Origin of the sequence: Streptomyces chryseus (genome assembly GCF_014650755.1) — a bacterium.
GTDB classification, from domain to species: Bacteria; Actinomycetota; Actinomycetes; order Streptomycetales; family Streptomycetaceae; genus Streptomyces; species Streptomyces chryseus.
Genome location: NZ_BMVO01000013.1, coordinates 55,256 through 110,248, shown reverse-complemented (window position 1 = coordinate 110,248; position 54,993 = coordinate 55,256). Strand labels below are relative to the sequence as shown.

General features: G+C 72.1%; 58 protein-coding genes and 1 pseudogene (2 of these 59 only partly in view). 37 read left to right on the top strand and 22 right to left on the bottom strand.

Annotation, left to right across the window (positions count from 1 at the left end):
* Positions 1-228: the 5' portion of an SSI family serine proteinase inhibitor gene (locus IE185_RS20385; protein ID WP_138906665.1), read on the bottom strand. 174 nt of this gene lie to the left of the window's left edge; the window shows 228 of its 402 coding nt (coding positions 1-228); its start codon is at positions 226-228; the stop codon falls past the left edge of the window.
* 1,069 nt (positions 229-1,297) lie between these two features.
* Between IE185_RS20385 and IE185_RS20375 the strand changes: the two genes are divergently transcribed.
* The gene (locus IE185_RS20375) at positions 1,298-1,591 is read left to right on the top strand and encodes a hypothetical protein (RefSeq protein WP_138894332.1); all 294 of its coding nucleotides are present in this window, start codon (positions 1,298-1,300) and stop codon (positions 1,589-1,591) included.
* A gap of 103 nt (positions 1,592-1,694) precedes the next feature.
* Here the strand turns inward: IE185_RS20375 and IE185_RS20370 are convergent, their stop codons facing one another.
* Positions 1,695-2,189 carry a DUF305 domain-containing protein gene (locus tag IE185_RS20370; RefSeq protein WP_138894333.1) on the bottom strand — a complete coding sequence of 165 codons (495 nt, stop codon included), beginning with the start codon at positions 2,187-2,189 and terminating at the stop codon, positions 1,695-1,697.
* A 33-nt stretch (positions 2,190-2,222) separates the two neighbouring features.
* A complete protein-coding gene (locus IE185_RS20365; protein WP_189715683.1) occupies positions 2,223-2,696 on the bottom strand; it encodes a DUF6153 family protein in 474 nt (157 codons plus the stop codon).
* Between the two features lie 128 nt (positions 2,697-2,824).
* Here IE185_RS20365 and IE185_RS20360 point away from each other — a divergent pair, with 128 nt between their 5' ends.
* Positions 2,825-3,526, top strand: a complete 702-nt coding sequence (locus IE185_RS20360) for a lysophospholipid acyltransferase family protein (RefSeq protein ID WP_138894334.1) — start codon at positions 2,825-2,827, stop codon at positions 3,524-3,526.
* A gap of 64 nt (positions 3,527-3,590) precedes the next feature.
* The gene (locus tag IE185_RS20355) at positions 3,591-4,640 is read left to right on the top strand and encodes an NAD-dependent epimerase/dehydratase family protein (RefSeq protein WP_138894335.1); all 1,050 of its coding nucleotides are present in this window, start codon (positions 3,591-3,593) and stop codon (positions 4,638-4,640) included.
* Positions 4,641-4,694: 54 nt separating this feature from the next.
* Here the strand turns inward: IE185_RS20355 and IE185_RS20350 are convergent, their stop codons facing one another.
* From IE185_RS20350 to IE185_RS20315, 8 genes are all read right to left on the bottom strand, one after another.
* On the bottom strand, positions 4,695-6,281 hold the full coding sequence (locus IE185_RS20350) for an alpha/beta hydrolase (protein WP_138894336.1): 1,587 nt from the start codon (positions 6,279-6,281) through the stop codon (positions 4,695-4,697).
* 173 nt (positions 6,282-6,454) lie between these two features.
* The gene (locus tag IE185_RS20345) at positions 6,455-7,222 is read right to left on the bottom strand and encodes an urease accessory protein UreD (protein WP_138894337.1); all 768 of its coding nucleotides are present in this window, start codon (positions 7,220-7,222) and stop codon (positions 6,455-6,457) included.
* Positions 7,219-7,896, bottom strand: a complete 678-nt coding sequence (gene ureG / locus IE185_RS20340; RefSeq protein WP_138894338.1) for an urease accessory protein UreG — start codon at positions 7,894-7,896, stop codon at positions 7,219-7,221. Before ureG ends, IE185_RS20345 begins: the two co-directional genes overlap by 4 nt.
* A gap of 22 nt (positions 7,897-7,918) precedes the next feature.
* Complete coding sequence (locus IE185_RS20335) at positions 7,919-8,629, bottom strand: urease accessory protein UreF (protein WP_138894339.1); 711 nt, start codon at positions 8,627-8,629, stop codon at positions 7,919-7,921.
* 2 nt (positions 8,630-8,631) lie between these two features.
* Positions 8,632-10,353: an urease subunit alpha gene (locus IE185_RS20330; RefSeq protein ID WP_138894340.1), complete on the bottom strand. Its 1,722-nt coding sequence runs from the start codon at positions 10,351-10,353 to the stop codon at positions 8,632-8,634.
* Positions 10,346-10,657, bottom strand: a complete 312-nt coding sequence (locus tag IE185_RS20325; RefSeq protein WP_138894341.1) for an urease subunit beta — start codon at positions 10,655-10,657, stop codon at positions 10,346-10,348. The genes IE185_RS20330 and IE185_RS20325 overlap by 8 nt, the downstream gene beginning before the upstream one ends.
* A 15-nt stretch (positions 10,658-10,672) precedes the next feature.
* Complete coding sequence (locus tag IE185_RS20320) at positions 10,673-10,975, bottom strand: urease subunit gamma (RefSeq protein ID WP_138894342.1); 303 nt, start codon at positions 10,973-10,975, stop codon at positions 10,673-10,675.
* 310 nt (positions 10,976-11,285) lie between these two features.
* A complete protein-coding gene (locus IE185_RS20315) occupies positions 11,286-11,567 on the bottom strand; it encodes a type II toxin-antitoxin system Phd/YefM family antitoxin (RefSeq protein WP_138894343.1) in 282 nt (93 codons plus the stop codon).
* A gap of 62 nt (positions 11,568-11,629) precedes the next feature.
* Between IE185_RS20315 and IE185_RS20310 the strand changes: the two genes are divergently transcribed.
* The 3 genes from IE185_RS20310 (at position 11,630) to IE185_RS20300 (ending at position 13,576) form a co-directional block, all read left to right on the top strand.
* On the top strand, positions 11,630-12,286 hold the full coding sequence (locus tag IE185_RS20310; RefSeq protein WP_138894344.1) for an ATP-dependent Clp protease proteolytic subunit: 657 nt from the start codon (positions 11,630-11,632) through the stop codon (positions 12,284-12,286).
* A gap of 8 nt (positions 12,287-12,294) precedes the next feature.
* Positions 12,295-12,603 (top strand): hypothetical protein, encoded by a 309-nt coding sequence (locus IE185_RS20305; RefSeq protein ID WP_138894345.1) that lies wholly within the window; start codon positions 12,295-12,297, stop codon positions 12,601-12,603.
* Positions 12,604-13,102: 499 nt separating this feature from the next.
* Entirely contained in the window at positions 13,103-13,576 is a 474-nt protein-coding gene (locus tag IE185_RS20300; RefSeq protein WP_138894346.1) for a C40 family peptidase, read from the top strand.
* Between the two features lie 219 nt (positions 13,577-13,795).
* Here the strand turns inward: IE185_RS20300 and IE185_RS20295 are convergent, their stop codons facing one another.
* A complete protein-coding gene (locus IE185_RS20295; protein WP_138894347.1) occupies positions 13,796-14,239 on the bottom strand; it encodes an ATP-binding protein in 444 nt (147 codons plus the stop codon).
* A gap of 237 nt (positions 14,240-14,476) precedes the next feature.
* On the opposite strand from IE185_RS20295, the gene IE185_RS20290 reads away from it, so the two are divergent.
* The gene (locus IE185_RS20290; RefSeq protein ID WP_138894348.1) at positions 14,477-15,337 is read left to right on the top strand and encodes a helix-turn-helix domain-containing protein; all 861 of its coding nucleotides are present in this window, start codon (positions 14,477-14,479) and stop codon (positions 15,335-15,337) included.
* 9 nt (positions 15,338-15,346) lie between these two features.
* On the top strand, positions 15,347-15,592 hold the full coding sequence (locus IE185_RS20285; protein ID WP_138894349.1) for a DUF397 domain-containing protein: 246 nt from the start codon (positions 15,347-15,349) through the stop codon (positions 15,590-15,592).
* 12 nt (positions 15,593-15,604) lie between these two features.
* On the opposite strand, the gene IE185_RS20280 is transcribed toward IE185_RS20285, so the two are convergent.
* Positions 15,605-16,762 carry an 8-amino-7-oxononanoate synthase gene (locus IE185_RS20280; RefSeq protein ID WP_138894350.1) on the bottom strand — a complete coding sequence of 386 codons (1,158 nt, stop codon included), beginning with the start codon at positions 16,760-16,762 and terminating at the stop codon, positions 15,605-15,607.
* A 143-nt stretch (positions 16,763-16,905) separates the two neighbouring features.
* Here IE185_RS20280 and bioB point away from each other — a divergent pair, with 143 nt between their 5' ends.
* The 5 genes from bioB (at position 16,906) to IE185_RS20255 (ending at position 21,348) form a co-directional block, all read left to right on the top strand.
* Positions 16,906-18,051: a biotin synthase BioB gene (gene bioB / locus IE185_RS20275; RefSeq protein ID WP_138894351.1), complete on the top strand. Its 1,146-nt coding sequence runs from the start codon at positions 16,906-16,908 to the stop codon at positions 18,049-18,051.
* Complete coding sequence (locus IE185_RS20270) at positions 18,044-19,348, top strand: adenosylmethionine--8-amino-7-oxononanoate transaminase (RefSeq protein WP_138894352.1); 1,305 nt, start codon at positions 18,044-18,046, stop codon at positions 19,346-19,348. The genes bioB and IE185_RS20270 overlap by 8 nt, the downstream gene beginning before the upstream one ends.
* Positions 19,349-19,514: 166 nt before the next feature.
* Entirely contained in the window at positions 19,515-20,210 is a 696-nt protein-coding gene (bioD, locus tag IE185_RS20265; RefSeq protein ID WP_138894353.1) for a dethiobiotin synthase, read from the top strand.
* Positions 20,211-20,247: 37 nt separating this feature from the next.
* Positions 20,248-20,610: a VOC family protein gene (locus IE185_RS20260; protein ID WP_138894354.1), complete on the top strand. Its 363-nt coding sequence runs from the start codon at positions 20,248-20,250 to the stop codon at positions 20,608-20,610.
* Positions 20,611-20,649: 39 nt separating this feature from the next.
* A complete protein-coding gene (locus IE185_RS20255) occupies positions 20,650-21,348 on the top strand; it encodes a class I SAM-dependent methyltransferase (protein WP_138894355.1) in 699 nt (232 codons plus the stop codon).
* A gap of 71 nt (positions 21,349-21,419) precedes the next feature.
* Here the strand turns inward: IE185_RS20255 and IE185_RS20250 are convergent, their stop codons facing one another.
* Complete coding sequence (locus IE185_RS20250) at positions 21,420-21,797, bottom strand: fic family toxin-antitoxin system, toxin component (protein ID WP_138894356.1); 378 nt, start codon at positions 21,795-21,797, stop codon at positions 21,420-21,422.
* Positions 21,794-22,021, bottom strand: coding sequence for an antitoxin (locus IE185_RS20245; protein ID WP_138894357.1), 228 nt, complete (start codon positions 22,019-22,021; stop codon positions 21,794-21,796). Before IE185_RS20245 ends, IE185_RS20250 begins: the two co-directional genes overlap by 4 nt.
* Here IE185_RS20245 and IE185_RS20240 point away from each other — a divergent pair.
* The 15 genes from IE185_RS20240 to mug all read left to right on the top strand — a co-directional run bounded on the left by IE185_RS20240 (position 22,015) and on the right by mug (position 36,634).
* Positions 22,015-22,581, top strand: coding sequence for a GNAT family N-acetyltransferase (locus tag IE185_RS20240; protein WP_138894358.1), 567 nt, complete (start codon positions 22,015-22,017; stop codon positions 22,579-22,581). The genes IE185_RS20245 and IE185_RS20240 overlap by 7 nt on opposite strands.
* Before the next feature lie 159 nt (positions 22,582-22,740).
* Positions 22,741-24,135 (top strand): hemolysin family protein, encoded by a 1,395-nt coding sequence (locus IE185_RS20235; protein WP_138894359.1) that lies wholly within the window; start codon positions 22,741-22,743, stop codon positions 24,133-24,135.
* Positions 24,132-25,154, top strand: a complete 1,023-nt coding sequence (locus tag IE185_RS20230) for a hemolysin family protein (protein WP_138894360.1) — start codon at positions 24,132-24,134, stop codon at positions 25,152-25,154. Before IE185_RS20235 ends, IE185_RS20230 begins: the two co-directional genes overlap by 4 nt.
* A gap of 40 nt (positions 25,155-25,194) precedes the next feature.
* Positions 25,195-25,974 carry an SGNH/GDSL hydrolase family protein gene (locus IE185_RS20225; RefSeq protein WP_138894361.1) on the top strand — a complete coding sequence of 260 codons (780 nt, stop codon included), beginning with the start codon at positions 25,195-25,197 and terminating at the stop codon, positions 25,972-25,974.
* Between the two features lie 447 nt (positions 25,975-26,421).
* Positions 26,422-26,595, top strand: a complete 174-nt coding sequence (locus IE185_RS20220) for a hypothetical protein (RefSeq protein ID WP_170198261.1) — start codon at positions 26,422-26,424, stop codon at positions 26,593-26,595.
* A 199-nt stretch (positions 26,596-26,794) separates the two neighbouring features.
* Positions 26,795-27,778, top strand: coding sequence for a methyltransferase (locus IE185_RS20215; protein ID WP_138894362.1), 984 nt, complete (start codon positions 26,795-26,797; stop codon positions 27,776-27,778).
* Positions 27,775-28,734 (top strand): phosphotransferase family protein, encoded by a 960-nt coding sequence (locus IE185_RS20210; RefSeq protein WP_189715681.1) that lies wholly within the window; start codon positions 27,775-27,777, stop codon positions 28,732-28,734. Before IE185_RS20215 ends, IE185_RS20210 begins: the two co-directional genes overlap by 4 nt.
* Positions 28,731-29,588: a T3SS effector HopA1 family protein gene (locus IE185_RS20205; protein ID WP_138897977.1), complete on the top strand. Its 858-nt coding sequence runs from the start codon at positions 28,731-28,733 to the stop codon at positions 29,586-29,588. The genes IE185_RS20210 and IE185_RS20205 overlap by 4 nt, the downstream gene beginning before the upstream one ends.
* Complete coding sequence (locus IE185_RS20200; RefSeq protein WP_138897978.1) at positions 29,585-30,193, top strand: flavoprotein; 609 nt, start codon at positions 29,585-29,587, stop codon at positions 30,191-30,193. Before IE185_RS20205 ends, IE185_RS20200 begins: the two co-directional genes overlap by 4 nt.
* Positions 30,190-30,660 (top strand): ester cyclase, encoded by a 471-nt coding sequence (locus tag IE185_RS20195; protein WP_138897979.1) that lies wholly within the window; start codon positions 30,190-30,192, stop codon positions 30,658-30,660. Before IE185_RS20200 ends, IE185_RS20195 begins: the two co-directional genes overlap by 4 nt.
* Complete coding sequence (locus IE185_RS20190; RefSeq protein ID WP_138897980.1) at positions 30,657-31,088, top strand: ester cyclase; 432 nt, start codon at positions 30,657-30,659, stop codon at positions 31,086-31,088. Before IE185_RS20195 ends, IE185_RS20190 begins: the two co-directional genes overlap by 4 nt.
* A gap of 26 nt (positions 31,089-31,114) precedes the next feature.
* Complete coding sequence (locus tag IE185_RS20185) at positions 31,115-32,926, top strand: ABC transporter ATP-binding protein (RefSeq protein ID WP_211362596.1); 1,812 nt, start codon at positions 31,115-31,117, stop codon at positions 32,924-32,926.
* Positions 32,927-33,026: 100 nt separating this feature from the next.
* Positions 33,027-33,740, top strand: coding sequence for an AfsR/SARP family transcriptional regulator (locus IE185_RS20180; protein ID WP_138897982.1), 714 nt, complete (start codon positions 33,027-33,029; stop codon positions 33,738-33,740).
* Between the two features lie 877 nt (positions 33,741-34,617).
* Positions 34,618-36,060, top strand: coding sequence for an adenylosuccinate lyase (purB, locus tag IE185_RS20175; protein WP_138897437.1), 1,443 nt, complete (start codon positions 34,618-34,620; stop codon positions 36,058-36,060).
* Positions 36,061-36,070: 10 nt separating this feature from the next.
* Positions 36,071-36,634, top strand: a complete 564-nt coding sequence (mug, locus tag IE185_RS20170; protein WP_138897436.1) for a G/U mismatch-specific DNA glycosylase — start codon at positions 36,071-36,073, stop codon at positions 36,632-36,634.
* 41 nt (positions 36,635-36,675) lie between these two features.
* Here mug and IE185_RS20165 read toward each other — a convergent pair whose 3' ends face one another.
* On the bottom strand, positions 36,676-37,116 hold the full coding sequence (locus IE185_RS20165) for a hypothetical protein (protein WP_138897435.1): 441 nt from the start codon (positions 37,114-37,116) through the stop codon (positions 36,676-36,678).
* 67 nt (positions 37,117-37,183) lie between these two features.
* Between IE185_RS20165 and IE185_RS20160 the strand changes: the two are divergent.
* Together IE185_RS20160 and IE185_RS20155 are read left to right on the top strand one after the other, a co-directional pair.
* Positions 37,184-37,264 (top strand): annotated as a pseudogene (locus tag IE185_RS20160) (DNA-binding response regulator); the annotation flags it as partial.
* Positions 37,265-37,384: 120 nt separating this feature from the next.
* A complete protein-coding gene (locus IE185_RS20155; protein ID WP_138897434.1) occupies positions 37,385-38,542 on the top strand; it encodes an ROK family transcriptional regulator in 1,158 nt (385 codons plus the stop codon).
* Positions 38,543-38,627: 85 nt separating this feature from the next.
* Here the strand turns inward: IE185_RS20155 and IE185_RS20150 are convergent, their stop codons facing one another.
* Entirely contained in the window at positions 38,628-39,392 is a 765-nt protein-coding gene (locus IE185_RS20150) for a GntR family transcriptional regulator (protein WP_138897433.1), read from the bottom strand.
* Between the two features lie 138 nt (positions 39,393-39,530).
* Entirely contained in the window at positions 39,531-40,412 is an 882-nt protein-coding gene (locus IE185_RS20145; RefSeq protein WP_138897432.1) for an RNA polymerase sigma-70 factor, read from the bottom strand.
* A 131-nt stretch (positions 40,413-40,543) separates the two neighbouring features.
* Between IE185_RS20145 and IE185_RS20140 the strand changes: the two genes are divergently transcribed.
* The 3 genes from IE185_RS20140 (at position 40,544) to IE185_RS20130 (ending at position 44,816) form a co-directional block, all read left to right on the top strand.
* Positions 40,544-41,374 carry an alpha/beta fold hydrolase gene (locus tag IE185_RS20140; RefSeq protein ID WP_138897431.1) on the top strand — a complete coding sequence of 277 codons (831 nt, stop codon included), beginning with the start codon at positions 40,544-40,546 and terminating at the stop codon, positions 41,372-41,374.
* Between the two features lie 204 nt (positions 41,375-41,578).
* Positions 41,579-43,207, top strand: a complete 1,629-nt coding sequence (locus IE185_RS20135) for an alkaline phosphatase D family protein (RefSeq protein WP_138899262.1) — start codon at positions 41,579-41,581, stop codon at positions 43,205-43,207.
* Between the two features lie 169 nt (positions 43,208-43,376).
* Positions 43,377-44,816 (top strand): GNAT family N-acetyltransferase, encoded by a 1,440-nt coding sequence (locus IE185_RS20130; protein WP_189715701.1) that lies wholly within the window; start codon positions 43,377-43,379, stop codon positions 44,814-44,816.
* Here the strand turns inward: IE185_RS20130 and IE185_RS20125 are convergent.
* Complete coding sequence (locus tag IE185_RS20125; protein ID WP_138894469.1) at positions 44,710-45,945, bottom strand: trans-sulfuration enzyme family protein; 1,236 nt, start codon at positions 45,943-45,945, stop codon at positions 44,710-44,712. The two genes, IE185_RS20130 and IE185_RS20125, sit on opposite strands and share 107 nt — an antisense overlap.
* Before the next feature lie 59 nt (positions 45,946-46,004).
* Between IE185_RS20125 and IE185_RS20120 the strand changes: the two genes are divergently transcribed.
* The 3 genes from IE185_RS20120 (at position 46,005) to IE185_RS20110 (ending at position 49,271) form a co-directional block, all read left to right on the top strand.
* On the top strand, positions 46,005-46,487 hold the full coding sequence (locus IE185_RS20120) for an Lrp/AsnC family transcriptional regulator (RefSeq protein ID WP_138894470.1): 483 nt from the start codon (positions 46,005-46,007) through the stop codon (positions 46,485-46,487).
* A gap of 75 nt (positions 46,488-46,562) precedes the next feature.
* Entirely contained in the window at positions 46,563-48,254 is a 1,692-nt protein-coding gene (locus IE185_RS20115) for a DUF885 domain-containing protein (RefSeq protein ID WP_138894471.1), read from the top strand.
* A 96-nt stretch (positions 48,255-48,350) separates the two neighbouring features.
* Complete coding sequence (locus tag IE185_RS20110) at positions 48,351-49,271, top strand: ATP-grasp domain-containing protein (RefSeq protein WP_138894472.1); 921 nt, start codon at positions 48,351-48,353, stop codon at positions 49,269-49,271.
* Between the two features lie 161 nt (positions 49,272-49,432).
* On the opposite strand, the gene IE185_RS20105 is transcribed toward IE185_RS20110, so the two are convergent.
* Positions 49,433-49,939 carry a rhodanese-like domain-containing protein gene (locus IE185_RS20105; RefSeq protein WP_170198268.1) on the bottom strand — a complete coding sequence of 169 codons (507 nt, stop codon included), beginning with the start codon at positions 49,937-49,939 and terminating at the stop codon, positions 49,433-49,435.
* A 93-nt stretch (positions 49,940-50,032) separates the two neighbouring features.
* Between IE185_RS20105 and IE185_RS20100 the strand changes: the two genes are divergently transcribed.
* Positions 50,033-50,479 carry an Lrp/AsnC family transcriptional regulator gene (locus IE185_RS20100; protein WP_138894474.1) on the top strand — a complete coding sequence of 149 codons (447 nt, stop codon included), beginning with the start codon at positions 50,033-50,035 and terminating at the stop codon, positions 50,477-50,479.
* On the opposite strand, the gene IE185_RS20095 is transcribed toward IE185_RS20100, so the two are convergent.
* Positions 50,469-53,870 carry an AAA family ATPase gene (locus IE185_RS20095; RefSeq protein WP_138894475.1) on the bottom strand — a complete coding sequence of 1,134 codons (3,402 nt, stop codon included), beginning with the start codon at positions 53,868-53,870 and terminating at the stop codon, positions 50,469-50,471. The two genes, IE185_RS20100 and IE185_RS20095, sit on opposite strands and share 11 nt — an antisense overlap.
* A protein-coding gene (locus tag IE185_RS20090) for an exonuclease SbcCD subunit D (RefSeq protein WP_138894476.1) crosses the window boundary here: on the bottom strand, positions 53,867-54,993 show its 3' portion. 40 nt of this gene lie beyond the right edge of the window; the window shows 1,127 of its 1,167 coding nt (coding positions 41-1,167); its start codon lies off the right edge, out of view; its stop codon occupies positions 53,867-53,869. Before IE185_RS20090 ends, IE185_RS20095 begins: the two co-directional genes overlap by 4 nt.

The window sequence follows — 54,993 nt, the reverse complement described above, 5'->3', positions numbered from 1 at the left end:
CACGCCGAGCGCGGCGCACGCGCCGGCGGCGTCCGGGTGGGGCCCCGAGGGGCCCGGAGCGCAGCTCAGGAGCACGCCCCTCATCCAGGTGCTCGACGAGCCCGAAACCGTCAGGAAGAGCCCCTTGGACGGCTTCGGCTCCCCGGGCGCGCCCGCCGCCCGGGCGGGCAGGGCCGCACCCGCGAGGGCGAGCAGGACGACTGCGGTGACGGTGGCTGGGGAGCGCATCCGGGGCCTCCTGGGCTGGCTGGGGTGCCTGGCGACGGGGTGTCGGCGAGAGCCAGGCCACCGCCTGCCCGGGCCCGTCGGCAAGCGGCCGCGCCGCCGTGTCCCGCGCACGGGCGCGCCCGCTGCTCCGTACGGCGGACACGCGGGGGCACCGGGGATCTCGCCCCAGCAGCGGTTCAGTCGCGCCCCAGCAGGGCGTCCAGGCCCGCCACCAGCCCCTCGGGGCCGCCACGGCCCGGCCATGGCCACGGCGGTGGCGCGCAGGCGCGGCAGTTCCGCGGCCGGCACGCGGTGCAGGCCGAGGCGGAACGCCGGGTCGGGTTCGTCCGGGTCGTCGTCCATGGCCCGCAGTTCGACCAGGAGGTAGTCGAGCAGCCACGCGGTGAAGCACCGGTGGGCCTCCACCACCTCGCGCGCTCGTCCCGTCCCGCCCCGCCCCGTGCAGCAGCGCCAGGACGCGCTCGTCGACGCGCAGGACGGGAAGGGGCCGGCGGGCCATCGGCGTGGACAGCAGGCGGGTGGCGAGCAGCGGGACGACGTGCGGGTGGCGCAGGGCGACCCGGTAGGTCGCGAGGGCGACGCTGCGCAGTTCGCCGCGCCAGTCGGCCGGGCCCGACTCGGGCGCGGGGTCGCGCTCCAGGTCCTGGTGGAGTTCCTGGCAGAACGCCTCGACCAGCCCGTCCAGCAACGCGTCCTTGCTCGGGACGTACCGGTACAGGGCCATCGCCTCGACGCCCAGTTCGGCGCCCAGCTTGCGCATGCTGAGGCCGGACAGGCCGTGGCGGTCGACCACTTCAAGGGCCGTCGCCAGCACGCGTTCCCTGCTCAGCCGTCCGTCGCGCCCCCGGTCGCCGGCGCGTCTGCCGCGGCCGTCGCCCGACTCTTTCGGCATGTCCGCCTCCGGGGCTCGTCGCTCGCTGCACCGGTCCGGCGGGCCCTTGACTCCGCAGGACAACCGTAGCAAGTCGACATATACGCCGTAAATGAACACCAGCAGCGTACAGCGCAGATCCCTCAGGAGCGTCGACCATGACGCACAGCGAGCCCCGAACCGGCCGCCCAGATGGTCATGTCGGCGAACGTCGGCGTGGCTCTCATGCTCGTCTCGCGCCCGTCGACCTTCACGGACAGCGGCACCTCGGCCCGTGTGCGCGACGCCGTGCACGCGGCCGTCCTCGTGCCCGGCGCGACCGCCGTGCCGGCTCCCTCCCACGACACCGGTGAGGCCGGTGAGGCGCGGGTGCCGGCGGCGGCCCGGCTGAACGCCCTGCTGCGCCGCTCACCCCGGTCGCCGCTGAGCCGCGCCGAGACCGGCCTGCTGTCGGAGTGGCTCGACCGGCTGTCCACGACGCGCACCGGCTGACCCACCCCGCGCCGGATCATGGCCTCGTTCCGGCCCGCGCCTGACGACGACGCGGGGCAGCGGGGGCGGCCGGGCGGCCGCCCCCGCTTCGCGGCTCGTACGGTCAGTTCGCGCCGAGGAGTGCGTTCATGCGCCTGATCTCGGCGCTCTGTGAGGTCACGATGTCACCGGCCATGTCCTTCGCCGGCCGGTGGGCCCCGTCGGACCGCTCGGTCCCGGCCATCGCGACCGCCCCCTCGTGGTGCTCGACCATCATGGTCAGGAACGCGGTGTCGAACGCCTCGCCGGACGACTTCTCCAGCTCGTCCATCTCCTCGGACGCCATCATCCCGGCCGCCGAGTGCCCGGCGTGCTCGCCGGTGGCGCCCTCCTCGGGAACGTCCTCGCCCCAGGCCGTGGCCATGGCCTGCCGGTGGTGCGGGGTCATCCCCTTCGCGAAGGAGACGTCGGCGGCGTTCCACGCGCGCCCGGACGGGGACGCGGAGGGCGAGGCGGCTGCGGTGTGACCGGTGTGGGCGGCCGGGCTGTCTTCTCCCCCGCCGCAGGCCGCCAGTACGACGGCGGCGGCGCGGCGGACAGGGAAACGGTAGGTGGTCATGGTGGTGCGACTCCTGTGTTCGCGCACGCAATTTCAGGCGTGACTGTCGAAGGCGTGACAGCCGGCCGCAGCGGCCGGGCACGCCGGAGCCGCCTCTTTGCGCAGGAGTTGCAGTTCGCTCAGTGAGGGCGGGGCCCGCCCGCCGGGCGCCGCCGCGACGAGGAACCCCGTACCGTCCGCCAGCTCGGAGGCGGCGGCCCCGGCCGGAGCCGGCGCGGGCAGTGCGGGCGCTCCGCTCGTACCGCCGGCGGCGCAGGTGGAGTCGGCGTGCTCGACATGGCCGCCGGCGCCGCCCTCGTCGTGCTCCGCGTGGGCGCGGACCTCGCCGGCGGGCGGGCGCGGGTGCGCGGGGGCCGCGTGGCGGACGTCCGGCACGGCGTGGGCCGGCCGCGGCGGGGCGGCGGGCCCCAGCCCGTGCATGGCCAGGAGGCCCCCGAGTACGACCGGCAGGAGCAGGACGTACAGCCGTGCCCCGAGGGGCCGTGCCGGGCGCGCCTGCTGACTCATGCCCGCATCCTGGTCGGCGTCCGGGAACCGACGCCCAGTGCCGTGCCTGATGCCAAGTCAGTAAAGTCGGAACGGGCCGGCACCGGCCCGAGTCCTGGAGCCGATCCGGCAGAACTAGGAGCCGCCCCGTGTTCTATTACGTGCTCAAGTACGTCCTTCTCGGGCCACTGCTGAGACTGCTCTTCCGGCCCAGGATCGAGGGGCTCGAGCACATCCCCGACGACGGCGCCGCGATCGTCGCGGGCAACCACCTGTCGTTCTCCGACCACTTCCTGATGCCCGCGATCATCAAGCGGCGCATCACCTTCCTCGCCAAGGCCGAGTACTTCACGGGTCCGGGCCTCAAGGGCCGGCTGACCGCCGCGTTCTTCCGCAGCGCCGGTCAGATCCCGGTCGACCGGTCCGGCAAGGAGGCCGGGAAGGCCGCGATCCGTGAGGGCCTCGGCGTCCTGGGCAAGGGCGAGCTGCTGGGCATCTACCCCGAGGGCACCCGCTCGCACGACGGCCGGCTCTACAAGGGCAAGGTCGGGGTCGCCGCGATGGCGCTCCAGGCGCGCGTGCCCGTCGTGCCGTGCGCGATGGTCGGTACGTTCGAGATCCAGCCGCCGGGCCAGGTCGTACCGCGCATCAAGCGGGTGACCATCCGGTTCGGCGAGCCGCTGGACTTCTCGCGGTACGAGGGGATGGAGAACGAGAAGGCGGCGCTGCGCGCGGTCACCGACGAGATCATGTACGCGATCCTCGAACTCTCCGGGCAGGAGTACGTCGACCGGTACGCCGCCGAGGTCAAGGCGGAGCAGGCGAAGAAGTTCCCCCGGCTCCTGCGCTGACGGCGAATCAGCGGACGGCGAACGGCGCTCCGCGAGTGCTCCCCGGGCGCATAGCGTCCACGGCATGACCAAGGGAAACGCGTTCGTCATCGGAGCTACGGGACAGATCGGGCGGGCGGCCGTACGGGCGCTCGCCGAGGACGGCTGGGACGTGACGGCGGCGTCGCGCGGCGGTGGCCGCGACGGGACGTGGCCGCGGGACGTGCGGTCCGTGGCGCTCGACCGGGACGACGACGCGGCGCTCGCCGCCGCGCTCGGCGCGGGCTGTGACGTCGTGGTGGACATGGTCGCGATGGAGGAGCGGCACGCGGCGCAGCTGACCGGGGTCGCGGACCGGATCGGCTCCGCCGTCGTCATCTCCAGTGGCGCCGTGTACGAGGACGACAAGGGGCGGGGGTTCGACACCCAGGCCGAGCCCGACGGGTTTCCGCGGTACCCGGTGCCGATCCATGAGACGCAGCCGGTCGTCGCGCCGGGTGACGCGACGTACGGGACCAGGAAGGTCGCGATCGAACAGCGTCTCCTGGCGGCCGCCGACCGGCTGCCGACGACCGTCCTGCGGGCGGGCGCGGTCCACGGGCCGTACTGCCGGACTCCGCGCGAGATCCACTTCGTCAAGCGGGTGCTGGACGGCCGGCCGGTGCGGGTCCTGGCGCACGGCGGGCGCAGCCAGTTCCACCCGGTGCACGTCTCGAACGTCGGGGAGCTGATCCGGCTGGCGGCGGCGCGGCCCGGTGCGCGGGTGCTGAACGCGGGCGATCCCGACGTTCCGACGGTCGCGGAGATCAGTACGGCGATCGACGCCGTCATGGGCGTACGGAGCGAGCTGGTGCTGGTGGACGGGCCCCCTCCGGTGGGCACGGTCGGGGAGACTCCCTGGACCGGCAACGGCCACCCCGTCGTCTACGACATGTCCGCCGCCGAGCGGGAGCTGGGCTACCGGGCTGTCACCGGGTACGCCGAGTCCCTGCCCGCCACCGTGGAATGGCTGGCGGAGGTGCTCCGCCGCCAGGACTGGCGGGAGGCGTTCCCCAAGCTGTCGCAGCGGTACGCCCCCGACGGCGACGGGCCGTTCGACTACGCCCAGGAGGATGCCTGGCTCGCCGGACGGTAGACGCGAGGAGGGGGCGGCCGGAACCCCGGCCGCCCCCTCCCGCGTTTCAGGCCGCTACGGCTTCGGCGTGGCGTGCGGGGCGCACGTCACGTCGCGGCTGTCCGTCTTCCCGGTCAGCAGGTAGGTGTCGACCCGGTCGTTCACGCAGGGGTTCGCGATCCCGGTGACGCCGTGCGAGCCGGCGTCCTTCTCGGTGATCAGGCGCGAGCCCTTGAACCGCTTGTGCAGCTCGACTGCGCCCTCGTACGGAGTGGCGGCGTCACGCTCGGCCTGCACGATCAGGACCGGCGGCAGTCCCTTGCCGGACTTGACGTTCAGCGGGGTCTGCTGCTTCGACGACCAGGTGGCGCAGGGCAGGTTCATCCAGGCGTTGGCCCACGTCATGAACGGGTGGTCCTTGTGCAGCCTGGTGTTGTCCCGGTCCCACGTCTTCCAGCTGGTGGGCCACTTGGCGTCGGCGCACTCGACGGCCGTGTAGACGGCGTTGCCGTTCTCCGAGGACGCGTTGCCGGCCGTGTCCGTCAGGTCGGGCGCGATCTCGTCGACGAGCGCCTGCGTGTCGCCCGCGACGTACTTGCTCCAGATCTCGGCGGTGTGCGCCCAGGCGGAGTCGTAGTACGGCGCGCTCTGGAAGAAGCCGACGAGTTCGGCGGGGCCGACGACGCCGCCGAGGGGGCTCTTCTTGGCGGTGGCGCGCAGCTTCACCCACTGCTGCTCGATCTTCTCGGGGGTGTCCCCGAGGTGGTAGGTGGCGTCGTTCTTGGCCACCCACTGCTTCCAGTCGTCCCAGCGCGTCTGGAAGGCGACGTCCTGGTCCAGGTTGGCCTGGTACCAGATCTTCTCCTTCGACGGGTTGACCACACTGTCGACGACCATGCGGCGGACGTGGCCCGGGAACAGCGTTCCGTAGACCGCGCCGAGGTAGGTGCCGTAGGAGACGCCGAGGAAGTTCAGCTTCCGCTCACCGAGCGCGGCGCGGACGACGTCCAGGTCGCGAGCGGTGTTCGGGGTGGTCATGTGCGGCAGCAGCCAGCCGCTGCGCTCCTGGCAGCCGTCCGCGTACTCGGCGGCGAGCTTGCGCTGGGCGCGCTTGTCGGCCTCGCTGTCGGGCACCGGGTCGAGCTTCGGCGCCTTGACGAACTCCTGCGGGTCGACGCACGAGATGGGCGAGGAGTGGCCGACACCGCGGGGGTCGAAGCCCACGAAGTCGTACGCCTTGGCCAGCTTCGTGTAGATCGGGTTCTTCTTGGTGACGCGGGTGGGGAAGCGCATGCCCGAGCCGCCGGGGCCGCCGGGGTTGTAGAGGAGCGCGCCCTGGCGGTCCGCCTCGGAGCCGGTGTTGCCGACGCGGTCGACGGCGATCTCGATCTTCCGGCCGTTGGGCTTGGCGTAGTCGACCGGGACGGTGACCCAGCCGCACTGGATGGGCTTGTCGAGGCCCCAGTCGGCCGGGCAGTCGCGCCAGCCGATGCCCGCCTTCGCGGCCCGCTGGGCGGCGATCTGGACGCCGCGCGCCTCGGACGTGCTGGTGACGCTGGTGCTGCGGCCCTCGGCGCCGGCGGCCGGCGCGGATATCGCGCCGGCCATCAAGGTGCCCGCTATGAGAGTGCCGGCGGAGCCGAGCGCTGCTGAACGTCGCAAGTGGTGCCTCCCCCTGTGAGTGTTGTGGCGTACGTGACGAAAGTGGTCATGAGTCCGTACGGGTACGGGCGCATCCTGTCGTCTGAACGGGCCCGGGCAACAGGCTGTACTGGCGTTTCTTTACCAATCCCATAACCGGAGACCCGTGTCCCGCTGAGCGGTGCACTTGGCGGTCACCCAAATGTCCGAAGTGCCCGGTCCAGTACGCGGCGCAGCCCCAGCGCGTCGGCCGCCACCGCCGTGACCAGCACGGCGGGCCCGGCGAGCGGGGTGAGCACCCCGTTGTCACCCAGAAGGGCCGTTTCGGGCGGACTGTGCTCGAACTCCGGACGCACGACCAGGAGTTGCCCGGCCGCCCTGTTCCCGCCCAGCACCGCCGCCCCGTCCCAGCCGCCGGGCGCCCCCGGACCGTACGCCAGCTCCTGGTCGAGCAGCGGGCGGCCGGCCCGGTGGACGGTGAGGCGGGTGGTCAGCGTGCCGGTCTCCTCGCCGTACCGGCCGAGGACCTGCTCCTCGCGCAGGACCAGACGGGCGCAGGCGGCGAGCTCCACGCGGGTGGTCATGCGCAGGTCGCTGCCGCGCGCCGAGATGAGCGGCTCGGGCAACCAGCGCAGGCACGCGCCGGCTCCGGCCGTCAGCCGTACGTCGTAGCGGGCCGGCCGGCCGCCCCGGCCGGGCAGGGCGACCGTGGCCGCCGCCGAGTCCACGGTGAGCGCCGCACCGTCCCGCACACCGGCCTCGATGGCCAGCCGGTCCCCGCCCAGCGGCGCGCTCATCGCCCCGACGACGGTGACACGGGCGTACGCGCCCGCGCCGCGTGTACGGCGCAGAGCGAGCGGGCCGTCGCTCTCCAGCACGGGCAGCCGGGTGCCGCCGAGGCCGTCGGGCACGGCGGTGATCCTGGCCGTCGCCTCGACGCCCGCCGGCGCGAGGGCGGTCACGCGGACCAGGCGGCGAGTCGGGCGCGGACCCAGTCGGCCACCGGCTTCACGCCCTCGCCCGAGGTCAGCGACGTGAAGGCGACCGGCAGTTCACCACGCTGGTCCTGGGCGTCGCGCGCCATGCGGCCGAGGTCGGAGCCGACGTACGGCGCGAGGTCGGTCTTGTTCACGACCAGCAGGTCGGCCGTCGTGACGCCCGGGCCGCCCTTGCGCGGGATGTCGTCGCCGCCGGCCACGTCGATGACGAAGACCTGCGCGTCGACGAGGCCTTTGGAGAAGGTGGCGGTCAGGTTGTCGCCGCCCGACTCAACGAGGATCAGGTCGAGCGGTCCCACCGCGTCCTCCAGGTCCTCGACCGCTTCGAGGTTGGCGGAGATGTCGTCCCGGATGGCGGTGTGCGGACAGGCGCCCGTCTCGACGGCCTGGATGCGCTCGGGCGGCAGAACGGCGTTGCGCAGGAGGAACTCCGCGTCCTCGCGCGTGTAGATGTCGTTGGTGACGACGGCGATGGAGAACGTGTCGCGCAGCGCGCGGCACAGAGCCGCGACGGTCGCGGTCTTGCCCGAGCCGACCGGTCCGCCGAGCCCGATGCGCAGGGCGCGCCTGGTGCCGTCGGGGCGGGCGGCGTCGGCGCTGACCGCCGTGGTGGTGTCGTGGCTGTGGTCGAGGTGCATGGTGTGCGGCTCCTATGCGGTGTTACGAGGCGAAGAGGCGTACGGGCCATGCCGCGTGCGCCTGCGCCGTGATGTCGAGCAGCGGCGCGGAGGCCGCCGGCAGCGTGCCGGGGCCTTCGGTCAGGGCCCGGCGGCCGGCCTCGGCCGCGCGCCGCGCGACCTGGTCGAGTTCGGGGGCGAGGCGGGCGAGGACGGCGGTGGCCTCGAAGGGGTCGAGTCCCAGGAGGCGCACGACGGCGGTGGCGGGACCGCCGACGCTCTCGTACGCGACGCAGTGTGCGGCGTCCTCGGGCCCGAGGCCCGCGGCGCGGGCGGTGACGCCGAGCACGACGGGCTGGTGCGCGCCGCGCGGACGCGCGGCGGCGAGCGCGTCGAGCGCGTCGCACGGCCAGGCGGCGCGGGCGGCGCGCATCAGCTGGCGGCCGAGCTTGCGCGCCGTCGCCCGCAGAGCGGGTGACGGTGTGCGGGCGTCGGCGGCCTCGTCGAGGGCGAGCGGGTCCGCGCCGGCGGCCGCGGCGGCTGCCAGCGCCGCCGAGGTGAGCCCGCTCGTGTGCAGACGGCCCCGGCAGAAGGCCGCCAGGTCGGTGGCCTCACGGATGCGTCCCGCCTTGACGGCGGCCTCGGCGCCGCCGGAGTGGGCGTGACCCCCGGCCGGGAACCGGCCGTCGGCGAGGACGAGGAGGGCGGCCCGCGCCGCTCCCGGGGACGCGCCGTGCGTGGAGGTGGTGTCCATGGTCAGAAGAGGAAGTACCGCTGGGCCATGGGCAGTTCCGGGGCGGGCGCGGGCTCGACCGGGTCACCGTCGATCGTCACCGTGAAGGTGTCCGGGTCGACCTCGACGCGCGGCAGGGCGTCGTTCTCGCGCATGTCGGCCTTGGTGACCCGCCGCGTGTTCGTGATGGGGACGAACCGTTTGCCGAGGCCGAGGCGTTCGGGCAGTCCGTCCTCGACCGCCGCCGGGGCGACGAAGTTGAACGAGTTGGCGGCGGGAGCCCTGCCGAGCGCGCCGAACATCGGGCGGGGCAGCACCGGCTGCGGGGTGGGGATGGAGGCGTTGGCGTCGCCCATCTGCGCGTACGCGATCTGCCCGCCCTTGATGACGAGCTGTGGTTTGACCCCGAAGAAGGCCGGGTCCCACAGCACGAGGTCGGCGAGTTTCCCGCTCTCGACCGAACCGATCTCGTGGTCGAGGCCCTGCGCGACGGCCGGGTTGATCGTGTACTTGGCGACATAGCGACGGGCGCGGTGGTTGTCGGCGCGTCCGTCGCCCGGCAGGGCGCCCCGGCGCTTCTTCATGACGTGTGCGGTCTGCCAGGTGCGCAGCGCGACCTCGCCGACGCGGCCCATCGCCTGCGAGTCGGAGGAGATGATCGAGATGGCGCCGAGGTCGTGCAGGATGTCCTCGGCCGCGATGGTGGAGGGCCGGATCCGGGACTCGGCGAAGGCGAGGTCCTCCGGTACGGCCGGGTTGAGGTGATGGCAGACCATCAGCATGTCGAGGTGTTCCTCGATGGTGTTGACGGTGTGCGGCCGGGTCGGGTTGGTGGAGCTGGGCAGGACGTACGGCTCGGAGACGACCGTGATGATGTCCGGCGCGTGCCCGCCGCCCGCCCCCTCGGTGTGGTACGCGTGGATGGTGCGCCCGGCGATCGCGGCGAGGGTGTCGCCGACGAACCCGGCCTCGTTGAGTGTGTCGGTGTGGATGGCGAGCTGCGCGCCGGTCTCCTCGCACACGCCGAGACAGGCGTCGATGACGGCGGGGGTCGCCCCCCAGTCCTCGTGGATCTTGAATCCCAGTGCGCCGCCGCGCAGTTGGGCGTGCAGCGCGTCGCGGGACATGGTGTTGCCCTTGCCCAGCAGACCGATGTTGACCGGGTAGTGCTCCAGCGCCTCGAACATCCGGGCGAGGTGCCATCCGCCGGGCGTGACGGTGGTCGCCTTGGTGCCCTCGGCGGGACCGGTGCCACCGCCGACGAGCGTGGTGATCCCGGAGGAGAGCGCCTGCTCGACGACGGTCGGCGAGATGAAGTGGACGTGCGCGTCGATGGTTCCGGCGGTGAGGATCTTCCCGTTGCCGGCGATGATCTCGGTCTCGGGGCCGATGACCAGGTCGGGGTGTACGCCGTCCATGGTGTCGGGGTTGCCGGCCTTGCCGATGCCGGTGACGCGCCCGTCCCGCAGTCCGACGTCGGCCTTGACGATGCCCCAGTGGTCGAGGATCACAGCGCCGGTGATGACGGTGTCGGGTGCCCCCTCGGCCCGGGTGGTGCGGGCCTGGCCCATGGACTCGCGGATGACCTTCCCACCGCCGAACACCGCCTCGTCACCGGCGCGTCCGGGTCCGCCGCAACGGTCCTCCTCGATCTCGATGAGCAGGTCGGTGTCGGCGAGGCGGATGCGGTCGCCGGTGGTGGGGCCGAACAGGTCGGCGTACACAGGGCGCGAGAGCTCAGGCATCGAGGGCACCTCCGGTCTCCCCGCGCAGACCGGCGACGACACGCCGGCCGGCGACGGGGACGAGTTCGACGTCGACGGGAATGCCGGGCTCGAAGCGCACGGCGGTGCCCGCGGCGATGTTCAGCCGCAGGCCGCGGGCGGCGGCACGGTCGAAGTCGAGGCCCGGGTTGGCCTCGGCGAAGTGGTAGTGGGAGCCGACCTGGACGGGCCGGTCGGCCGCGTTCAGGACGGTGAGGCGGGTGACGGGCAGGCCGTCGTTGAGCGCGACGGGGGCGTCGCCGTACAGGATTTCACCCGGGATCATCGGCCGTGTCTCCCGTCAGGCGATCGGTTCGTGGACGGTGACGAGCTTGGTGCCGTCCGGGAAGGTCGCCTCGACCTGCACGTCGTGGATCATCTCGGGGATGCCCTCCATGACCTCGTCACGGGTGAGCACCTTGCGGCCGGAGGACATGAGTTCGGCGACGCTCCGCCCGTCGCGGGCGCCTTCGAGGATGTGCGAGGTGATGAGGGCGATCGACTCGGGGTGATTGAGCCTCACGCCGCGCGCGCGGCGCTTCTCCGCCACGTCCGCCGCCACATGGATGAGCAGTCGTTCCTGCTCGTGCGGGGTCAGTTGCACGCGTGCTACCTCCAGTCCAGCCGCCAGGCCGCCCGGACGGGGGCAGGCGGATCCAACGCGTCCCTGAGGGCGAGGACGGTAACGGAACCGCAGCATCCGCCTTGGGCGCAGCGGGACCATATCCGACTTCAACACTCTGTTGACCTGCGTTTTCTGACCGTGCGGCCAGGCATTGCACGTTAGAGCGGAAGTTTTTCCAACGCGTTAACTGGGCCTTTGCGCGTCCATGGTCATCAACGCGCGCGGCCCGCCCCCAGAACGGGAGACGGGCGATTTGGTATACGGCGCGCCGGGCGTCCTCGCGTGGGCGTCAGCTCTCGGGCGCCTCGCCCCGGTGCTCGGCGGCGATGCCGAAGCGGCGCCGTTCGCCGGGAGCGGACGCGGCCGAGCCGATCCTGGAGACCGAACTGATCACCTGCTCCTCGACGGCTTCCTGCTCACCCTCGAGTCGTTGCAGGTCAGCCGCGGAAACCAGCGCCACCAACGGCTTCCCGTGCCGGGTCACGACCACGCGTTCGCCGCCGTAGACGACGCGGTTGATCAGCTCCGCCAGTTCTGCCCGGGCTTGCGTCACCGGAATCTCGTAGGCCATGCTCCCCATAGTACGAGCTGTACGTCCTGTACATTTTTTACAGAGACTCCGGAGGCACGGCCATGAACTGGCACCCGAACCGCCCCAGCAGCCCCACCGGCCGCTACGTCCTGCCCGAGTTCACCGAGCGGACCAGCACGGGGAGCCGCACGGTCGACCCGTACTCGAAGCTGCTCGACGAGCGGATCGTCTTCCTGGGGACGGTCGTGGACGACACCGCCGCGAACGACGTGATGGCCCAGTTCATGCATCTCGAACACGCCGCCCCCGACCGGGACATCTCGCTCTACATCAACTCCCCCGGCGGCTCGCACACCGCCATGTCCGCGATCTACGACACGATCCAGTTCGTCACCTGCGACGTCGAGACGATCTGCCTGGGCCAGGCCGCGTCCTCCGCGGCCCTGCTGCTCGCGGCCGGCACCCCCGGCAAGCGCCTGGCGCTGCCGGGCGCCCGGGTGCTGCTCAGTCAGCCCTCCATCGAGGAGCCGGTGCACGGCCAGCCCTCGGACCTGGAGATCGAGGCGCGGGAGATGGCCCGCATGCGGGAGCTGCTCAGCCAACTCCTGGCCCGGCACACCGGTCAGAGCGTCGAGCGCGTCGACGACGACATCGAGCGGGACAAGGTGTTCACCGCCGAAGCGGCGGCGGCGTACGGCCTGGTGGACCACGTCGTGCCGAGCCGCAAGGCCTCACTCGCCTCCTCCGCCCCGAGGTGAGTCGTCGCATGCTGCCGCCCGAACTGCCGCCGCTGCCCGCGCTGACGCGCGCCGAGTGCGAGTTCGTCGACCGCTACCTGGAGATCGTCGATCTGATGGGCCGTATCAATCCGGCGCACGGCGCGGACACCTACGGCGCCCTGCGGGCCGCCCAGGCACTCGCCGGGAAGGCCGCCGGGCTGCGGGACGCCCTCGCCCTGATGCACGAGCGCGGCGAGAGCCGGGTGCACGCCGCCACGCTCACGCGGGCCCTGCGCGTGCTCGACGGAGAGCGGCGGGCGGGCCGTGTCACCCTCCCGCCGGTGTCCGCGAGTTGAGGCACGCCCGAGCTCCTACCCCATTGGCGTACGAGAAAGGCTCAGCCAAACGGGGCAGGAAATACCTGATCAGCGGTACGACCCAACTTGCGCAACCCGCCTGCCCCTCGGGCGGAATGAGGCGTTCCGCCGCTGGTACGAGGGTCGTCGGGCACCCGTGCCGCGCGCCGCGAAGACACCTGTCCACCCGAACGGGTCATCGGTGAGGAGCCTCACAAAACGTCGTTTCGGCTCGGAAATTCGGCGGTTCATGAGTCAAGATCCCTGGGACGACAAGCCCCCGCCACCGCGGCGGGGCGGTCCGGGCGGACGCCGAGTCCTGCCGCTGTCCCGGATGACTGGTCGACAGGAGTGCATCGGCAGGAGTGGAGGACCCAAGCAGTACGGGGTGGCCGGAGACGGTCGTCCCTCGGGGTGAAGCCGCATCACGTGGCCGGGCATCTTCGCCTGTCCGAACCCGACAGGTCATCCTTCACAGGCGGCTGACGAAGGGTTGCGCATGACCGCGTACAAGAATGTTCCGTCCGTGCTGTCCCGGGCCGGAGCCGCTTCGGCTCTCACCCTCGCCGCCATCGGCGGCACGATGCTGGCGCCGGGGGCCGTCCCCGAGGCACACGCCGCGTCGCACCTGACGAAGGCGCTCGATGTCGCCGCGTCGAAGAAGGGCGCCCCGTACAAGTACGGGTCGGCGGGTCCGAGCCGGTTCGACTGCTCGGGGCTGACGCTCTATTCGTACAAGAAGGCCGGCAAGAGCCTGCCGCGCACCGCCCAGTCCCAGTACAACAAGACCCGCCACATCTCCGCCTCCAGCCGCAAGCGCGGGGACCTGGTCTTCTTCCACTCCGGGCGGAGCGTCTACCACGTGGGCATCTACGCGGGCAAGGGCAAGATCTGGCACTCCCCCAAGTCCGGCTCGGTGGTCAAGCTGGAGAAGATCTGGTCCAAGAGCGTCTGGTACGGCCGGGTGCGCTGACCGATTCCTGGCGGAGGCCGGACGCAGGAAGGACCGCCCGGGGCAACCGGGCCTGCCGGGCCTCCTGTTCGGCGCGGTGCCTGACTGCTGGACCTCAAGACCCGCGTCCGCCTCGACATCCGCCGCACGGCATGCGGGATGCCGAGGTGGCGCGGCTCGCCGCACCGGATGCTGGAGCGCCGGCCGGTCCCGCGGCCGGCGCCTCCGGCCCGGCCGGCGCTACGGGCCGACGGGCTGCTGCACGGGAACGGTCCACGGCAGCTCGATCCACACGGTCTTGCCGCCCTCCCGGGTGGGCTGGACCGAGACCTTGCCCCCGCATTCGGCGGTGAGACATCGGATGATCACTATGCCGCGTCCGTTGTCCTGCTGGACGGCCGCGGGAAGCCGCCTGGGCCAGCGGGGGTGACTGTCGGTGACGCCGATGCGCAGGTGCTCGTACCGGTCGAGCCGTACGTCGACGGTGAAGGTCGGCGACTGGCCGAAGGTGTGCTGCACGGCGTTGGTGGCCAGCTCCGAAACGATCAACCGTACGGTTTCGGCGGTGTCGGATCCCGGGGTCATGCCCCACTCGCCGAGAATCTCCGCGACGTATCTCCTCGCGGCGGAGACCGAGGCTGGCTCGCTCGGCAGAGTGACGGAGGCTTCCTGGTGGTCTGCCATGGCGACGCTGTCCCTTTCCCACCGGGGCCGGACTCCGACTCGTAGCGGATGAACTTCGAGGACGGCCTCGGACTGTGCTCCGCGCCAGAGTGCCACTCATGGTGCCGCGCCCGGGCGTGATCCCCCGAGATGTGCATATATCTGTAGCTCGAAGCGGTGAACTCTGCCGCGCGAGGCCCTGTCCGGGCTCCGAACGGCGCATCCTGGCCCGTTGGAACGAACGGGAAGGAGACGGACATGCGGCACAGTCCCGCGGTGCGTCGGCGCAAGCTCGGCGACGAGCTGCGGAGACTGCGCGACAGGGCGGGGCTCACCAGCCCCCAGGCGGCCCGCCTGGTCGGGTGGCACCAGTCGAAGGTGAGCAGGATCGAGACGGGGCGCAGCACGGTGAAGCCGTCCGACGTGACCCGGCTGCTGGACGTGTACGGAGTGACGGACCCGAGGCTGCGGGAACTGGTCGACGCGCTGACCGGCCCGGCGGCCGGCGAGGGCGGCAAGCACTGGTGGCACGCGTACCGGGGGCTGCTGCCGCCCCAGTACCGCGACCTGATCAGTCTGGAGTCGCAGGCGAGTGCGGCCCGCACGCTGGAGACCACGGTGGTGCCGGGGCTGCTGCAGACCGCGGACTACGCGCGGGCGGTGACGCGCGCGGCGCTGGCGGGGCTGCCGGCGGCGAAGGTGGACGCGCTGGTCGAGGTGCGGATCGCCCGCCAGGAGGTGCTGGGGGCCGCGAGACCGCTGGAGCTGAGCGCGGTGCTGGACGAGGCGGTGCTGCGCCGGCCGGTGGGCGGCCAGGGAGTCATGAAACAGCAGTTGCAGCAGTTACTGGAGGTGGGAGAACTGCCTCATGTCCGTCTCCAGGTCCTGCCGTTCGCGTCCGGAGCCCACATCGGGCTCACGGGATCTTTCATTATCTTCTCCTTTCCGAACATGGCTGATCTGAATGTGGTCGTTATCGACCACTTGACGAGTAGCCTCTACCTCGAACGGAAAGAAGACCTCACGGCGTACGACACCGCGTTCAACGCACTGCAGGCACAGGCCCTTTCACCCGAGGAATCATCCGCTCTCATCGCCCGTATCGGTGATGCCCGGTAGGGAGGCACCATGTCCGGACCCCTCGCGCCCGTCCCGTCCAGCACCCTCCTGCGCGGCGCCCGGTGGCGGCGCAGCAGTCGCAGCACCGGTATGAACAACTGCGTGGAGGCGGCCCGTCTCGACGACGGCCTGCTGGCCGTGCGCGACTCCAAGCACGTCGCGCGGCCAGCCCTGCTCTTCGCGGCGGACACGTGGACGTCCTTCCTGTCCGCCGTACGCGACGAGGCGCTCGGCGGGGGACAGCGCCTGCCGTGACCCGGCGGGCCGTCAGAAGGCGGCGGTGGGAGCGGTGCGTACGATCGTGGCCACCGCTTCCCCGACCTGCGCGTCCGTCAGGTCCGCGCGGGCGGTGAGCCGGAGCCGCGAGACGCCGTCCGGCACCGAGGGCGGGCGGAAGCAGCCCACGACGAGGCCGGCCTCCCGGCAGTCGGCGGCCCAGCGCACCGCCTCCCCCGGCGAGGGCGAAAGGACCGACACCACGGCGGCGTCCGGGCGTACGGCCGTCAGCCCCGCGTCCGTCAGCCCCCGGTGCAGCGAGGCGGCGACCGTACGGGCCCGCGCCGCCAGTTCCGGCTCGCGGCGCAGCAGCCGGGCGCTCGCCAGCGCGGCGCCCGCGGCGGCCGGCGCCAGACCGGTGTCGAAGATGAACGTACGGGCCGTGTTGACCAGGTGGTCGATGACCCGGGCGGGGCCGAGCACCGCTCCGCCCTGACTGCCCAGCGACTTCGACAGGGTGAGCGTGGCGACGACGCCGTCCGCTCCCGCGAGGCCCGCCGCGTTCAGCGCCCCTCTGCCTCCCTCGCCGAGAACGCCGAGGCCGTGGGCGTCGTCGACCAGGAGCGCCGCCCCGTAGGCACGGCAGGCGGCGGCGAGTTCGGGCAGGGGCGCCGCGTCGCCGTCCACCGAGAACACCGAGTCGGTGACCGCGAGGGCGCGCCCGTCGTGCGCGTCGAGGGCCTTGCGCACGGCGTCGGGGTCCGCGTGCGGGACCACGGCGGTGGTGGCGCGCGAGAGCCGGCAGCCGTCGACGATCGAGGCGTGGTTGAGGGCGTCGGAGACGATCACCGAGCCGTGGCCGCTGAGGGCGGTGAGCGCGGCGAGGTTGGCGGCGTAACCGGAGGAGAGGACCAGCGCCGCCTCGAAACCGCAGAAATCGGCCAATTCCCGCTCAAGGTCGGCGTGCAGGCGAGTGCTGCCCGTGACGAGTCGCGACCCGGTCGCACCGGCGCCCCAGCGGCGGGCGGCCTCCGCGGCTGCGGCGGTGACCTCCGGGCGGTGCGTGAGGCCGAGGTAGTCGTTGCTCGCGAGGTCGAGCCGGGCGGACTCGGCGGGGCGCGGGCGCAGGGTCCTGACGAGCCCGGCCTTCGCGCGCACCGCCGCCTGCTCGTCGATCCAGTCGAACGGGTCGAACGATCCCTGGGGCATGGCAGAGTCCCTTTTGTAGGCAGCCCACAGACACTAGCCGGGCACGGGCGAGGTCAGGGTGTGGCAATACCCACACCTCGTGAGGCCGCTCTTGTGCGGTTCCTCCTTGGCCGCAGGCGGTGCCGTAGGCCAGGATCGGCATCATGGACCTGCTGAACACGCTGGTGGAGAAGGGGCTGCGGCGCGAGCTGCCGACCCGCGAAGAAGCGCTCGCCGTGCTGGCGACCTCCGACGACGAGCTGCTCGATGTGGTGGCCGCGGCCGGAAAGGTCCGCCGCCAGTGGTTCGGGCGGCGGGTGAAACTCAACTATCTGGTCAACCTCAAGTCGGGGCTGTGCCCCGAGGACTGTTCGTACTGCTCGCAGCGGCTCGGCTCGAAGGCCGAGATCCTGAAGTACACCTGGCTGAAGCCCGACGAGGCGTCCAAGGCGGCGGCCGCCGGGGTCGCGGGCGGGGCGAAGCGGGTGTGCCTGGTCGCGAGCGGGCGCGGGCCGACGGACAAGGACGTCGACCGCGTCTCGAAGACGATCGAGGCGATCAAGGACCAGAACGAAGACGTCGAGGTCTGTGCCTGCCTCGGGCTGCTCTCGGACGGACAGGCCGAGCGGCTGCGGGCGGCGGGCGCCGACGCGTACAACCACAACCTGAACACCTCCGAGGCGACGTACGGCGGCATCACCACGACGCACACCTACGCCGACCGTGTGGAGACGGTCCAGCAGGCGCAGGCGGCGGGCATGTCGGCGTGCTCGGGTCTCATCGCGGGCATGGGCGAGACGGACGCCGACCTCGTGGACGTGGTCTTCTCGCTGCGCGAACTCGATCCCGACTCGGTGCCCGTGAACTTCCTGATCCCGTTCGAGGGCACGCCGCTCGCCAAGGAGTGGAACCTGACGCCGCAGCGGGCGCTGCGGATCCTCGCGATGGTGCGGTTCGTCTGCCCGGACGTGGAGGTACGGCTCGCGGGCGGGCGCGAGGTGCACCTGCGGACCATGCAGCCGCTGGCTCTGCACCTGGTCAACTCGATCTTCCTCGGCGACTACCTGACCAGTGAGGGCCAGGCCGGCCAGGCGGATCTGGAGATGATCGCGGACGCCGGTTTCGAGGTGGAGGGGGCGGAGACGACGACGCTTCCGGAGCACCGCGCCGGTGGCGGCTGCGCGTCGGCGTGCGGTGAGCCGGCCGCCCCGGAGCCGGAGGGAGAGACCCCGGAGATTCCGGCCGCCCGTACGGACCTCGTGTCGGTACGGCGGCGAGGCGCGGGAACGGACCTCGCCCCCAATGCCTGAGCCGTTGGCCCCCGGGGATTTGCTGCGGCTCGACCGGGAGCACGTGTGGCATCCGTACGGTCCGATGCCGGGCCGTGCGAAGCCACTGCTGGTGGAGTCCGCGTCCGGTGTTCGGCTGCGGCTGGCTCGGCCGGCCCACGGCCAGGACGAGTTGATCGACGGCATGTCGTCCTGGTGGTCGGCGGTGCACGGCTACAACCACCCGGTCCTGAACGAGGCGGCACGCGGCCAGCTCGACAGGATGAGCCATGTGATGTTCGGCGGGCTCACCCACGAGCCCGCCGTGCGGCTGGCCGCGAAGCTGGTGGAGATCACCCCCGAGCCGCTGCGGCACGTGTTCCTGTCCGACTCCGGTTCGGTGTCGGTCGAGGTCGCGGTGAAGATGTGCCTCCAGTACTGGCGCTCGGTGGGCCGTCCGGGCAAGCAGCGGCTGCTGACCTGGCGCGGCGGCTACCACGGCGACACGTGGCAGCCGATGGCGGTGTGCGACCCGCAGGGCGGGATGCACGAGCTGTGGCAGGGCGCGCTGCCGCGCCAGGTCTTCGCGGACGCGCCGCCGGCGGAGTACGACGCGGCGTACGCCGATCACCTGCGCGCGATGATCGCCCGCCACGCGCACGAAGTGGCCGCCGTGATCGTGGAGCCGGTGGTGCAGGGCGCCGGCGGGATGCGCTTCCACTCGCCCGCGTATCTGCGGGTGCTGCGGGAGGCGTGCGACGAGAACGGCGTGCTGCTGATCTTCGACGAGATCGCGACGGGATTCGGCCGTACGGGGACGCTCTTCGCCTCGGAGCAGGCGTCGGTCTCACCGGACGTCCTGTGCCTGGGCAAGGCGATGACCGGCGGTTACCTGTCGATGGCGGCGACCCTGTGCACGGCGGAGGTGGCCGACGGCATCTCGCGCGGCGAGCTGCCGGTCCTGGCCCACGGCCCGACCTTCATGGGCAATCCGCTGGCTTCGGCCGTGGCCTGTGCCTCGATCGAGCTGCTGCTCGGCCAGGACTGGCAGGGCGAGGTCAAGCGCATCGAAGCGGGGCTGAGCGACGGTCTTGCGGAGGTGGCCCGGCTTCCGGGGGTCCGGGACGTCCGGGTGCTGGGGGCGATCGGCGTCGTACAGCTGGACCGTCCCCTCGACGAGGCCGCCATGGCGGCGGCGACGGCGGCGACGGTCCGGGAGGGCGTGTGGCTGCGGCCGTTCCGCGACCTGATCTACACGATGCCGCCGTACGTCACGAACGACGCGGACCTGGCCCGGATCTGCCGGGCGGTAGCGGCGGCCGCGTCGGCCGGTGCGTGAGGGGGCGTTCCCTCGCGGCCCTCGCGGGCATGCCCCGGAACACCGGTGGGGCCGGGTGCCGCCCCCGGGCGGTCCCGGCCCCACCGGTGTCCGAGGGGCGCCGGCCGGTCCGGGCCCGGGAAGGCCCCGGACCGGACATGAACCACTACCAGGAGGACAGCAGCGCATGGCCGTCATCGTCGTCAGCGGCACCGGTACCGAGATCGGCAAGACCGTCGTCACGGCGGCGCTCGCCGCCGTCGCCCGGGCCCGGGGCCGTACCGTCGCCGTGCTCAAGCCCGCCCAGACCGGGCTCGCCCAGGGAGAGCCGGGTGACGCGCACGAGGTCGTGCGGCTGGCGGGCGACGAGGTCGCCGGGCTCGAACTCGCCCGGTTCCCCGAGCCCCTGGCGCCCGCCACCGCCGCCCGGCGCGCCGGCCTGGCCCCCGTACGGCCGCAGGACGTGGCCACGGCGGCGGCGAAGCTGGCCGCGACGTACGACCTCGTACTCGTCGAAGGCGCCGGCGGCCTGCTCGTCCGCTTCGACGACGAGGGCGGGACCCTCGCCGACGCCGCCCGTCTGCTCGGCGCACCGGTCCTGGTCGTCACCCCCGCCGGCCTCGGCACGCTCAACTCGACGACGCTGACCGCCGAGGCCCTGCGCGCCCGCGGGATCGACATGCTCGGTGTCGTCATCGGCAGCTGGCCCGACGCCCCCGGTCTCGCCGAGCGCTGCAACCTCACCGACCTGCCCGACGCGGCCGAAGGAGCTCCGTTGCTCGGAGCCGTCCCGCAGGGCGCGGGAGCCCTGGCGCCCGCCGACTTCCGGGAGCGCGCCGGGAGTTGGCTCGCGCCCGCGCTCGGCGGCACCTGGCAGCCGTAACACCGGCATCGCCGGCGGCACCCGTATCGTCGTCGTCATGCGAGTACGTATCGACGAAGTCGTCTTCGACTGCGCGGAGCCTGCCGTACTGGTCCGCTTCTGGGCCGCCCTGCTGGGCGGCGACCCGGTCGACCGGAGCCCGGACTGGTCGTACGTGGACCCGCCGGACTGGACCCGGGTCGCCTTCCAGCGCGTACCGGAGGGGAAGAGTGTCAAGAACCGGCTGCATCTGGACCTGCACGCGGACGACATCGGCGCGGCGACCGTGTGGGCGGAGGGCCTCGGCGCGACCAGGACCGGCGGGATCGTCGTCGACACGCAGGGGTCGTTCCAGGTGCTGCTGGACCCGGAAGGCAACGAGTTCTGCTTCGTGAGCGGCGTGAGCCGCCCGACGGGGTAAGTATCGCGGTGTCCGTACGCCACCGGAGGAGGGTCCGCGATGCCCAAGCGCCGCAGCAAGGTTCCCCGGGACGCCGTGCACCACCCGCTCTTCGCACGCTTCTACGCCCGCTGCAGCGTGGCGGCCGACCTGAGGGGCGGGGTGGCCGCGCACCGCGACGAGCTGCTGTCCGGGCTGTCGGGCCGGGTCATCGAGATCGGCGCGGGCAACGGGCTGAACTTCGCGCACTACCCGCCCGCCGTCTCGGAGGTCGTGGCGATCGAACCGGAACGCAGCCTTCGCCGGCTGGCGGTGAAAGCGGCGCTGGACGCCGGTGTCCCGGTGGACGTGGTGCCGGGGGCCGCGGAGGCGCTGCCGGTGAAGAGCGAGGCGTTCGACGCGGCGGTGGTGTCGCTGGTGCTGTGCAGCGTACGGGACGTGCCGCGCGCGCTCTCGGAGATCAGGCGTGTCCTGCGACCCGGGGGCGAGCTGCGCTTCTTCGAGCACGGCCGGGGCGGGGGCCGGGCCATGGTGACGGCTCAGCGGGTGCTGGACCGGACCGTCTGGCCGGTGCTCTTCGGCGGGTGCCACACCGCGCGCGACCCGCTCGCGGGCATCACGGCGGCGGGGTTCGACCTCGGCGCGTACCGGCGGCTGTCCGTACCGGAGAACGGTCCGAGGCTGCCGTCGTCGCCGTGTGTGCTGGGCGTGGCGCGCCGGCCGGGGGAGGCGCCGGAAGGGCCGGCGGCCGACGCGTAGCAGGCGGAGGCGCGCGCCCGGGCTCGGGCCGGGCGGCGGGTCACCTGGTCCCCGGTCAGCTGCTCAGCTGCTCAGCTGCTCAGGCTCCACTGGCGCAGCTCCTCCGCGATCGCGTGGACGTCCGCCTTGCCCTCCTTGACGAGCCTCGCCAGGTCCCGCACCTGCTCGGGCGAGGTCACGACCTTGAGCCCGCAGGCAACGAGATAGCCGTAGGCCACGGCCGAGGCGAACATCGCGTTCGAGCGCTCCAGCGCCGGCACGTGCAGCAGCAGCTGGAGCAGGGCGGCCGCGCGGGCGGCCGGATCGCTGTAGACGGGGATGGCGAATATCTCGGCCTCGTGCCGGGCGACGGCGGCCACGAGCGCGCCCCAGTCGACGACCTGGGGGTCGCCCGGGGTCTTGTGCTCGGCGATCATGAGGAGCCAGGCGAGGTCGATCCGGAGACTCAACGCTTGCCTTCGCGCTCCGCGCCGAACTCCTCCACGAACACCGATTCGTACTGCTTCATGAAGTCGGACGCGGCCTCGACGAAGGTGCGTCCCACCTCCCCGGCGTCCTGGAGGACCAGCTCCTCGATGTAGCGGTTCACACTCATGCCCCGCTGGAGGGCGCGCTGCCGCGCGGCCTCGGCGGTGGCCTCGTCCACGCGTACGTTCAGCTGAGTCTTTGCCACACCACCAAGCTAGCGCGACGGCGCTAGCACCGGCAAGGGGAGAGCGGGAGGAGACCAGGAGGAGGCACCGGAAACGCGGTCGACACGCCGGCGCGGACGGTGGTGGGATGCCGGACATGAATGATCTTCGGATACGGGCCGCGACGCCCGACGACCTCGACACGGTCCTGGCCTTCTGGAAGGTCGCCGCCGAGGGCACGAGCATCAGCGACGACCGCGCGGGCGTGGAGCGGCTCGTCGCCCGCGACCCCGGCGCGCTGCTCCTGGCCGGGCTCTCCGCCGCCGGCGGTGAGCGCCCCGGGCTCGTCGGCACGGTCGTCGCGGGCTTCGACGGCTGGCGCTGTCATCTGTACCGCCTGGCCGTGCACCCGAAGCGGCGGCGGCGCGGCATCGGCTCCGCGCTGCTCGCCGCGGCGGAGGAGCGGTTCGTCGCCCTGGGCGGGCGGCGCGGCGACGCGATGGTCCTGCAGGAGAACGAGCGGGCGCACCACGCCTGGCGCGCGGCCGGGTACGCCCCCGAGCCGCAGTGGCGGCGATGGGTCAAGCCGCTCGTGGAGTGACGGTGGACGGACCTCGGCCGCGGGGCGCCCGCCCCTTACCATGGGCGGATCATTCACCTCCTCTGAAAGGTGTGAGCGTCCGCCCATGGGCGAGCCTCCCCGTAGCCGACATCGCGCGCCCCACTTCGCCCTGCCCGATCATGGGACGGTGGTGAACCGATGACCGAAGTGCTTCTGCTCGCCGTGGCGGTCCTGCTCTCGCTCGCCTGCGGAGCCTTTGTCGCGGCGGAGTTCTCGCTGACCACGGTCGAGCGCGGAGACCTCGAACGCGCCGTGGAGCGCGGCGAGCGGGGGGCGGCGAGCGCCCTCAAGGCCGTACGCAGCCTCACGTTCCAGCTCTCCGGAGCCCAGCTCGGCATCACCGTGACCAACCTCCTGGTCGGCATGCTCGCCGAGCCGTCGATCGGCAAACTGATCCGCGGCCCGCTCCAGGACCTCGGCCTGTCCCCCGCGACCTCGTCGTCGGTGGCGCTGGTCATCGGCACGGCGCTGTCGACCGTCGTGCTGATGGTCGTGGGCGAGCTGGTGCCCAAGAACTGGGCCATCTCCTCGCCGCTGGGCGTGGCGAAGGTCGTCGCCGCCCCGCAGCGGATCTTCAGTCTCGCCTTCCGCCCGCTGATCAGCCACCTCAACGGCTCGGCGAACCGGATCGTACGGCGCTTCGGCATGGAGCCGGCGGAGGAACTCGCGTCGGCCCGCAGCCCGCAGGAGCTGGTCGCCCTGGCGCGCCACTCCGCGCGGGAGGGCGCGCTGGAGGCCGACACGGCCGAGCTGTTCGTACGGACACTCAACCTGGCGGAGCTGAGCGCGCAGAACGTGATGACTCCGCGCGTGCAGGTCACCGCCGTCGACGTCCAGGCCACCGCGGAGGACGTCGCGAACGCGACGCGCGCCACCGGCCTGTCCCGCTTCCCCGTCTACCGGGGCAGCCTCGACTCGGTCGTCGGCATCGCCCACATCAAGGACGTACTGACCGTGCCCGCGGAGCGCCGACCGTCGTATCCCGTCTCGTCCCTGCTGCGCGAGCCCCTGCTCGTGCCGGAGTCGCTGACGGTGGACCGGCTCCTCGACCGGCTGTCGGGCAAGCAGACGATGGCCGTCGTCATCGACGAGTACGGCGGCACGGCGGGCGTCGTGACGCTGGAGGACATCGTCGAGGAGGTCGTGGGCGAGGTGCGCGACGAGCACGATCCGCACGAGACGCCGGACCTCGCCCCCGCGGGTGAGGACGCCGACGGCCGGGCGCTGTGGTCGGCGGACGGCGCTGCCCGGACGGACCAGCTGGAGCGGTTGGGGCTGCGGGTGCACGAGGGCCCGTACGAGACGCTCGCCGGACTGGTCGCGCACGAGCTGGGCCGGATTCCGGCCGTCGGGGACCGCATCGAACTGGCCGGGTGGCAGCTGGACGTCGTGGACGCGGCGGGGAGGCGCGCGGCACGCGTGCTGCTGCACGCGCCGCCGCCTGACGCGTCCGGTGGCTCGGACGGGTCCGACGCTTCTAACGCCTCCGGCGGCTCGGGCCACGCTTCCAGGCAAGGGGAGGGCGGGCGATGACCGCGATCCAGCTGCTCGTCGGCCTGCTCACGCTGGTCGTCAACGCCTTCTTCGTCGGCGCGGAGTTCGCACTGATCTCCGTACGCCGCAGCCAGATCGAACCGGAGGCGGACGAGGGGAACCGGCGGGCGCGCAGTGTCCTGTGGGGACTCGAACACGTCGCGGCGCTGCTCGCGGCGGCCCAGTTGGGCATCACGCTGTGCACCCTGGTGCTCGGCGTGGTCGCCGAGCCGGCCATCGCGCACCTGCTGGAGCCGCTGTTCCACGCGGTCGGGGTGCCGGACGGGCTGACGCACCCGATCTCGTTCGTCATCGCGCTCGCCGCGGCCACGTATCTGCACATGCTGTTCGGCGAGATGGTGCCGAAGAACTTCGCGCTGGCCGAGCCGGTCAGGACCGCGCTACTGCTCGGACCGCCGCTGGTGACGCTGGCCCGGGCGCTGCGACCGGTGATCTTCGCGATCAACGCGTTCGCCAACGGCCTGCTCAAGCTGCTGCGGGTGGAGGCCAAGAGCGAGGTGTCCGCGACCTTCACGGACGACGAACTGGCGCGGCTCGTCACCGACGCGGGTCACGCCGGTCTGCTCGACGACCGGGCGGCCGAGCGGCTGCACGACGCCCTGGAGCTGGGCCGACGCCCGGTCCAGGACGTGGTCATGCCGGTGGAGCGCGTCGTGTTCGCGCAGATGGGTACGACGCCGGAGGACCTGGAACGGCTGTCGGCCGAATCGGGGTTCTCCCGCTTCCCGGTGCTGGAGGGTCTGCGGATCCTGGGCTACCTGCACGTCAAGGACGCCCTGGACGCCGCGCCGCGCACCGTGGCGTTCCCGGTCTCCGCGCTCCGGCCGATCGCCCGGGTGCGGGCGGCCACGCCGCTCGACGACGTACTGACGGCGATGCGGCGCAGCCGCACGCACCTCGCGGCGGTGCTGGGCGACGACGGCAGTCCGGCCGGGCTCGTCACCATGGAGGACGTGCTGCGCGAGCTGGTGGGGCGGCCGGACCAGAGGCAGTCCTAGCTTCTGGTCCGGCCACCGGCCGGGATACGATCGCCCCGCCATGGAACTGAATGCCACATACACCAGTCTCGTCGCGGTCGGCGACTCGTTCACCGAGGGCATGTCGGACGCCCTGCCCGACGGCACGTACCGGGGCTGGGCGGATCTGCTCGCCGCACGCCTCGCCGCGAACACGCCCCGTTTCCAGTACGCGAACCTCGCCGTACGCGGCAAGCTGATCGGGCAGATCGTCGCCGAGCAGGTGGATGTCGCGGCCGCCATGCGAGCCGATGTGGTGACGCTGGTGGGCGGGCTGAACGACACGCTCCGGCCGAAGGTCGACATGGGCAGGGTGTGCGGGCTCCTCGAAGAGGCGGCCGGAAAGCTGGCTCCCTCCTGCAAGCAGCTGGTACTGATGCGCAGTCCCGGCCGCAACGGTCCGGTGATGCAGCGCGTCCGGCCGCGCATGGAGATGCTGTTCGAGTTCATCGACGGGCTGGCGGCACGGCACGGCGCGCTGGTGGTCGACCTGTACGGCGCTCCCGCGCTCGCCGACCCCCGGCTGTGGCACGTCGACCGGCTGCACCTGACGGCGGAGGGGCACCGGCGGGTAGCCGAGGCGGTGTGGCAGGCGCTGGGGCACGCGGCCGAGGAGGACTGGCGGGCGCCGCTCGCAGCGGGCGTGCTGCCGGGCTGGGTGGCGCGGCGCGGGAGCGACCTGCGGTTCGCGCGCGAGCACCTGGTCCCGTGGATCGGGCGGCGCGTCACGGGGCGCTCCTCGGGCGACGGCCGACCGGCCAAACGCCCCGAACTGCTGCCGTACGACCTTCCTCGGCCGTAACGCCTCTCGTAGCAAGCCACAAAGGGGACCGCGGCGCCGGCCTGCACAAACCACCGGCGGAATCTGGTCACGGTTTTACGCGCGAACGGATAGATCGAGGTCAGAAGTGCTTTCAGTAGATCAACCACTGATCATCTCTCACCGATTCATCATTGCCGCTCGGTTCCCTCCATTCCCGGTGGCAGCGGGCGGTGTGGCGTGCGTTTCGCCCTACGTGCGCCATACCCCTCCTTGCCCCGCCCCGTCGACCGCGCCGCTCCGTCGAAGCCCGTACCGACCTCATGCCGGCTGACCTGCGTGTACGACGCCTCTGAGGCTCCGGTGCGTCGGCGGAGGGGCGTCTGCGCGACGGCAGATTGTTTGAATCCGACCTGTGTCCCTGATCAGAGACATTCGTGCCATGGCCGCCTTTGGCCGGAGCACAGTCCTCGATGGAAGGAACTGACCATGCAGGCAATTCAGACGGACATCACGAACCTGGAAGCTCTCTTCGGTGACATGGAGGAGCAGCTCGACGGGATGACTGAACCGGTCAGCATCAACGACAACGACGGCATGGTCATGACGACCCTCCCGTGCGCGGGCACCGCGACCCGTATATCCGTCGTCCGCAAGTGCTGACCACCGGCTGGTAGCAGGTAGCAGGTAGCAGGTAGCAGGTAGCAGGTAGCGAACGGTTGGCCGGACCCGTTGGACCGGGTCCGGCCAACTCTTCAACTACGACTCGCAGCCGGTGACGCACGCCCGTGGGCGGGGTGGCCGATGTGGGAAGGGAAATCGGTCCGTGTCAGTTGAGGCGAACAGCGACCAGCTGTTGAAGATGGCAGATCTCATCACCCCCATGGCCTTGCGTGTCGCCGCCACACTCCATCTGGCCGACCATGTCGCCGCGGGGGTCGATACGGTCCCTGCCCTGGCCCGTGCCACGGGGTGCCTTGGACGGCCGTTGGGGAAGGTGATGGACCACCTGGCCGCTCTCGGCGTCATGCGTAGCGACCGGGGCCGCTACGCGCTCAACGACCTCGCCACCCCGCTGCTGAGTGAGTGGGACGAACTCGGCATCCGGCCCATGCTCGACCTCGGCGACATCGCCGGGCGTACGGAGATGACGATCACGCACCTTCTGCACACCGTGCGGACGGGGCAGGCAGCATATGAGGGGGCTTGGGGCAGGACCCTGTGGGACGACGTCAACGAGACGTCCGTCCCCGTGGCCGGGCTTGAGGCGTTCGAAAGGAACACCGCGAGCTTCGGTTCCGAACTCGTCGTCGAGGGCTACGAGTGGTCCGCGGTGAACAGCGTGGTGGATGTGGGGGGAAACAGCGGCGCGCTCCTTCAAGCCCTGCTCGCAGCCCATCCGCATCTCCACGGCACTCTGCTCGACCTCCCCAAATTCGCGGACATGGCCGCCCACAACCTGCGTGAGGCGGGGCTCGGCGAGCGGTCAACGGTGGTGGGCGCCAGCTTCTTCGAGCCTCTGCCGACAGGGAAGGACGTCTACCTCCTGTCCGCCATCCTCGCCGACTGGAGTGATGAGCAGGCGGTCGACATCCTGCGGAACTGCGCCACCGCGGCCGGCCCCGTCGGACGCGTCCTTCTGGCCGAGATCCATCTGGCGCCAGCGGTGGAGGGGGATGCAGTGGAGCGGTCCATGGCGGCCCTGTGGATCGAGGCGAGTATGGGTCATCCGGATCGCACCGTCGACGATCTCAAGGCCCTCGGCAGGACCGCCGGGCTCGACGTGGTCGGACAGGCGCGGGTGTCGGAGGTGCGTTCGGTGATCGAGTTCAAGGCAGTTCGTTGACCGGTGACATCCTCGGCAACCGGCCTCATGTGCGGCGCCGGGTCGAGGCGGGGATGGAGGTGGTGGTAAAGAACCACCGCGGGGGCGGGGAGCGGGCGCGGCGCGGTCTGTTCGTCGAGGCAGCCCTCCAGTCCGCGGCCGCCGCCTGCTACCCGGCGGAGGCGAACGCGCCGGTGGCAGCCCCGTTGTCGTGTACCAGTGACTGCCTCACTACGACCTTCTACGCCGAACGCACGCTGGACGCGCTTCTCGACTCCCCCGGCACCCTCAACGTGGCCGCGGCGGCGGCGGGAAGGGCCGTCGGGGAGTTGCACGGGCAGGATGTGTCGGGGGACGAGTGGGCGTGGCTGCCGAAGGTGGCAGGCGAACATCCCCCGCTGGATCCGATCCCCGCAGGCTCCCTTGGTGAACTCTCGGCCGGAACAGTCGATCTGGCGGCGCGCATCCACCACCTCGGCTTCGGCGCCCTTCTCGCTGACACGCTCAACGCGGTGGAGGACCGGCAGGTCTTCCTCCACGGCGACTTGAAGTTCGACAACATCCTGGCCACCGCTGACGGGACGGTCGTACGTCTCATCGACTGGGAGTGCGCCGGACGGGGCATGCCCGAACGCGATCTGGGCGCCCTGGCCGGGTCCCTCCTCACCGAGACGATCCGGCGCGCCACTGTCCGTGAGGCGGGTGGCGAGGCGCGGGAGTTGCTGGAGCGCGTGGACGAGGGGACGCAGAAGGCGTGGTCGGCGATTGCCGGCTTCCTCACCGCCTACCGCACCGTTTCGTCCGCCCCAGGTCTTGACTCGCGCCGCATGGTCCATATGACCGCCTACGCCCTCCTGTGCCGCGCCCTGTCGTATACGCAGACGACCTACGAGTTCGACCGGCTGCCCAAACTGCTGGTGAGGGTCGCCTCCAACATGGCTGCACAGCCGCACACATTCGTTGGGAGGTTCACATGACAGCCGCGGTCATCTCACGGATCCTGAACACGCCTGACGTGCTGGACGACCTCGCCGCCAGGGAGGAAGCGGAGGCGAGGGGAGAGATATACCGGCGCTTCCACCTCGCCGGCACCGTACCCGCGGACGCCGGCCAAGGCGACGACGCAACCCTGCTGGCCACGGCCCGTGCCCGCTTGGCCGATCGTTACCGGTCCTCCACCGGCTGGACGTACGACGCCGCCCTAGGCGACGGGCGGTGGGTGTTGCGGCGCGATGACGGCCTGACGGTGACCGCCGCGTTCGGCGACATCGAGGGGGTGGACGCCGGGCGGGTGACGCTGCGGCTGCCCGGCCTGGAGCCTGGGGTCATGAACGGCTGGCTTTGGTTTCATGGCCGTAACCGGCCCGGAGACGACGAGGACCTGACCCTTCGCATCTACCTGTCGCTGCCCGGACAGGAGCGGGGGCGGTGGTGGAGCACCTTGGTGGCCCACCTCGACGCCCTGGATCACGTGTTCTCCTCCAAGATCATCCGCCGTGCGGGGGAACGCGGCCGGCCCGACGGCGTCGTGCTGTACTGCCGTCCCCATGACCTCCCCGGCCTGCTCACGGAGACCGCGCGAGTGCTGCCGGCCGCCGAGTTGGGTGCCCACACTGCCGGATTCGCCGTCGCCGTGTCCGAGGGGGTCAGTGTGGCGGTGCCCCAGGAGGGCGAGGACCCGCAGGCGAGTATGGGCATGCGCCGCGCCGAGATGATCGTGAAGGCCCTGGCCGACGGCAGACGTGGCGAAGAGGCGGTAGCCGAGGTGGCGCGCGTCCTGGAACTGCAGGACGCACAGGTCGCCTGCCTGCTGAGGGATGCCGGAATATGACCGGCACCGACCGGCCCCGCCGCCTGCTCTACATCGTCACCGGTGGCATCGCCGCGGCGGACAGCCCGATGTGGACGACCATTCTCCGTGAACACTTCCGGGCCGAGGTGCGCATCGTCCTCACCCGGCAGGCGTCCACGATGGTGTCCGCCCGCGCCCTTTCGGCCATTGGCGGACAACGGGTCCACGGCCCGGACTGGGACGATGACCAGAGTGGTGGAGCAGAGCACGTCCGACTGGCGGGCTGGGCCGACACCCTCCTTGTCTTCCCCGCCACTCTCAACTTCTGCGCCAAACTCGCCGCCGGGATCTGCGACGACCTCGCCACCTCCATCATCCTGTCAGCAGGTGCCCCCGTCGTCCTGGCGCCGTCGATACCGACCGGCGCGGTGAACAAGCCGGCTACGCGCCGGATCCTGCAGACCCTCCACTCCGACGGATACGTCGTCGCGTCGTCCGGCAAGGCGCTCAGCGTCACCAGTGGGCGGGTGGAGGAGGGAGGGCCGGCGTCGATGGAGGACCTGGTCAAGCTCCTCAGCCTCCACGGCCTGGGAAGCCCGGCACCACAGAACAGCAGCACCAAGGGATCGGAAGAGCGTAAATGACGTACAGCAACGCCGAGTTGATCCATGACTACGCCGACACCATCTGGAACAAGGGGCAGGTCGACCAGCTCGGCCGGTTCATGGCCGCCGATGTCCGCATGTACGGGCTCGGCGGGGAACCTCCCATCATCGGGCTGGACAAGCTGCGGCAGGAGACCGCGCGCTGGCGCGGCATGTACGCCGACGCGACGATGACGGTCATGAGCACGGTGTCGGAGGACGACCGTGTCGCCTGGCACTGGACGCTCAGCGGAACCATTGCCGACACCGGAATGCTGATGCCGAACATGCGGCAGTTGGCGCGGGAGATACCGCAGTTGGCACAGATATCGGTAGTCGGCATGACGATCAGTACCGTCCAGGACGGGAAGATCACAGAAGAGACGACACAGAGTGACGTTGCGGAGTTCTTGAAGCAGATCGGCTACCCCACCCCGCAGCTGCCGCAGGACGGGGGCCACGCATGAACCACACCGCCGACGAGGTGCGGCGCATCGTTCACGACTACGCCCAGCGGGTGTGGAATGATCACGACACGTCCGCCGTCGCCGAATACGCGCCGGACGTGACGGAGTTCGGCGGGGACGAGAACGTCACCCATGCCACCCGTGTCGAACTGGTGGAGCGCGTCGCCGACGTACTGACCCGCATTCCCGACCACCACCTCACCGTCGGACAGGTGATCGTTCAGGGTGAGCAGGTCGTGTGGGAATGGCGTCTGACAGGCACCTTCCACGACGACCGGGGCAGCTTCCCCGTCGATGCCAAAGGCTTCACCTACTGGCGGGTCCGGGACGGGAGGATTGTGTTCCGTGACGGCGTCATGGATCTCATGGCCTGGGTCTGGCAGATCAAGGTGACCAACCGCCGCATACGGCTCCTCATGCCCGTATGACGGTGTTGGCCGCGGAGGAGGGGACTGTGGAAGAGGCTGGGAACGACGTGGACACGAACAATGCCGAGGAACAGGACATCGGGCTGAAAGTCCTGCTGCGACTGGCCCGCCCGCACCGGAAGCCCATCGTCCTCGGCCTCTTCCTCGGCCTGGCCGGCTCCCTCGGCGCCCTTGCCCAACCCATGGCCGCTCGCACAATCCTCGACGCAGTCACCGACAAAAGCGGCCTGCTGGGGCCGCTGTTGACCCTCATAGCCCTCGTTCTGGCCGGCGCTGTCATGTCGGGCCTTCAGCTCTTCATCCTCGAACGCGCCGGGGAACGCATGGTTCTCGGCCTCCGCCTGCGCCTCATCCAGCGTCTCCTGCACCTCAAGGTGGCGGAGTACGACCGCAGGCAGACCGGTGACCTGCTGTCCAAAGCCGGCTCGGACACCACGCTGTTGCGCTCGGTCCTCACCGCCAATGTCCTCGACGCCCTGCCCGGCGTCGTGACCATCGTCGGGGCGATCGCCCTCATGGTCTACCTCGACTGGATCCTCCTGGTCGTGGTACTCGCCGTCATCGCCGTCGTCACCCTTGTCGTCGCGCCCGCCCTGAGCCGTATCAGGGATTCGACCCACACGGCGCAGGAACATGTCGGCCACATGACCTCCTCCCTCGAACGCGCCCTCAGTGCCATTCGTACGGTGAAGGCAGGGGTGATGCAGGACACCGAGGCGGGCCGCATCGGAGGCCACGCCCGGAGCGCCTACACCGCCGGGGTCCGCACCGTGAAACTCGACGCGTTCATCAGCGTCGGCACCGCGCTGGCCATGCAGCTCTCCTTCCTCGTCGTCCTCGGCGTCGGCGGCTACCGTGTCGCCAGCGGCACTCTGCCTGCCGCCGACCTCATCGCCTTCCTCCTCTATGTCATGTATCTCGGCTCCCCCCTCATGGTGATCACCGCCGCGGTGTCTCAGTTGCAGAAGGCGTTCGCGGCTGCCGCTCGCATCATGGAGGCGGACACGATGGACACCGAGTTTCCGGACGTCGTCACCGTCACCAGCCCCGAGAGCGTGACCGAACGCTCACCCCGGCGAGAGACAGGCCGCGAGGGGACACCGCCGACTGTGGAGTTCGACCGGGTCACCTTCACCTACCGCACCGACGAGCCGGTGTTGTCCGAGGTGTCGTTCCGCATCGACGCGGGAATGAAGACGGCGATCGTCGGCCCCTCCGGTGTCGGCAAGACCACCGTTCTCAACCTGCTGGAACGCTTCTACGACCCCACCGCCGGCCGCATACTTTTCGACGGCCGAGACCTCGCCACCCTCCCCCTCAACTCGCTTCGCGCCCGCATCGGGTATGTGGAACAGACTGCCCCCGTCCTCGCCGGAACCCTCCGCGAGAACCTGCTGTACGGCACCCACCGGGACGTACCGGCGAAGGAGTTGGCGGAGGTCGTCCGCGCTGTGCGTCTCGACCACATCGTGCGCGGTCTTCCCGATGGCCTCGATTCCCCCGTAGGGGAACGCGGTTCACAACTCTCCGGCGGGGAACGCCAGCGTGTCGCCGCCGCCCGTCTCCTCCTGCGCCGCCCGGGCCTCATCCTCCTCGACGAAGCCACCTCGCAACTCGACTCCCCCAACGAGCAGGCTTTGCAGGAGGCGTTCGACGCCGTGGCCGACCGGGCGACGACAATTGTGGTCGCCCACCGGCTGTCCACCGTTGTAGCGTCGGACCGGATCATCGTCCTTGCCGGTGGAGGCGTACGGTCCGTCGGGACCCACGCCGAACTCATGGACACAGACGAGTTCTACCGGGAGCTGGCCCGCGGGCAGCTTCTGGCGCGGGGCTGAACCACACCATCAACGTGGAGGGCCAGGAAGGCTGACCACCCTGCCGGCCTTCCACGCCGGGGAGTGACCACCCCCGGTATGCACAACACATGGGGGCCGCGTGATCGACATACAGCTCATGCCAAGTTTTCAGTTCACCCACGATCAGAGACCTCAACCCGTACCCGACCTGCCACGCACCGCGATCGTCCTCGTCGCTCTGGAACGGCATCCCATGCCGCGTGCCACACTCGCCGCCCGCTTATGGCCCGATGTTCCGGAGGTGCCGCGCCTGAAACGACTGCGGAACCTGCTGTGGCGAATCAACCACATGTTCCCCCACGAAACCGTACTGACCGTCTCTCAGGGCCGCGTCGGCCTCTCCGGGGAGGCAGGGGGCGTGGACCTGTACACCGCCTGGGACGTTGCCGACTCCGTCCTCCGTCAAACCCTGTCGAAGCAGGAGATCGCAGATTCGCCGCCCGAGCGGTGGCAGCCATTGAAGACACCCGTCCTCGTCGGTGAATCGTCGGACCAGGTTCACACACTGCAGACGGAATGGAACCACACCCGCCTCCTCGCCCTCGACGCCCTCGCGGCGGTCCTTCTCGCCGCTGACAACACGCTCCTGTCGATCGAGATGGCAGTCGCTGCGACCAAGATCGACCACCTCCACGAGTCCCCCTACCGGACCGTGACAGCCGCCTTCCTCGAACGCAACGACAACGCCACCGCATGGCGCGTGTATCAGGAGTACGCGCGGTTCATCGGCACAGAACTGGACCTCACTCCGAGCGACGAATACCAGGCACTGGCAGCCCGCATCAAAGTCTGATCACACCTCCGGGCACCCGCCTGAACCGCGCAGGCGCGTGCGTACGTCTGCCCTGCTTGAGCCGCCCACCCCACCCTGCCTACGCCGGCCGGGTCGCGCCCGCGAACGGCCTCTGGTCGATCGGGGCTACCCGGACCGGGGCGGCGGGGCGGATCAACGGGGTACGGGGCACCCAGTACAGTCCCGCGCGCTTCCGCCCCACCTGGGACGGAACAGGGAGCGTGGAGGAAGCCTCCAGGGCGTCGCCCACACCGGACACTGCACACCGTCGTAGAACGCCGCGCGACGAAGCCCCGCTGGATTCGGCGGGGCTTCGTCGTCTCACGCGCTCTTCCAGTGTGAGGCGCACCCGGGCTCCTCGACGTATACGCCCACGTGCCGACGGACGCTCCGGCCGCACGGGTACTGCAACCGACTGGCGACGTGGAGCGGTCCGTCGTCATGGATCATGACGGCCTCGGCGCCGGCGTGGGCGCCGAAGGTCGGCACCGTAAACAGTGCGCGGCGGGCTCATCGGCCTGCCTCCGTTCCTGCGGCGCCGCAGGGGGTGGTAGCCAGAGGAGAGCGCTCGGCGAGACAGGCCGCAGGTAGTCCGCGGCCAAACAAGGTCGTCGCCCTGCTGGCCCCTCCAGGGCAACCCGGGCGTGCACGACGCGGTCGCGACGCGGTCGGGCTCGCAGGGGTTCGGCTCCCTCCTTGATCGGAACGGTTTCGGATCAAGGACCCGGCAGGGCTGGAATCAGCAGCCCGGGGCCGTTCCGTCTCACGCGCGTCTCACGCGCTGTGCGCGACACGGTATTGGGAGCCTCTGACCTGGACCTTATGGACTGTGTGGGCGCTCACGAGCCGCTGAAGACGGCAGGTAAGCTCTGGTCACGTGACTGCTGCTCCTGCGAAGCCTCGCATCCCCAACGTCCTGGCCGGCCGCTATGCCTCCGCGCAACTCGCCGTCCTGTGGTCCCCCGAGCAGAAGGTGAAGCTCGAGCGCCAGCTGTGGCTCGCGGTGCTCCGCGCCCAGAAGGATCTCGGCATCGAGGTGCCCGACGCGGCCATCTCCGACTACGAGCGCGTGCTCGACCAGGTCGACCTGGCGTCGATCGCCGAGCGCGAGAAGGTCACGCGCCACGACGTGAAGGCCCGGATCGAGGAGTTCAACTCGCTCGCCGGGCACGAGCAGGTCCACAAGGGCATGACCTCCCGCGACCTGACCGAGAACGTCGAGCAGCTGCAGATCCGGCTCTCGCTGGAGCTGATGCGCGACCGCACGGTCGCCGTGCTGGCCCGGCTGGGCAAGCTGTCCGGTGAGTACGCGGAGCTCGTCATGGCGGGCCGCTCCCACAACGTGGCGGCCCAGGCGACGACTCTCGGCAAGCGCTTCGCGACGGCGGCCGACGAGCTGCTGGTGGCGTACGGACGCCTTGAGGAACTGCTCGGCCGCTACCCGCTGCGCGGGATCAAGGGCCCGGTCGGCACCGCCCAGGACATGCTGGACCTGCTGGGCGGAGACGCCGGGAAGCTGGCGGACCTGGAGCAGCGGATCGCCGTCCACCTCGGCTTCTCGCAGGCCTTCACCTCGGTGGGCCAGGTCTACCCGCGCTCGCTGGACTACGAGGTCGTCACGGCGCTCGTGCAGCTGGCGGGCGCCCCCTCCTCCCTGGCCAAGACCATCCGGCTGATGGCCGGGCACGAGCTGGTGACGGAGGGCTTCAAGCCCGGCCAGGTCGGCTCGTCCGCGATGCCGCACAAGATGAACACCCGCTCCTGCGAGCGTGTGAACGGCCTCATGGTGATCCTGCGCGGCTACGCCTCGATGACGGGCGAGCTGGCGGGCGACCAGTGGAACGAGGGCGACGTGTCCTGCTCGGTGGTGCGCCGTGTCGCGCTGCCCGACGCGTTCTTCGCCTTCGACGGTCTCCTGGAGACCTTCCTCACCGTGCTTGACGAGTTCGGCGCGTTCCCGGCGGTCGTGGCCCGCGAGCTCGACCGCTATCTCCCCTTCCTCGCCACGACGAAGGTGCTCATGGCTTCGGTACGCGCCGGGGTCGGCCGCGAGGTGGCGCACGAGGCCATCAAGGAGAACGCCGTCGCCTCGGCGCTGGCGATGCGTGAGCAGGGCGCCGAGCGCAACGAACTCCTCGACAAGCTGGCGGCCGACGAGCGGATCCCGCTCGACCGCGCCCAGCTGGACGAGCTGATGGCCGACAAGCTGTCCTTCACCGGGGCGGCCGCTCAGCAGGTCGGCTCGGTGATCTCCCGTATCGAGGAGATCGCCAAGCAGCACCCCGACGCCGCCGGGTACACCCCCGGATCGATCCTCTGATCCGCGCGGCATGACACCCGAAGAGCTCCTGGCCGCCCGCGACCGCCTCGTCCCCGATGTGGTCGCGGGCGGCCTGCGGGTGCTCTTCTGCGGTATCAACCCCGGGCTGATGTCGGCCGCGACGGGCCACCACTTCGCCCGCCCCGGCAACCGCTTCTGGCCCGTGCTCCACCTCTCGGGCTTCACACCCCGGCAGCTGAGGCCGGCGGAGCAGGACGAACTCCTTTCCTACGGTCTGGGCATCACCAATGTGGTGGCCAGGGCGAGCGCGCGGGCCGACGAGATAAGCGACGAGGAGTTCCGCGAGGGCGGGCGCGTCCTGACGGAGAAGGTCGAGCTGCTGCGGCCCCGGTGGCTCGCGGTGGTGGGCATCACGGCCTACCGCACGGCCTTCGGGGAGCGGAAGGCGACGGTCGGGCCCCAGGAGCGGACGATCGGCGCGACCCAGATCTGGGTCCTGCCCAACCCGAGCGGGCTCAACGCCCACTGGACCGCACAGACCATGGCCGAGGAGTTCGCCCGGCTGCGGGCCGCGTCACTGGACGAGGGCGAGGACCTGCCGGCCGGCCGCTAGCGGCGGGCAGATGCGCCGCCTGGCTGTTTCCGGCGTCGCTGCTACGGCGGATCGATGCCGGTGACGACCGCCGCCAGCGCGTACGACGGCCCCTCGGCCTCCAGCGCCAGCCCGACCGCTATCCACCGGCCGTCGGCCCGCCAGAGGTGCAGGCTGTCGAACCCGGCGCTCAGCTCGTCCCAGGGCGCCGGTACGGCCTCTCCCCCGATGCTCCGTTCCAGCAAACTCCAGAGGCTGAATACCTGGGCCTCGCCCCACCGCCCGTCGAGTACGGCCACCAGCGCGTCGTGCTCGGCCACGCACTGCTCCCGCGCTTCCACTCGCTCCGCAGCGTCTTCGCCGCCCGGCTCCCCGGCTCCGCTCAGCTCCGCCGTGTGATAGCCGGGTCCGCTGAAGCCGGTTGCCGTCCTGCGGCGCTGAGCCGGGAACTCCCGGGTGCGCAACAGGTCGTCTATGAGGGCGAGATACCGTGCGGTGCTCATGACGTCAGTAAACCTGCCGGCACTGACAACTGGTTGTCCGTCAGGCGTCGCGGACGCGGCAGCACCCGCCGTCGCCAAGCTGGGAGCGCGGGACCGGACGCAGGCCGTGATCGCGGCGTACGAGTCGGGCTTCATCACGCCCCGGTGAGGTCCACCGGCGCGGCGTGTCGGCGGCGCGCAGGACGGACGCGGCGGGACCGCTCTCGCCGCCCTACCGACCAGCGAGTACGATCCGGCAGAACAAGCGCGCGAGCTGGGAGGACACACCGTGGGGCGGTTGACCGGCGGGGACCCCTCTCTGTTGCGGCGCATCAACTCCGCGGTGGTGCTGCACGCACTGCGCGGCGCGGACGCGCCGACTCTCACCGACCTGACCCGCGTCACGGGGCTGTCCCGGCCGACGGTCGAGGGCGTCGTCGAAGGGCTCATGGAGACGGGGCTCGTCGTCGAGGCCCCGCCCGAGGAGGGCGAGGCGCGGCGGCAGGGACGCCCGGCGCGCAGGTTCCGGTTCCGCGCCGAGGCGGGGCACCTGATGGGCGTCGAGATCGGTCCGCACCGCATCGCCGCCCTGCTCTCCGGCCTCGACGGCCGGGTCATCGGCGCCGGCTCGCGCGAGGTGTCCGAGACCGCGTCGGCGGACGAGCGGCTCGACCGGGTGCGCGCCATGGTCGCCGACGTACTGCGCCGCGCCGGTGTCCCGCGCAGCTCGCTGCGGGCCGTCGGGGTCGGAGCCCCCGGCATCGTGGAGGCCGACGGCACCGTGCGGCTGGGCACGGCGCTGCCCGACTGGACGGGGCTGCCGCTCGGTGAGCGGCTCCGCCGGTCCTTCCGGTGTCCCGTGCTGGTGGAGAACGACGCCAACGCGGCGGCGGTCGCCGAGCACTGGAAGGGCGCCGCCGTCGACTCCGACGACATCGTGTTCGTACTGGCCGGGCTCAGCCCCGGAGCGGGTTCGCTGATCGGCGGGCGCCTGCACCGCGGGTTCGGCGGCGCGGCCGGCGAGATCGGGGCGCTGCATCTGCTGGGCCGCGAGGTCACGCCGGAGATGCTGCTGTCGACGACGGACGAGCCGGTGCTCCCGCTGGACGAGCAGGCCGTGGCCACCGTCTTCCGGCGCGCGAGGGAGGGGGACGCCGCCGCGCAGGAGGCCGTCCAGCGGTTCATCCAGCGGCTGGTGCACGACGTGGCGGCGCTGGTCCTGGCGCTCGACCCGGAGCTGGTCGTGATCGGCGGCTGGGCGGCCGGGATCGACGGCGTACTGGAGCCGCTGCGCGGCGAGTTGGCGCGCTACTGCCTGCGTCCGCCGCAGGTGGCGCTGTCGCTGCTCGGTGAGGCGGCCGTGGCGACCGGTGCGCTGCGCCTCGCCCTCGACCACGTCGAGGAGCAGCTCTTCGCCGTCGAGGGAACGGTGACGGCCCGCCGCTGAGTGCGACGGGCCGCGTGGTCCGGTGCTGTGCCGTGCAGTGCCCGCCGCGTCGCGCAGCGCCCTGCCGTGTCGTACGACGGGCGGATCAGGAGGCCTGGCGCTCCTGGGTGTGGTGGCTGATCTCCAGGTCGCCGGAGTCGCCGAAGGTGAGCCGGCAGGTGTCCGCCCGGTAGGTGGCCACCGAGACGGCGGCGGTCCCGCCCTCGGCGAAGTAACGCGTGGTGACGACGAGGACGGGGGCGCCCGGCAGGCGGTCGAGTTCCCGCGCGTCGTCGGCCCGGGCCGAGCCGAGCTCCACCGCGCGGTCCTGGCCGTCCATCTGGAGGCGCTGGAGTTCCCGCAGCACACCGCGCGCACGGGCCGCGCCCGAGGGCGCTTCGATGGCCGCGAGGTCCGGTACGGACGCCACCGGTACGTACAGCAGCTCGGCGGCGACCGGCTGGCCGTGCGTCACCCGGATGCGGCGCACCGTGTGCACCTCGTCCCCGGCCCCGCCGTCGAGCATGCGGGCCACCGCCGCGGGCGCGGGCGCGCTGACGCAGTCGACGGGCTGCCAGGAGTCGCCGGCCGCACCGGGCCAGCCGTGCTGCGAGGCCCCGACGTCCACGCCGACGCGCGGCGGGGCGACCGTGGTGCCGACACCGCGACGGCGCTGCAGCCGGCCTTCGAGCTCCAGCTGTTCGAGCGCCTGGCGCAGTGTCGCGCGCGCGACGCCGAAACGAGCGGCGAGTGCACGCTCGTTGGGCAGGATCTCACCGACCGCGAAATCGGAGTCGAGTGCCTCGCTGAGCACGGTCTTGAGGTGCCAGTACTTCGGCTCCGGCACCGTATCGAGCTGCGTGGTCCCCACCCTGATCCCTCCGCAATCGGCCTGGTCCCGGGCGAGTTTCCGCGCCCTTGTTTATTAAAGGTTCCTGCACTAACTCTGCGACCATAAGTCCGGGGTCTGCCTTGGTCAAGACCAATCGACGCAGAGCGGGCGCTGCCCCTATCCGGCGAGCGCGGCGAGTTTGTCGGGGTTTCGCACGATGTAGACGCACTGGATGAGGCCGTCCGCGATGTCCAGCTGCAGGACGGCGTCCGGTTTTCCGCCGGAGAGGACGAGCAGGGCGGGACCGCCGTTGAGTTCCAGGAAGCGGAACTCGCCGCCGGGGACGCCCTGCTTGGCCACGCCGAACAGGAAACGGCCCACCTTGTCCGCGCTCTCGATGACGCGCACCGGCGCCTTGGCCTTGCCGCCGCTGTCGCCGACGAGCCTGACGTCCGGCGCGAGCAGGCGGAGCAGTGCGTCGAGGTCCCCTCCCGAAGCGGCGGCGAGGAACCGCTCGGTCAGGTCCCGCCGTTCGGCGGGGTCCACGTCGAAGCGCGGCCTGCGTTCCCCGACGTGGCGCCGGGCGCGTCCCGCGAGCTGCCGTACGGCCGCTTCCGACCGTTCCAGGGTGGCCGCGATCTCGCCGTACGGGAATCCGAAGGCCTCCCGCAGCACGAACACCGCGCGCTCCAGCGGGGAGAGCGACTCGAGAACGACGAGGACGGCGAGCGAGACGGAGTCCACGAGCACCGCGCGTTCCGCGGTGTCCTCGGCGGTCGTGCCGAAGTCCGTCTCGAGCGGCTCGGGGAGCCACGGTCCGACGTACGCCTCGCGCCGCGCCTGGACGTGCCGCAGCCGGTCGATGGCGAGCCTCGTCGTGATCCGGACCAGGTACGGACGTGGTTCCCGTACGTCGTCGCGCGCCTGGGCCGACCAGCGCAGCCACGCGTCCTGCACGACATCCTCGGCGTCGGCGACCCGGCCGAGCATCCGGTACGCCACTCCGGTCAGAAACGGACGGTGCTCTTCGAAGACCTCGGTCACGCTGTCGCCAGTCACCGCTCCATCCCAGCACATCGGGGGAAACCGGAGAACGCCGGAGCCGCCCCGGCTCTTGAACTCCAAGCTACTGGACGGTAATTGTTGCTGACGCGATGGATAGCGCCGACCCCCACCCAGGGAGCAGCAGCATGGCCGGACAGGTCTCCTTCAGCGTCGAGTCCCCCACGGGCAGCCACACGCTCTCCGTCGCGTACGAGCGCGCGGGCGCGGGCGAACCACTCCTGCTCCTCCATGGGATCGGCCACCACTGGCAGGCGTGGCAGCCGGTGATGTCGGCGCTGGCCGCCGAACGCGACGTGATCGCCGTGGACCTGCCGGGCTTCGGCCGGTCGTCCGGCCTCCCGGACGGCTTCGCCTACGACCTGTCCACCGTCGTTCCCGTACTCGGTTCGCTGTGCGAGGCGCTGGGTGTCGAACGCCCGCACGTCGCGGGGAACTCCCTGGGCGGCCTGCTGGCGCTGAAGCTCGGCCGGGAGAAGCTCGTACGGTCGGTCACGGCCCTGTCCCCGGCCGGTTTCTGGACGCAGAGCGAGCGCCGCTACGCCTTCGGGACGCTGCGCGGGATGCGGTACGGGGCGCGGACGCTCCCGCTGCCGGTCATCGAGCGCCTGGCAGGCACGTCCGCCGGCCGGGCCGCACTCACCAGCACCATCTACGCGCGGCCGGGATGGCGTTCGCCCGAGTCCGTCGTCGCGGAGACGCTGGCCCTGCGCGAGGCGACGGGCTTCGCCGCGACGCTGTCGGCGGGCCGCTCCGTCCTGTTCACCGACGACGTGCCGGACATCCCTGTCACGATCGCCTGGGGCAGCCGCGACCGGTTGCTGCTGCGCCGCCAGGGCATCAGGGCCAAGCAGGCGATACCAGGCGCCCGGCTGGTCAGGCTGCCCGGCTGCGGTCATGTCCCGATGAACGACGACCCCGCGCTGGTGGCCCGGGTCATCCTCGACACGAGCAGCTGACACGACCGTGGAGGCGCCCCCCGAGCGCCCGGGAGCGGGGGGCGCTCCTCTTACGACGCGCCGGCGGGGTGGGCGGGACGGAGGCGCCGGGCCGGTTCCCGGGAACGGGGGGCCGGTTGTTCACTTGTGGTTCGTGTGGTCGCCGTGGCCGGGCGTTAGGCATGGCGTCGCACACCTGAACACACCGCCACTGGAGGCGCATCGATGCCGTACCGCCGACCGCAGAGCCAGCCGGAGAGCCGCCCGCAGAGCCCGTCCCCCGACCGACGCGCCGTCCTGCGCGGCTCGCTGGCCGCCTCGGCCGCGCTCGCGCTGCCGGCCACCGCCGTCGGCGCGGCGCCCGCCCAGGCGCTCTCCGGGCGCCCGCGCGCCCCCTGGGGCGTGCAGACGGGTGATGTCACCTCGTCGTCGGGTCTGGTGTGGGTACGGTCCGACCGTCCCGCCCGGATGATCGTGGAGACGTCCGCGACGGAGTCCTTCCGCCGCGCGCGCAGATGGCACGGCCCTCTGCTCGGCCCCGGAACGGACTTCACGGGAACGACGGCGCTGCGCGGACTGCCCGCCGGCGAGCAGGTGCACTACCGGGTGACTCTCGCCGATCCGGACGATCCCCGGCGCACCGGGGAGGCGTTCCGGGGAACGTTCCGTACCGCGTCCGCGAAGCGCCGCGACGGAGTGCGCTTCCTGTGGTCCGGCGACATCGCGGGACAGGGCTGGGGCATCAATCCGGACATCGGCGGCTACCGCGTGTACGAGGAGATGCGCCGCCTGGACCCGGACTTCTTCCTGTGCAGCGGCGACACCGTCTACGCGGACGGCGTCATCCAGCCGTCCGTGACGCTGCCCGACGGACGGACCTGGCGGAACATCACCACGCCGGAGAAGTCGAAGGTCGCCGAGACACTGGACGAGTTCCGCGGGAACTTCCGCTACAACCTGCTGGACGCGAACGTGCGCCGGTTCAACGCGCAGGTGCCCTCGATCGTGCAGTGGGACGATCACGAGGTGCGCAACAACTGGTACCCGGGCCAGATCCTGGACGACGCCCGCTACACGGAGAAGAACGTCGACGTCCTGGCGGCCCGCTCGATGCGGGCGTTCAGCGAGTACTTCCCCGTATCGACGCTTCCCGCGCGCGGCCGCGCGGACGGCGGCGAGGACGACGGCCGGATCTACCGGGTGGTCAGGCAGGGCCCCCTGCTCGATGTCTTCGTGCTCGACATGCGCACGTACCGCAACGCCAACTCGCCCGGACGGCAGCCCGACGACGCCACCGGCATCCTCGGCGCCGAGCAGCTGGCCTGGCTCAAGCGCGAGTTGTCGCGCTCCCGCGCCGTGTGGAAGGTCATCGCCAGCGACATGCCGCTGGGGATCGTCGTCCCGGACGGCGCGGCCGACTTCGAAGCCGTCGCGCAGGGCGATCCCGGTGCGCCGCTGGGCAGGGAGCTGCAGATCGCGGAGCTGCTGCGTCACATCAAGCACGCCCGTATCACCGGCACGGTGTGGCTCACCGCCGACGTGCACTACACGTCGGCGCAGCACTACGACCCGTCCCGTGCGGCGTTCAAGGACTTCGCGCCCTTCTGGGAGTTCGTCTCCGGGCCGTTGGCGGCGGGCGGCTTCCCGGCGGGCCGGCTGGACGCCACGTTCGGCCCGGACCAGGTCTTCGTGAAGGCGCCGACGCGCGCCAATGTGTCGCCGATGGAGTCGCCGCAGTACTTCGGCGAGGTCGAGATCGACGGCGCGAGCGGTGAACTGACGGTGCGGCTGCGCGCCGAGGGAGGCGTGGTGCTGTTCAGCAAGGTGCTTCAGCCGGGCCGGGTGGGCGCCTGAGACGCCTCTGAAGTGGGACTCTGCGAGAGACCCTGCGGAGAGACGTCGAAGTGGGGCCTCTATGTGATTGAAAATGGTCCTTAAATGCCCAGAAGCACACTTAACCCATCAGTCACAAAGCGTTCGTGATCAGGCAACACCGCTCGGTCACAGTGGTGCCATGACCGACATGACTGAAGTGACCAAGACGGCGTCCGCGGCACGGGCGACGAGGACCCGCCGCACGCACCACTGGCGGCGGGACCTCGTCGAACTCGCGGCGCTGTTCACGGCGGTGGCCGTCGCCGACGCCGTCGCGAACACGATCGTGCACGGGCCCGACGGACCGTACCTCCTCGTCATCTCGGCCGTGGCGCTGGCCGCCACGGCCGGGTTCCACACCTGGTGGGCCCGCAGGCACAGTCATGCCCCGCCCCCGCCCTTCCCCCGTGAGAGCGCGGGCGCGGCGCACGGTGACGCGGCGGCGCCGGCCGAGGAGACCGCCCTGTGGCGGATGCGGACCACCGTCAAGGACGAGCCAGGCAGCCTCGCGGTGCTGTGCACCGCTCTCGCCCGCCACGGCGTCGACATCCTGACCCTGCAGACCCACCCCCTCGCCGACGGCACCGTCGACGAGCTGCTGGTGCGCGCCCCGGCCGGCTTCCAGGCCGCCGAGCTGGCCCGGGAGACCGCCGCGGCGGGCGGCAGCGACACCTGGCTGGAGCGGGCCGACGCCCACGACCTGGTCGACGCGCCCACCCGGGTGCTCGGGCTCGCCACCCGCACCGCGCTCGACGCCGCCGAACTGCCGCTGGCCCTGCGCCAGTTGCTCGGCCGCTGCACGATCCACTCGCTGCCCGCGACCACCCTCACCGGCCGGCCCACCGGCGAGAGCGCCCCGGTCGAAGGCGTACTGGACGGCACGGTCATGAAGCTGCGCGACCCGTCCGGCGGGGCGATCACCATCGAGCGCCACTACCTGCCTTTCACCCCCACGGAGTTCGCCCGCGCCCGCGCCCTCGTCGAGCTCGACGCCCGGCTCGGCCCACGCATCCCCCGCAGCCAGGACGTCCTGACGCTCCCCGAGGGCAACGAGATCACCGTCCGCAGGGCCGGACTCGACGACCTCGAAGCCGCCCGCGCCATGCACGACCGCTGCGGCGACCGCACCCTGAGCCTGCGCTACCACGGCCCGGTGGGCGACGCCGGCCGCTACCTCGCCCACCTCCTCAGCCCGCGTTACGGCCGCACCCTCGCCGTGCAGACGGCGTCCGGACGCCTCGTCGCCCTCGGCCACCTCCTGTGGGACGGCGACGAGACCGAGGTGGCGCTGCTCGTGGAGGACGCGTGGCAGCGCCGCGGCATCGGATCGGAGCTGCTGGAACGCCTGGTGGCGCTCGCCGTCGAGGCGGGGTGCGAGAGCGTGTACGCCGTCACCCAGTCGTCCAACACCGGCATGGTGGCGGCCATGCGCGGGCTCGGCCTGCCCCTCGACTACCAGATCGAAGAGGGCACGCTGGTGGTCACCGCGCGGCTGTCCGCTGCGGACGCGCGGCCGCGTCCCGCACGTGCGCAGGAAGCGGAAGAGGCGCGGGCAGTGACACGGGCCGGGCGGCCCCGGCGGCACTGAGCGCCTCGCACAGGTCCCGCCACAGGTCCTCCACGTCCTCCAGCCCGGCCGACATCCGCAGCAGCCGGTCGCCGACCCCGGAGGACCGCCGGTCTCCCTCGGCCACGATCCGGTGGCTGATGGAGGCCGGATGCTGGATGAGCGAGTCGACGCTGCCGAGGCTGACGGCAGGCGTGATCAGCCGTACGCCCGCGATCACCGCGTGCGGATCGCCGTACACCTCGAAGGCCACCATCGCGCCGCCGAGCTTCGGGTAGTGCACCCGCGCGATCCGGGGATCGGCGGCCAGCCGCCGGGCCAGCTCGGCGGCGGTCGCCGACTGGGCCCGCATCCGCACGGGCAGCGTGGAGAGCCCGCGCAGCAGCAGGTATCCGGCCAGCGGGTGCAGTACGCCGCCGGTCGCGAACCGCACCTGGCGCAGCGTGCGCGCGAACTCCTCGTCGCACGCCACCACTCCGCCGAGCACGTCGCCGTGCCCGCCGAGGTACTTCGTCGCGCTGTGCAGGACGATCGCGGCGCCCTGCTCCAGGGGCCGCTGGAGCACGGGCGTCGCGAACGTGTTGTCGACGAGCAGCGGCACCTGCCCGCAGGACCGCGCGACCGCCCGGATGTCGACCTCGGCGAGCGTCGGGTTGGCGGGGGTCTCGACCATCACCAGGCCGGTGTCGGGGCGTATCGCGTCCGCGATGCCGTCCGGCTCGACGAAGGTCACCTCGGTGCCGAGCAGTCCGGCGTTCAGGAGGTGGTCGCTGCACCCGTACAGCGGCCGTACGGCGACGACGTGGCGCAGCCCCGCGCTCGCCCGGGCCAGGAGCACCGCGCTCAGCGCGGCCATGCCGCTGGCGAACGCGACGGCGCTCTCGGCGCCCTCCAGGCGTGCCAGTCCGTCCTCGAAGCGGGCGGTGGTCGGGTTGTCGAGGCGGGCGTATACGGGCGGGCCCTCCGGCCGCGCGCCGGTGGCGGCGAACGCGTCGATTCTCGCTGCCTCCGCCCGGCTGTCGTAGGACGGATAGGTCGTCGACAGGTCGAGCGGGACGGAGTGCACGCCCAGCGCGGCGAGGTCTTCGCGGCCGGCGTGCACGGCTTCGGTGGCCAGGGCCCGGGGTGTGGTCGAGGCGTCGGTGTTCATGACATGACTCTGAACAACTACCGGGAAGTAGTGTCAGTACTCCGTGTTACGTTCGGGCCATGGCCGAATCCGTCGTACTCGACCCGGTCGATCTGCATATATTGCGCCTCCTGCAGAACGACGCGCGGACCACCTACCGCGACCTGGCCGCCGAAGTCGGAGTCGCGGCCTCCACCTGCCTGGACCGGGTGGCGCGGCTGCGTCGCTCGGGGGTGATTCTCGGCCATCAGCTGCGTCTGGACCCGGCGAAGCTCGGCCGCGGACTCGAAGCCCTGCTGCTGGTCCAGGTGCGCCCGCACCGGCGCGAGCTCATCGGCCCCTTCGTGGACCGCATCCGGGCCCTGCCCGAAACGCGCGCGCTCTTCCACCTGACCGGCCCCGACGACTACCTCGTGCACGTCGCGGTGACCGACCCGGCGGACCTGCAGCGGCTGGTCCTGGACGAGTTCACCTCGCAGCGCGAGGTCGCCCGCGTCGAGACCCGGCTGATCTTCCAGGCCTGGGACTGCGGGCCGCTGCTGCCGCCTCCCGCGGGGCACTGATCCCGCACCGCCGATGTCAGCCACCGACGCCCGACCGTAGTGACGAGGGACCCTTCGCCGTACGAGGATGTCCGCATGTCAGTCATCCCGAGCAGCCGGCTCGCCCTCCCCCGCCAGGTCGCCGACGCGTACGTCGACGCCCTCATCGCCCTCGACCCGATCACCGGTACGTACCTGGGAGTGAAAGAGAGCGCCGGCAGTCTGCCGGACTTCTCTCCCGAGGGGCAGAAGGCGTTCGCCGAGCTGGCCCGCACCACGCTCGCCCTGCTCGACGAGGCCGAGGGGCGCCCCGGTGCGGACAGCGACGCCGAGCGCCGCTGCGGCCGGCTGCTGCGGGAGCGGCTGACCGCCGAACTCGCCGTGCACGAGGCCGACGAGCACCTGCGGACCGTCAGCAACATCCACTCCCCCGCGCACAGTGTGCGCGGCGTCTTCACCGTGATGCCCACCGGGACCGACGAGGACTGGGCGGCCGTGGCGCGGCGGCTGCGCGCGGTGCCGGCCGCCCTGGAGGGGTACCGCGCGTCGCTCGCACTCGGTCTCGAGCGCGGACTGCCGGGCGGCCCGCGCGCCACCGAGACGTTCACCGGCCAGCTGACCGAGTGGGCGGGCGACGGGCGCGGCTGGTTCGAGGACTTCGCGGCCGCCGGGCCCGAGCCGCTGCGTGCCGAGCTGGACGAGGCGGCCCGCGCGGCAACCGGCGCCATCGCCGCGCTCCGTGACTGGATGCGGGACGTGTACGCCCCGGCCGTCAAGGGCGCGCCCGACACGGTGGGCCGCGAGCGGTACGCCCGCTGGTCGCGCTACTTCAACGGCACCTACCTCGACCTGGACGAGGCGTACGCGTACGGCTGGTCCGAGTACCACCGCCTGCTCGGCGAAATGCGCACCGAGGCCGAGAAGATCCTGCCGGGCGCGGCCACCCCGTGGGAGGCGCTGTCCTGGCTCGACGAGAACGGCACGCACATCGAAGGGGTCGAGGAGACCCGCGCCTGGCTGCAGAGCCTGATGGACGAGGCCATCGGGGCGCTCGACGGCACGCACTTCGAACTCGCCGAGCGGGTACGGAAGGTGGAGTCCCGCATCGCGCCCCCCGGCGGCGCGGCGGCGCCGTACTACACCACTCCCTCGGAGGACTTCTCACGGCCGGGCATCACCTGGCTGCCCACGATGGGCGAGACCCGCTTCCCGGTGTACGACCTGACCTCCACCTGGTACCACGAGGGCGTTCCGGGGCACCACCTGCAGCTCGCGCAGTGGGTGCACGTCGCCGACCAGCTGTCCCGCTACCAGGCGTCGGTCGGCATGGTCAGCGCGAACGCGGAAGGCTGGGCCCTGTACGCGGAGCGGCTGATGGACGAGCTGGGCTTCCTCGGCGACCCCGAGCGCCGGATCGGCTACCTGGACGCCCAGATGATGCGCTCCACGCGGATCATCGTCGACATCGGCATGCACCTGCGGCTGGAGATTCCGGCGGACTCCCCGTTCCACCCGGGTGAGCGCTGGACTCCGGAGCTCGCCCAGGAGTTCTTCGGGGCGCACAGTGGCCGTCCCGCCGACTTCGTGGAGAGCGAGCTGACCCGTTATCTGTCCATGCCGGGCCAGGCGATCGGCTACAAGCTGGGCGAACGCGCGTGGCTCCTGGGCCGCGAGAACGCCCGCAAGGCGCACGGCGACGCGTTCGACGCGAAGGCGTGGCACATGGCGGCGCTGTCGCAGGGCTCGCTGGGCCTGGACGACCTGGTGGAAGAGCTGTCGAAGCTCTGACCGGCGCACGCGCGCGGTGAGTACGGCGGCCGGGCCCGGGCCGTGCGACGGGCCCGGCCGCCCTTCGGGGCGGTTGCGACAGGAAGTCTTCGTGTGATGGGTACCGGCTATCTCTTCTGCTCCGACCCGCTCGGCGCGCGACGCCCCGACCCGGTCTTCGCCGCGGAGGTGGTGTGCGCGCGGGCCACGGGCGGCGGGATCGCGCTCGTCGACCACGACGCCCTGCTCGCCGGGGACGCCGGGGCGGCGCTCGCGCGCGTGCCGCGCGCGTCCGGCCCGTACTGGTACCGGGGCTGGATGGTCCCGGTGGCACGGTACGCGGATCTGGCGCGCGCCCTGCGCGCGCGGGGCTGCGACCTGCTGACCCCGGCCCGCGACTTCGGCCGCGCGCACGAACTCCCCGGCTGGTACGACGTGTTCGCGGACCTCACGCCGCGCAGTGTCTGGCGGGCCGCGCCGCCGGGGGAGCCGCCGTCCGCTCCGGAACTCGCCGCGCTCACCGCCCCGCTCGGTCCGGGCGCCGCCGTCGTCAAGGACTTCGTGAAGTCGCGCAAGCACGAGTGGGACGAGGCGTGCTTCGTCCCCGCGCTCGCCGACACGCGGCGGCTGTCCGCCGTCGTGCGCCGCTTCTTCGCGCTCCAGGAGGACTCGCTCGCGGGCGGCCTCGTGGTGCGGGAGTACGAGCCGTTCGTGCCGGGCGGCGAGGCGCGCGTGTGGTGGGTCGACGGCGAGCCGGTTCTCACGACGGCGCACCCCGACTCCCCCGCCGAACTTCCGGCGCCCGATCTCAGCTCCGTACGCCCCGCCGTGCGGGCACTCGGCTGCCGCTGGGTCACGACCGACCTGGCGTTGCGCGAGGACGGGGTGTGGCGGGTGGTGGAGGTCGGCGACGGCCAGGTCAGCGGTTTGCCGACGGGCGCGGACCCGTCCGCGCTGTTCGACGCGCTGACCCGGGCCGGCAGCCGCGGGCGCAGCGACGGCCGCGAGAGAACCGATGGGCGTGCCTCCTGCGGATGAGGCACCCTCTGCCCCCTGCGTACGCGCGCGCTCGGCCGCCGCCCGCCGGCGCGGCCTGGGGTGCGAGACGCCGCGCGAGTGGCGCGCCCGGCGGGCACGGTGGGGCCGCGGGACGCGCGGTTCCTGCGGCCCGTGCCACACGTCGTACGGTGAACCCGGGCTCAGCAGCCGCAGTCGTCGGTGCCGAGGGGCGCGGTCAGCGGGTCGGCGTCGCGCCGCTCACGGCCCTCCCAGGTCTCGACCTCGAAGCCCTCGCGGATCCAGTACTCGATGCCGCCGAGCATCTCCTTGACCTGGTAGCCGAGTTCGGCGAGCGCGAGGGCGGCGCGGGTGGCGCCGTTGCAGCCGGGACCCCAGCAGTACGTGACGACCGGCACGGCCTTGTCCAGGAGCCGCTCGGCCTGGGCGGGGATCAACGCCGTCGGGAGGTGCAGGGCGCCCGGGACGTGGCCCTGGTCCCAGGATTCGGTGGAGCGGGAGTCCACCACGACGAAGCCCGGGTCCTCGCCGGACGCGAGGACCGAGGCGACGTCGGACACGTCGGCGTGGAAGGCGAGGCTCGCGCCGAAGTGGGCGGCGGCAGCGGCAGGAGCGGCCGGCGGGACGCGGAGAACGGCGTTCGCGCTGGTGGCGGGCGTCTGGGCGGTGGCAGTGCGTGTCACGGTCATGAGTAAGAATCTACGGCGGGTGATCATCGAGCTGAAGTGGGATTCCCCGGCTCTTCTCTTGATCTGCCGGTGGATCCCCTGTTGTCTCGGGGCATGACCGGATATTCACCGGACGCCACCGACTGGCGCATCCTGGAAGCCCTGCAACGCGAGGGCCGGGCGACCTTCGCCGAGCTGGCCCGCACCGTGTCCATGTCCGCGAGCGCCGTGACCGAGCGGGTGCGGCGGCTGGAGGAGGCGGGGGTGATCTCGGGCTACACGGCCGTCGTCGAGCAGGAGCCACTGGGGATGCCCATTCTCGCCTTCGTACGGCTGCGCTATCCGCACGGCAACTACAAGCCGTTCCACGACCTGCTCCAGGTGACGACCGAGGTGCTCGAAGCGCATCACGTCACGGGCGACGACTGCTTCGTCATGAAGGTCGCGGCCCGCTCGATGAAGCACCTGGAAGAGGTCTCGGGCCGCTTCGGCACGCTCGGCTCGGTCACCACCAGCGTCGTCTACTCCTCGCCGCTGCCCCGGCGCGCGCTCAGCCGCTGATCCCGGCGGTGCGGTGGCGCACCACGGAGCCGTGCCGGTCCTTGACGACCTCCAGCTGGGTGGTGACGCGGCGCCGCAGGTCGGCCACGTGGCTGACGATGCCGACGCTGCGGTCGCGTTCGCGCAGGGAGTCGAGTACGTCGAGGACCTCGTCCAGGGTCTGGTCGTCGAGGCTGCCGAAGCCCTCGTCGATGAAGAGCGTGTCGAGCCGTACGCCGCCGGCCTCGTCGGTGACCACGTCGGCGAGGCCGAGCGCGAGGGCGAGCGAGGCGAAGAACGTCTCGCCGCCGGAGAGGGTCGCCGTGTCGCGCTCCACGCCCGTCCAGGCGTCGACGACGTGCAGGCCGAGTCCCGAACGGCCGCGCCCGCCGGACCTGGCGTCGGAGTGGACGAGGGTGTAGCGGCCTGACGACATGCGCTGGAGACGGGCGGTGGCGGCGGCCGCGACCTGCTCCAGGCGGGCCGCCAGTACGTACGACTCCAGACGCATCTTGCGTTCGTTGTCGGCGGAGGTGCCGGCGGCGAGGGAGGCGAGGCGTGCCACGCGCTCGTACTCCTCGCGCAGCGGGCCGAGGCGCCGCGTCTCCTCGGCGGCCTGCCGCGACAGCGCGGCGAGCGCGGCGCGGCGCTCACGGGCGGCGTCGAGAGCGGACGTGGCGTCGAGCAGGGCGCGCTCGGCGGCGTCGAACGCCTCCTCGGCCCGCCGCGGCGCGGCCTCGGGCCGGGTGGCGGCCGCGGCGGTCTGCGGCTCGGCCAACCGGTCGGTAACGGCCGCCTCTTCACGCTGCCACTCGTCGATCCCGCGCTGGAGGTCGCGCTGTTCGGCGTCCCCGAGCAGGGCCCGGGCGGCCGCCTGCGGGGTGTCGAACCCGGCGTCGAACGCGGCGTCGGCGAGCCGGTCGTCGGCCTCCTTGAGACGCTGGGCGGTGGTCTCGACCGCGCGCACCGCCTCGGCGGCCTCGCCGAGCACCCGGACCCGGCGCTCCAGCAGCGCGGCGTGCTCGGCGACACTGGGCGCGGCGCCCCGGGCCACCGACAGCTCCGCCTCCAGCGAGGCCAGTTCGCGGTCGAGGGCTTCGCGCTGCGAGGTCCTGGCGGCGGTCCGCCGCTCCGCCTGCTGCTGGGCGTCGACGCGGCGCGCGTACTCCCGCTCGGCACGGTCCAGCGCCTCACGCGCCGCGTGCAGGCCGGCGGCCGTGGCGCGCGCCTCGGTGTGCTGCCGGGTCAACTCCTCGACCAGGGAGGCCAGCTCGGCGACGGTGACGTCCCGGGCTCCCCCGGCGGCGTGGCCGAAGCCGCCGGACGGCGTGGTCGCGGCAGCGGGCCCCGCGTACTGGGCCGGGACACCCGTGCCCGCCGCCCGGGAGACGTGAGCGTCGTCGCCGGCCCCGCCGTCGGACACGAGGGGAGCATCCGTCGCTCCGCCGGGGTCCTGCGATCCGGGGGCGGCCCGCTGCGGTGGCACCGCGTCCGCCGTGGTGCCACCGCAGCCGTCCACGGCGGCCGGCGTCGAGCCCACGGCGGTCATGACACCGTCGGCGGCGGCGCCCCGCACCTCGCGTCCGCCGTGCGCCCGCGCCTCGGACGGATCGCCCACGAAGCCGGCGACCGGCCGTGCGGCGGGCGCGTCCGGTGACGCCGGGCCGTCGACGGTGCCCGCCTCGGCTCGTGCCGCCGCGTGGTCCTCGCGTACCGCCGCCAGCGCGCGCTCCGCGTCGGCGCGCGTCGCCTCGGCCCGTCCATGGGCCTCGTACGCCGCTTCCTCGGCCGTACGGTCCACCTGGTCCGCCGCCGCGCGCGCCGGCTTCGGGTGCGCGGTCGAGCCGCAGACCGCGCACTCCTCGCCCTCGCGCAGACCCGCCGCCAGCTCCGCGGCGATGCCGAGCAGGCGGCGTTCCTTCAGGTCCAGCCACGTCTCGTGCGCGGCGACCGCCCTGTCGCGAGCCGCCCGCAGCCGGTCCTCGGCGGCCGTCACCTGCCCGGCGAGTACGTCGCGCCGGCGCGCGGCGTCGAGCCGGCGGCGGGCCGGTTCGAGCCGGCCGGCCAGGTGCTCCGCGCGGGCCACGGCGTCCTGCGCCTGCTCGATGCGTTCCTGGCAGCGGCGGCGGGTCGTGTCCCAGCCGCCCAGCCAGTCGGCGGCGTCCCGCAGCAGTTCGTCGTCGGCGCGGGCCTGGCGCTCCAGCGCGGTGCGCTCCCGGCCGATCTCGTCGGCGCGCCGCTCCGCCCTGCGCGCGGCTTCGAGGCCGCCGAGTTCCTGCCGCAGCTGTCGCTCCAGCACGGCGAGCCGCTCGGCTCCGGCGTCGACGAGGTCCGGCGGCAGTTCGGCGCGCGAGCGCTCCCGGGTCCCGCTCGCCGCGCGGTGCTCCCGCTCGGCGTCGTCGCGCAGCGACAGGGCCGGGGCGACGCGCTCGGCCCGTCGGGCGCGGTCGTGCCGCTCGCGCAGCCGCTCGTACTCGGGGCGACGCGCCTCCAGGACGTCGGCGCGCCGCCGCGCGTCGGCGTACCGCTGCTGGAGGGCGGCCAGTTCGCGCTCGGCGTCCAGCGTGCGGCGGGCCGCGACCCGCCTGCTCCCGGCCGCCGTCACCGCCGACTCCGCGATGTCCCGGCGCTCGTACGCGCCGCCGCGCGCGATCGCGGCCCACTCCCGTACGGCTTCGGCGAGTCCGGGCTCGCCCGGCTGCGCGGCGGGCAGCGGCCAGGCGCGCGCGTCGGCGCTGTCGCCGGCCGCCTGCGCCATCCGCTGCGCGACGGCGAGCAGCCGCTCGTCGCCCGCCCGCACCGCCTGCTCCGCCGAGCGCCGCAGTTCGGCGAGCCGGTCCTCGACGGCGGCGAAGCGGCGGGTGTCGAAGAGCCGGCCGAGGAGCTTGCCGCGCGCTTCGGCGTCGGCGCGCAGGAAGCGCGCGAAGTCGCCCTGCGGCAGCAGCACCACCTGGCAGAACTGCTCCCGGCTCATGCCGACGAGCTGCGTGATCTCCTCGCCGATCTCCTGGTGGGAGCGGCTGAGCGCCTTCCACCCGGTGCCGGGTACGTGCTCGCGCAGCCAGCTCTGCGCCTTCTCCGTCGTATACCCGTCGCCCCTTTTCTTGGGGCGCGGCTGTGCGGGCCGCCGGGTGACCTCCAGCCGCCGTCCGCCCACGGTGAGTTCGAGGCGTACCTCGGTCGGCAGGTCGTGCGGGGCGTGGTCGCTGCGCAGCGAGGCTCCGGGGCTCTGCCGTGCGCCGGGCACGGCCCCGTACAGGGCGTAGCAGACGGCGTCCAGGACGGACGTCTTGCCCGCGCCGGTCGGTCCGTGCAGCAGGAAGATCCCAGCGGCGCTGAGCGCGTCGAAGTCGACTTGCTGGGTGGCGCCGAACGGTCCGAAGGCCGTGATGTCCAGGGCGTGCAGCCTCACCGGGCGACCTCGCGCGTCGTGTCGTCCACGCGGACGTCGTCGAACGCGGCGTGCAGCACCGTGCGCTCCCGTTCGTCGGGTCCGCTGCCGCCGCGCACGTGGGCGACGAAGTCCTCGGCGATCTGCTGGTCGTCGCGCCCCTGGAGGCGCTGGGCGTACGACGCCCCGGGGTCCTCGGGGGCCCGCTCGGGATCGAAGACCAGGCTGATGGTGTGCGGGAACCGGGCGCAGAGCCGCGCCATGGGTTCGGTGGGGCGTACCGGGTCGGTGAGCGTCGCCTCGATCCAGGACTCCGTGTGGCGTTCCAGCGCGGGGTCCTCGATCAGCTCCTCCAGGCGTCCCCGGATGCGGGCCACCCGCCTCGGCACGGGGCAGTCGATCCGCTCCGCCTCGATCTCGCCGCCCGGTCCGAGGTCGACGAGCCACATCGTCTTGCGGTGGTCCGCCTCCGAGAAGGAGTACGCGAGCGGGGAGCCCGAGTACCGCACCCGCGCGGTGATCGCCTGGGCGCCGTGGAGGTGGCCGAGCGCCACGTAGTCGACGCCGTCGAAGACACCGGCGGGGACGGACGCGACGCCGCCGACGGTGATGTCGCGCTCGCTGTCGCTGGGCTCGCCGCCGGCGACGAAGGCGTGCGCGAGGACGACCGACCGGGTGCCGGCGGGCCGCCCGGCGAGGTCGTCCCGTACGCGCTCCATCGCCGCTCCTACGACCGCCTCGTGTCCCACCCGGGACACCTTGAACTCGTCGCGTACGAGAGCGGGCTCCAGGTACGGCAGCCCGTAGAGGGCGACGTCGCCGTGCGCGTCACGAAGTACGACGGGTGTCGCACAACCGGCGGGGTCGGTCCGCAGGTGGATTCCGGCCCGGTCGATGAGCCCCGCGCCGACACCGAGCCGGCGGGCCGAGTCGTGGTTGCCGGAGACCATGACCGTCGGCACGCCGGCGGCGGCGAGCCGGTGCAGGGCCCGGTCGAAGAGCTCGACGGCGGCCAGGGGCGGCACCGCCCTGTCGTACACGTCGCCCGCCACCAGGACGGCTTCGACGTCCCGCTCGCGCACCGTCGTCACCAGGTGGTCGAGGAACGCGGCCTGGGCGTCGAGCAGGCCCACCCGGTGGAAGG

Excerpts from the sequence above, each read along its gene's own strand:
- IE185_RS20375 (WP_138894332.1), top strand. The coding sequence starts at position 1,298 with ATGTCGGCGAACGTCGGCGTGGCTCTCATGCTCGTCTCGCGCCCGTCG.
- IE185_RS20370 (WP_138894333.1), bottom strand. The coding sequence starts at position 2,189 with ATGACCACCTACCGTTTCCCTGTCCGCCGCGCCGCCGCCGTCGTACTG.
- IE185_RS20365 (WP_189715683.1), bottom strand. The coding sequence starts at position 2,696 with ATGAGTCAGCAGGCGCGCCCGGCACGGCCCCTCGGGGCACGGCTGTAC.
- IE185_RS20355 (WP_138894335.1), top strand. The coding sequence starts at position 3,591 with ATGACCAAGGGAAACGCGTTCGTCATCGGAGCTACGGGACAGATCGGG.
- ureG (WP_138894338.1), bottom strand. The coding sequence starts at position 7,896 with ATGCACCTCGACCACAGCCACGACACCACCACGGCGGTCAGCGCCGAC.
- IE185_RS20335 (WP_138894339.1), bottom strand. The coding sequence starts at position 8,629 with ATGGACACCACCTCCACGCACGGCGCGTCCCCGGGAGCGGCGCGGGCC.
- IE185_RS20330 (WP_138894340.1), bottom strand. The coding sequence starts at position 10,353 with ATGCCTGAGCTCTCGCGCCCTGTGTACGCCGACCTGTTCGGCCCCACC.
- IE185_RS20325 (WP_138894341.1), bottom strand. The coding sequence starts at position 10,657 with ATGATCCCGGGTGAAATCCTGTACGGCGACGCCCCCGTCGCGCTCAAC.
- IE185_RS20315 (WP_138894343.1), bottom strand. The coding sequence starts at position 11,567 with ATGGCCTACGAGATTCCGGTGACGCAAGCCCGGGCAGAACTGGCGGAG.
- IE185_RS20310 (WP_138894344.1), top strand. The coding sequence starts at position 11,630 with ATGAACTGGCACCCGAACCGCCCCAGCAGCCCCACCGGCCGCTACGTC.
- IE185_RS20305 (WP_138894345.1), top strand. The coding sequence starts at position 12,295 with ATGCTGCCGCCCGAACTGCCGCCGCTGCCCGCGCTGACGCGCGCCGAG.
- IE185_RS20300 (WP_138894346.1), top strand. The coding sequence starts at position 13,103 with ATGACCGCGTACAAGAATGTTCCGTCCGTGCTGTCCCGGGCCGGAGCC.
- IE185_RS20295 (WP_138894347.1), bottom strand. The coding sequence starts at position 14,239 with ATGGCAGACCACCAGGAAGCCTCCGTCACTCTGCCGAGCGAGCCAGCC.
- IE185_RS20290 (WP_138894348.1), top strand. The coding sequence starts at position 14,477 with ATGCGGCACAGTCCCGCGGTGCGTCGGCGCAAGCTCGGCGACGAGCTG.
- IE185_RS20285 (WP_138894349.1), top strand. The coding sequence starts at position 15,347 with ATGTCCGGACCCCTCGCGCCCGTCCCGTCCAGCACCCTCCTGCGCGGC.
- IE185_RS20280 (WP_138894350.1), bottom strand. The coding sequence starts at position 16,762 with ATGCCCCAGGGATCGTTCGACCCGTTCGACTGGATCGACGAGCAGGCG.
- bioB (WP_138894351.1), top strand. The coding sequence starts at position 16,906 with ATGGACCTGCTGAACACGCTGGTGGAGAAGGGGCTGCGGCGCGAGCTG.
- IE185_RS20270 (WP_138894352.1), top strand. The coding sequence starts at position 18,044 with ATGCCTGAGCCGTTGGCCCCCGGGGATTTGCTGCGGCTCGACCGGGAG.
- bioD (WP_138894353.1), top strand. The coding sequence starts at position 19,515 with ATGGCCGTCATCGTCGTCAGCGGCACCGGTACCGAGATCGGCAAGACC.
- IE185_RS20260 (WP_138894354.1), top strand. The coding sequence starts at position 20,248 with ATGCGAGTACGTATCGACGAAGTCGTCTTCGACTGCGCGGAGCCTGCC.
- IE185_RS20255 (WP_138894355.1), top strand. The coding sequence starts at position 20,650 with ATGCCCAAGCGCCGCAGCAAGGTTCCCCGGGACGCCGTGCACCACCCG.
- IE185_RS20235 (WP_138894359.1), top strand. The coding sequence starts at position 22,741 with ATGACCGAAGTGCTTCTGCTCGCCGTGGCGGTCCTGCTCTCGCTCGCC.
- IE185_RS20230 (WP_138894360.1), top strand. The coding sequence starts at position 24,132 with ATGACCGCGATCCAGCTGCTCGTCGGCCTGCTCACGCTGGTCGTCAAC.
- IE185_RS20225 (WP_138894361.1), top strand. The coding sequence starts at position 25,195 with ATGGAACTGAATGCCACATACACCAGTCTCGTCGCGGTCGGCGACTCG.
- IE185_RS20220 (WP_170198261.1), top strand. The coding sequence starts at position 26,422 with ATGCAGGCAATTCAGACGGACATCACGAACCTGGAAGCTCTCTTCGGT.
- IE185_RS20215 (WP_138894362.1), top strand. The coding sequence starts at position 26,795 with ATGGCAGATCTCATCACCCCCATGGCCTTGCGTGTCGCCGCCACACTC.
- IE185_RS20205 (WP_138897977.1), top strand. The coding sequence starts at position 28,731 with ATGACAGCCGCGGTCATCTCACGGATCCTGAACACGCCTGACGTGCTG.
- IE185_RS20200 (WP_138897978.1), top strand. The coding sequence starts at position 29,585 with ATGACCGGCACCGACCGGCCCCGCCGCCTGCTCTACATCGTCACCGGT.
- IE185_RS20195 (WP_138897979.1), top strand. The coding sequence starts at position 30,190 with ATGACGTACAGCAACGCCGAGTTGATCCATGACTACGCCGACACCATC.
- IE185_RS20190 (WP_138897980.1), top strand. The coding sequence starts at position 30,657 with ATGAACCACACCGCCGACGAGGTGCGGCGCATCGTTCACGACTACGCC.
- mug (WP_138897436.1), top strand. The coding sequence starts at position 36,071 with ATGACACCCGAAGAGCTCCTGGCCGCCCGCGACCGCCTCGTCCCCGAT.
- IE185_RS20165 (WP_138897435.1), bottom strand. The coding sequence starts at position 37,116 with ATGAGCACCGCACGGTATCTCGCCCTCATAGACGACCTGTTGCGCACC.
- IE185_RS20140 (WP_138897431.1), top strand. The coding sequence starts at position 40,544 with ATGGCCGGACAGGTCTCCTTCAGCGTCGAGTCCCCCACGGGCAGCCAC.
- IE185_RS20135 (WP_138899262.1), top strand. The coding sequence starts at position 41,579 with ATGCCGTACCGCCGACCGCAGAGCCAGCCGGAGAGCCGCCCGCAGAGC.
- IE185_RS20130 (WP_189715701.1), top strand. The coding sequence starts at position 43,377 with ATGACTGAAGTGACCAAGACGGCGTCCGCGGCACGGGCGACGAGGACC.
- IE185_RS20125 (WP_138894469.1), bottom strand. The coding sequence starts at position 45,945 with ATGAACACCGACGCCTCGACCACACCCCGGGCCCTGGCCACCGAAGCC.
- IE185_RS20120 (WP_138894470.1), top strand. The coding sequence starts at position 46,005 with ATGGCCGAATCCGTCGTACTCGACCCGGTCGATCTGCATATATTGCGC.
- IE185_RS20115 (WP_138894471.1), top strand. The coding sequence starts at position 46,563 with ATGTCAGTCATCCCGAGCAGCCGGCTCGCCCTCCCCCGCCAGGTCGCC.
- IE185_RS20110 (WP_138894472.1), top strand. The coding sequence starts at position 48,351 with ATGGGTACCGGCTATCTCTTCTGCTCCGACCCGCTCGGCGCGCGACGC.
- IE185_RS20105 (WP_170198268.1), bottom strand. The coding sequence starts at position 49,939 with ATGACCGTGACACGCACTGCCACCGCCCAGACGCCCGCCACCAGCGCG.
- IE185_RS20100 (WP_138894474.1), top strand. The coding sequence starts at position 50,033 with ATGACCGGATATTCACCGGACGCCACCGACTGGCGCATCCTGGAAGCC.